Origin of the sequence: Bradyrhizobium sp. CSS354, assembly GCF_029051725.1 — a bacterium.
Taxonomy (GTDB): Bacteria; Pseudomonadota; Alphaproteobacteria; order Rhizobiales; family Xanthobacteraceae; genus Bradyrhizobium.
Map to the genome: position 1 here is coordinate 1 of NZ_JAACFU010000028.1, position 53679 is coordinate 53679.

The 53679-nt window shown below is 60.3% G+C and carries 44 protein-coding genes and 5 pseudogenes; 37 read left to right on the forward strand and 12 right to left on the reverse strand.

What is annotated here, in order from left to right; all coding sequences use genetic code 11:
* The first annotated feature begins 893 nt into the window (after nucleotides 1–893).
* From GWG67_RS35490 to GWG67_RS35505, 4 genes are all read left to right on the forward strand, one after another.
* A complete protein-coding gene (locus GWG67_RS35490) occupies nucleotides 894–1415 on the forward strand; it encodes a CDP-alcohol phosphatidyltransferase family protein (RefSeq protein WP_275174315.1) in 522 nt (173 codons plus the stop codon).
* A 119-nt stretch (nucleotides 1416–1534) separates the two neighbouring features.
* On the forward strand, nucleotides 1535–2707 hold the full coding sequence (locus GWG67_RS35495; protein ID WP_275174317.1) for a PLP-dependent aminotransferase family protein: 1173 nt from the start codon (nucleotides 1535–1537) through the stop codon (nucleotides 2705–2707).
* Nucleotides 2708–2731: 24 nt separating this feature from the next.
* Nucleotides 2732–3574: a class I SAM-dependent methyltransferase gene (locus GWG67_RS35500; protein WP_275174319.1), complete on the forward strand. Its 843-nt coding sequence runs from the start codon at nucleotides 2732–2734 to the stop codon at nucleotides 3572–3574.
* A 40-nt stretch (nucleotides 3575–3614) separates the two neighbouring features.
* Nucleotides 3615–4793, forward strand: coding sequence for an amidohydrolase family protein (locus GWG67_RS35505; RefSeq protein ID WP_275174321.1), 1179 nt, complete (start codon nucleotides 3615–3617; stop codon nucleotides 4791–4793).
* Nucleotides 4794–6053: 1260 nt separating this feature from the next.
* Here GWG67_RS35505 and GWG67_RS35510 read toward each other — a convergent pair.
* The 3 genes from GWG67_RS35510 to GWG67_RS35520 are packed head-to-tail and all read right to left on the reverse strand — an operon-like array spanning nucleotide 6054 to nucleotide 8716.
* Entirely contained in the window at nucleotides 6054–6674 is a 621-nt protein-coding gene (locus GWG67_RS35510; protein WP_275174323.1) for a CDP-alcohol phosphatidyltransferase family protein, read from the reverse strand.
* Nucleotides 6671–7486, reverse strand: a complete 816-nt coding sequence (locus tag GWG67_RS35515; protein ID WP_275174325.1) for a phosphocholine cytidylyltransferase family protein — start codon at nucleotides 7484–7486, stop codon at nucleotides 6671–6673. The genes GWG67_RS35510 and GWG67_RS35515 overlap by 4 nt, the downstream gene beginning before the upstream one ends.
* A 24-nt stretch (nucleotides 7487–7510) precedes the next feature.
* Nucleotides 7511–8716 (reverse strand): pyridoxal phosphate-dependent aminotransferase, encoded by a 1206-nt coding sequence (locus tag GWG67_RS35520; RefSeq protein WP_275174327.1) that lies wholly within the window; start codon nucleotides 8714–8716, stop codon nucleotides 7511–7513.
* A gap of 475 nt (nucleotides 8717–9191) precedes the next feature.
* Between GWG67_RS35520 and GWG67_RS35525 the strand changes: the two genes are divergently transcribed.
* Both GWG67_RS35525 and GWG67_RS35530 read left to right on the forward strand, forming a co-directional pair.
* Nucleotides 9192–9512, forward strand: a complete 321-nt coding sequence (locus tag GWG67_RS35525) for a hypothetical protein (protein WP_275174382.1) — start codon at nucleotides 9192–9194, stop codon at nucleotides 9510–9512.
* Nucleotides 9467–9814, forward strand: coding sequence for an aminotransferase class V-fold PLP-dependent enzyme (locus tag GWG67_RS35530; protein WP_275174371.1), 348 nt, complete (start codon nucleotides 9467–9469; stop codon nucleotides 9812–9814). Before GWG67_RS35525 ends, GWG67_RS35530 begins: the two co-directional genes overlap by 46 nt.
* A gap of 1704 nt (nucleotides 9815–11518) precedes the next feature.
* Here the strand turns inward: GWG67_RS35530 and GWG67_RS35535 are convergent.
* Nucleotides 11519–12637, reverse strand: coding sequence for an FAD-binding oxidoreductase (locus tag GWG67_RS35535; protein ID WP_275174330.1), 1119 nt, complete (start codon nucleotides 12635–12637; stop codon nucleotides 11519–11521).
* A 612-nt stretch (nucleotides 12638–13249) separates the two neighbouring features.
* A pseudogene (locus GWG67_RS35540) lies at nucleotides 13250–13526 on the reverse strand (transposase); the annotation flags it as partial.
* A gap of 185 nt (nucleotides 13527–13711) precedes the next feature.
* Between GWG67_RS35540 and aepX the strand changes: the two are divergent.
* From aepX to GWG67_RS35565, 6 genes are all read left to right on the forward strand, one after another.
* Nucleotides 13712–14572: a phosphoenolpyruvate mutase gene (aepX, locus tag GWG67_RS35545; protein ID WP_275174373.1), complete on the forward strand. Its 861-nt coding sequence runs from the start codon at nucleotides 13712–13714 to the stop codon at nucleotides 14570–14572.
* Between the two features lie 303 nt (nucleotides 14573–14875).
* On the forward strand, nucleotides 14876–15541 hold the full coding sequence (locus GWG67_RS35550; protein ID WP_275174331.1) for a hypothetical protein: 666 nt from the start codon (nucleotides 14876–14878) through the stop codon (nucleotides 15539–15541).
* Complete coding sequence (locus GWG67_RS39155; protein ID WP_369335508.1) at nucleotides 15454–15657, forward strand: glycerophosphodiester phosphodiesterase family protein; 204 nt, start codon at nucleotides 15454–15456, stop codon at nucleotides 15655–15657. The genes GWG67_RS35550 and GWG67_RS39155 overlap by 88 nt, the downstream gene beginning before the upstream one ends.
* A 939-nt stretch (nucleotides 15658–16596) precedes the next feature.
* Nucleotides 16597–16989: a hypothetical protein gene (locus tag GWG67_RS35555; protein ID WP_275174333.1), complete on the forward strand. Its 393-nt coding sequence runs from the start codon at nucleotides 16597–16599 to the stop codon at nucleotides 16987–16989.
* 140 nt (nucleotides 16990–17129) lie between these two features.
* The gene (locus tag GWG67_RS35560) at nucleotides 17130–18662 is read left to right on the forward strand and encodes a radical SAM family RiPP maturation amino acid epimerase (protein WP_275174335.1); all 1533 of its coding nucleotides are present in this window, start codon (nucleotides 17130–17132) and stop codon (nucleotides 18660–18662) included.
* A gap of 634 nt (nucleotides 18663–19296) precedes the next feature.
* Nucleotides 19297–21273, forward strand: coding sequence for a RiPP maturation radical SAM C-methyltransferase (locus GWG67_RS35565; RefSeq protein WP_275174337.1), 1977 nt, complete (start codon nucleotides 19297–19299; stop codon nucleotides 21271–21273).
* Nucleotides 21274–21810: 537 nt separating this feature from the next.
* Here the strand turns inward: GWG67_RS35565 and GWG67_RS35570 are convergent.
* Both GWG67_RS35570 and GWG67_RS35575 read right to left on the reverse strand, forming a co-directional pair.
* A pseudogene (locus GWG67_RS35570) lies at nucleotides 21811–22688 on the reverse strand (hypothetical protein); the annotation flags it as partial.
* A 69-nt stretch (nucleotides 22689–22757) separates the two neighbouring features.
* Nucleotides 22758–23156, reverse strand: a complete 399-nt coding sequence (locus GWG67_RS35575; RefSeq protein WP_275174338.1) for a hypothetical protein — start codon at nucleotides 23154–23156, stop codon at nucleotides 22758–22760.
* Here GWG67_RS35575 and GWG67_RS35580 point away from each other — a divergent pair.
* From GWG67_RS35580 to GWG67_RS35665, 18 genes and pseudogenes are all read left to right on the forward strand, one after another.
* Nucleotides 23150–23522, forward strand: a pseudogene (locus GWG67_RS35580) (nickel-dependent hydrogenase large subunit); the annotation flags it as partial. The gene GWG67_RS35575 and the pseudogene GWG67_RS35580 overlap by 7 nt on opposite strands.
* A gap of 198 nt (nucleotides 23523–23720) precedes the next feature.
* A complete protein-coding gene (locus GWG67_RS35585) occupies nucleotides 23721–24812 on the forward strand; it encodes a hydrogenase small subunit (RefSeq protein WP_275174340.1) in 1092 nt (363 codons plus the stop codon).
* A gap of 29 nt (nucleotides 24813–24841) precedes the next feature.
* Nucleotides 24842–26632: a nickel-dependent hydrogenase large subunit gene (locus tag GWG67_RS35590; protein WP_275174341.1), complete on the forward strand. Its 1791-nt coding sequence runs from the start codon at nucleotides 24842–24844 to the stop codon at nucleotides 26630–26632.
* 9 nt (nucleotides 26633–26641) lie between these two features.
* Nucleotides 26642–27379, forward strand: coding sequence for a Ni/Fe-hydrogenase, b-type cytochrome subunit (gene cybH / locus GWG67_RS35595; RefSeq protein WP_275174343.1), 738 nt, complete (start codon nucleotides 26642–26644; stop codon nucleotides 27377–27379).
* Nucleotides 27380–27393: 14 nt separating this feature from the next.
* Nucleotides 27394–27975: a HyaD/HybD family hydrogenase maturation endopeptidase gene (locus tag GWG67_RS35600; protein ID WP_148744601.1), complete on the forward strand. Its 582-nt coding sequence runs from the start codon at nucleotides 27394–27396 to the stop codon at nucleotides 27973–27975.
* 26 nt (nucleotides 27976–28001) lie between these two features.
* Nucleotides 28002–28298: a HypC/HybG/HupF family hydrogenase formation chaperone gene (locus tag GWG67_RS35605; RefSeq protein WP_148744597.1), complete on the forward strand. Its 297-nt coding sequence runs from the start codon at nucleotides 28002–28004 to the stop codon at nucleotides 28296–28298.
* A 275-nt stretch (nucleotides 28299–28573) separates the two neighbouring features.
* The gene (locus GWG67_RS35610) at nucleotides 28574–29020 is read left to right on the forward strand and encodes a hydrogenase accessory protein (protein ID WP_275174345.1); all 447 of its coding nucleotides are present in this window, start codon (nucleotides 28574–28576) and stop codon (nucleotides 29018–29020) included.
* Nucleotides 29017–29880, forward strand: coding sequence for a hydrogenase expression/formation protein (locus GWG67_RS35615; protein ID WP_275174347.1), 864 nt, complete (start codon nucleotides 29017–29019; stop codon nucleotides 29878–29880). Before GWG67_RS35610 ends, GWG67_RS35615 begins: the two co-directional genes overlap by 4 nt.
* On the forward strand, nucleotides 29877–30086 hold the full coding sequence (locus GWG67_RS35620) for a rubredoxin (RefSeq protein ID WP_148756122.1): 210 nt from the start codon (nucleotides 29877–29879) through the stop codon (nucleotides 30084–30086). The genes GWG67_RS35615 and GWG67_RS35620 overlap by 4 nt, the downstream gene beginning before the upstream one ends.
* Nucleotides 30083–30610, forward strand: coding sequence for a [NiFe]-hydrogenase assembly chaperone HybE (hybE, locus tag GWG67_RS35625; RefSeq protein ID WP_275174349.1), 528 nt, complete (start codon nucleotides 30083–30085; stop codon nucleotides 30608–30610). The genes GWG67_RS35620 and hybE overlap by 4 nt, the downstream gene beginning before the upstream one ends.
* Nucleotides 30607–31701, forward strand: a complete 1095-nt coding sequence (locus tag GWG67_RS35630; RefSeq protein WP_275174351.1) for a nickel-dependent hydrogenase large subunit — start codon at nucleotides 30607–30609, stop codon at nucleotides 31699–31701. Before hybE ends, GWG67_RS35630 begins: the two co-directional genes overlap by 4 nt.
* Entirely contained in the window at nucleotides 31694–32035 is a 342-nt protein-coding gene (gene hypA / locus GWG67_RS35635; protein ID WP_148774722.1) for a hydrogenase maturation nickel metallochaperone HypA, read from the forward strand. The genes GWG67_RS35630 and hypA overlap by 8 nt, the downstream gene beginning before the upstream one ends.
* Nucleotides 32035–32955 (forward strand): hydrogenase nickel incorporation protein HypB, encoded by a 921-nt coding sequence (gene hypB, locus GWG67_RS35640; RefSeq protein WP_275174352.1) that lies wholly within the window; start codon nucleotides 32035–32037, stop codon nucleotides 32953–32955. The genes hypA and hypB overlap by 1 nt, the downstream gene beginning before the upstream one ends.
* A 2-nt stretch (nucleotides 32956–32957) precedes the next feature.
* On the forward strand, nucleotides 32958–35210 hold the full coding sequence (hypF, locus tag GWG67_RS35645; protein WP_275174354.1) for a carbamoyltransferase HypF: 2253 nt from the start codon (nucleotides 32958–32960) through the stop codon (nucleotides 35208–35210).
* Nucleotides 35210–35446, forward strand: a complete 237-nt coding sequence (locus GWG67_RS35650) for a HypC/HybG/HupF family hydrogenase formation chaperone (RefSeq protein WP_275174356.1) — start codon at nucleotides 35210–35212, stop codon at nucleotides 35444–35446. The genes hypF and GWG67_RS35650 overlap by 1 nt, the downstream gene beginning before the upstream one ends.
* The gene (gene hypD, locus GWG67_RS35655; RefSeq protein WP_275174358.1) at nucleotides 35443–36585 is read left to right on the forward strand and encodes a hydrogenase formation protein HypD; all 1143 of its coding nucleotides are present in this window, start codon (nucleotides 35443–35445) and stop codon (nucleotides 36583–36585) included. The genes GWG67_RS35650 and hypD overlap by 4 nt, the downstream gene beginning before the upstream one ends.
* The gene (gene hypE / locus GWG67_RS35660) at nucleotides 36582–37622 is read left to right on the forward strand and encodes a hydrogenase expression/formation protein HypE (RefSeq protein WP_085398635.1); all 1041 of its coding nucleotides are present in this window, start codon (nucleotides 36582–36584) and stop codon (nucleotides 37620–37622) included. Before hypD ends, hypE begins: the two co-directional genes overlap by 4 nt.
* Before the next feature lie 76 nt (nucleotides 37623–37698).
* Nucleotides 37699–37909: pseudogene (locus GWG67_RS35665) on the forward strand (nucleotidyl transferase AbiEii/AbiGii toxin family protein); the annotation flags it as partial.
* Nucleotides 37910–38054: 145 nt separating this feature from the next.
* Here the strand turns inward: GWG67_RS35665 and GWG67_RS35670 are convergent.
* From GWG67_RS35670 to GWG67_RS35685, 4 genes and pseudogenes are all read right to left on the reverse strand, one after another.
* A complete protein-coding gene (locus GWG67_RS35670) occupies nucleotides 38055–39440 on the reverse strand; it encodes a pitrilysin family protein (protein ID WP_275174360.1) in 1386 nt (461 codons plus the stop codon).
* Nucleotides 39437–40768: a pitrilysin family protein gene (locus GWG67_RS35675; RefSeq protein ID WP_275174375.1), complete on the reverse strand. Its 1332-nt coding sequence runs from the start codon at nucleotides 40766–40768 to the stop codon at nucleotides 39437–39439. The genes GWG67_RS35670 and GWG67_RS35675 overlap by 4 nt, the downstream gene beginning before the upstream one ends.
* Before the next feature lie 1256 nt (nucleotides 40769–42024).
* Nucleotides 42025–42487, reverse strand: a pseudogene (locus GWG67_RS35680) (hypothetical protein); the annotation flags it as partial.
* Between the two features lie 969 nt (nucleotides 42488–43456).
* Entirely contained in the window at nucleotides 43457–44011 is a 555-nt protein-coding gene (locus tag GWG67_RS35685; RefSeq protein WP_275174377.1) for a peroxiredoxin, read from the reverse strand.
* 540 nt (nucleotides 44012–44551) lie between these two features.
* Between GWG67_RS35685 and nifH the strand changes: the two genes are divergently transcribed.
* The 7 genes from nifH (at nucleotide 44552) to GWG67_RS35720 (ending at nucleotide 51511) form a co-directional block, all read left to right on the forward strand.
* Nucleotides 44552–45442, forward strand: coding sequence for a nitrogenase iron protein (nifH, locus tag GWG67_RS35690; protein WP_085398584.1), 891 nt, complete (start codon nucleotides 44552–44554; stop codon nucleotides 45440–45442).
* A 66-nt stretch (nucleotides 45443–45508) separates the two neighbouring features.
* Nucleotides 45509–46213 (forward strand): nitrogen fixation protein NifQ, encoded by a 705-nt coding sequence (locus GWG67_RS35695; protein WP_275174362.1) that lies wholly within the window; start codon nucleotides 45509–45511, stop codon nucleotides 46211–46213.
* Between the two features lie 339 nt (nucleotides 46214–46552).
* Complete coding sequence (gene nifW, locus GWG67_RS35700) at nucleotides 46553–46885, forward strand: nitrogenase stabilizing/protective protein NifW (RefSeq protein WP_275174379.1); 333 nt, start codon at nucleotides 46553–46555, stop codon at nucleotides 46883–46885.
* A gap of 1090 nt (nucleotides 46886–47975) precedes the next feature.
* Complete coding sequence (locus GWG67_RS35705; protein WP_275174381.1) at nucleotides 47976–49088, forward strand: electron transfer flavoprotein subunit alpha/FixB family protein; 1113 nt, start codon at nucleotides 47976–47978, stop codon at nucleotides 49086–49088.
* 10 nt (nucleotides 49089–49098) lie between these two features.
* On the forward strand, nucleotides 49099–50406 hold the full coding sequence (locus GWG67_RS35710) for an FAD-binding protein (RefSeq protein WP_275174363.1): 1308 nt from the start codon (nucleotides 49099–49101) through the stop codon (nucleotides 50404–50406).
* A gap of 41 nt (nucleotides 50407–50447) precedes the next feature.
* Nucleotides 50448–50744, forward strand: coding sequence for a ferredoxin family protein (locus GWG67_RS35715; RefSeq protein WP_275174365.1), 297 nt, complete (start codon nucleotides 50448–50450; stop codon nucleotides 50742–50744).
* Nucleotides 50745–50983: 239 nt separating this feature from the next.
* Nucleotides 50984–51511, forward strand: a complete 528-nt coding sequence (locus GWG67_RS35720; protein ID WP_275174367.1) for a hypothetical protein — start codon at nucleotides 50984–50986, stop codon at nucleotides 51509–51511.
* A gap of 803 nt (nucleotides 51512–52314) precedes the next feature.
* Here GWG67_RS35720 and GWG67_RS35725 read toward each other — a convergent pair.
* Entirely contained in the window at nucleotides 52315–53025 is a 711-nt protein-coding gene (locus GWG67_RS35725; protein ID WP_275174369.1) for an SPASM domain-containing protein, read from the reverse strand.
* Between the last annotated feature and the right edge of the window lie 654 nt (nucleotides 53026–53679).

Below are 53679 nucleotides of genomic sequence, written 5' to 3' on the forward strand. Positions count from 1 at the left end.
TGAAGGCCGAAGGTCACCTTGGCCGCTGCTATCTCAAAGGCCGCGCCGGCGACGCCGCCAACGTCGTGCTCTCAGCAGTCGGCCACAACTTCCGCCGTATCCTCGCCTGGCTCAGAGAACTCTTGTGGCGTGCTGGCCGGTCCAGCCCCGCTCAGTTCGCCTTCTTAACGGACGACTAAATGCGCCGGTTGACGTCTCAGCAACCGATAATCATGAGCATCCACATCTATGCGGTCGTCAAGGGCGTTCTCATCGTGGTCTCAAGAATCCGAGTGACCCGCAACACGTCAAAGTGGGGACGCTTCGAGGCCCTGCGTACGAGTGCATTGAGTACGTTTGTCAAGATGGTATGGGAATTGTAGTTGCCGCTTAGGCGAACCGACATGGGCACATCAGATGCGAGCATATCCGCAGCCAAGTCGGGCCGTTGGTTGACCAGGCCGTATCGCCGCCAAATGCGGGGATCACAGCGCCTCGTAGCACGGAAACATCGATGAGAGATGAGATATTATCTCTGACCACCTCTTCATTCAGAGTCGCCGTTGGATGGCTGCGGCTGGTCTCCTGGCACGAGACCGAAGAGCATGCCGGTCGAATTGCTCGGACACAGGTTGTTCTCAAGGACCGCGAGCGAAGGTATGATCAAGGTCTCATGGTTACCCGAATCCGCCCGACGCTACGAGGACCTGAGCTGAGACATAGCAAGCGTCATACCAGTGCAGACAACTCCTGCATCAATTCTGTAGGGACTTACAAACTTCGCACTCCGGTCAACTACCAACGTTAGCAATTGATCGAAAGAACCGACGCATGGCATTCTCTATGAATGTCGAGCAAAGTCACACCTTCGGAATTCGGCACGCAACATCAACCCTGAGAGCAGGAGCAAGGTGATGATCGGGTATCGGCGTGACTATGAAAATGCCATCTCGGCCGTCGCCTTTCTGTTTGCCGTCATCGGGCTGCTCCTGGCCTTCAACGGCAAGATAGAGCTCGACGTTGCGGCGATGCTCTGGATTTTGTTTCTGGATCATTGGGACGGGCATATTGCTCGCAAGACTCGCCATCTTCGCCCCCCAGGTGCAGCGGAATTCGGCAAGAGCTTCGATAGCTTTGTCGACTTCATCCATGGCATCTTGTTCCTGGCCGCCATCATTATACTTGTTGGCCGAGGTTCGGCACTGTCACTTTTCGCCAGTCTGCTCCTGGTTTTGTCGGGTGCGATTAGGCTGAGCTATTTCGAGAATGTCGGCCTAACGCCTGACGCTCCTTTTGTCGGGATTCCGGTTTCGTATGATGCTCCATTACTTGCCCTGATGTTCTTGCTCCGACCGCTAATGTCCGGAGGGCGTTCGAGGCGGCACTGGCCCTACTGTTGTCAGTCCTTGCGGTCTTCCATTTATCCGAGTTTGTGAAGGTCCGGGCAATCCGAGGCCTTGGCGTTCCGATAGTACGGCCGCAGCGATTGTGTCGTTGGTTCTAATGGCCATCATTTTGATGTAGCTGGAAGCGAACTATCTAGGAGGGCGCCCCAATGAACAATGCGTTTGTAGCAGCACCCGCTGTGAAAGCCTCACTTCAGGCCCAGCTTGACGAACGTCTTAAAACGCCGATCGCACTTAGGCTGAATCCGCCGCCGCCAGTCGCACACGTCTTTGATCCGGTCCTCAGCAACGCAACAAACAACATTCTGGTACGGGGCGCTCTCAGCAAAATTATCGGACATCATCGTTGGTGTGGAACCGAAACCGACCGACGAGCCGGCGCTGAATTCTGCGCCTCGCGCCTGGGTTATCGAGCTGACGAAGCGCGTATTGTCCTGACAAGCAGCACGCAAAGTACTCTGAATATGCTCATTCCCGGCCTCGTCGGTGCAGGCGGGATGCTGGCCGTTGATGAGCTAACCTACCCGCCGATCAAGGGGTTTGCAGCCCGTTTTAGTGTAAGCTTGGCGCCGGTCCGGATGGATGACGACGGCATGATCCCGGATGCTTTTCGAAAGGTGTGCCAGACGCATCGTCCGAAAGCGCTATACCCTCTTTCGACGCTTCAAAACCCGACCACCGTCACCATGTCCCTGGAAAGACGCAAGGAAGTCGTCGCGATTGCCAGAGAGTTCGGCGTCTCCATCATCGAGGATGACATCTACAGCCTTATTCCCGGGAATGCGCCACCGCCGCTTTCTGCCCTTGCCCCAGAACTTTCTTGGTATCTGCTCGGCTTAGCCAAGAGTATCGCGCCGGGAATGAAGGTGGCCTATGTCGTTGCGCCGTCAAAGGAGGCGGCGGCGGACCTCTTTTGGCCGGGAGTCCGGGCTACCTTCTGGATGACGGCGCCGCTTAGCGCCGCACTCGCCACAGAATTGATTGAGTCTGGATCAATCGGAAGGATTCTCGACGCTGTTCGCAGCGCGACGGCCGCGCGGCATACTTTAGTTCGCCAACATCTCACAAATATCGATCACCGACTCGGGGAGGGGGGTCTCCATGTATGGATGCCAACGCCGCCTTACGTCACGAGTGCCGATCTAACTACGAGGCTTGAGCAGGCTGGCGTGCTTGTTTCGACAAGTGATGGCTTCGTGATCGGTGAAGCGGAGCCGCCACGAGCGATCCGGTTCGGCCTCGGCAACCCGTCGGATGACTCAACCCTCGAGAGGGCACTCACAATCATCGCGGCAGAGTACGACAAGTACCGATTGACCTAGGCCCAGCGTCATGGAGACAATAGTATGTCCATAGGAAGCACGGCAACGAGCCAACCTGCGTCGGGCCAGATTCACAGTCCCTGGGACGATTTTGATGGTCTCGGCTACTTTTATCAGTTTCGCCCGACGTATCCGCAGCGGATTGCAGAACAATTGAGATTCGTGCTCCCTGATTGCAGGGGAGGTCACATCATCGAGGTAGGCGCCGGGACCGGTCTGTTCACGCGCAGCCTTGCCGCGGTTTTTGGCTCTAGCTTCCAGATCGTCGCAGTAGAGCCAAATGAAGATATGCGGCGGCACGCGGAGACCCAGACGCCAACCGGCGTGCTCGTGCACTACACTGACGGGGTGGCCGAACATCTGCAAGCGGCAGACGGCTCTGCTCAGTTAGTGACGGCTGCTAGCGCAGTGCATCGCTTCAATCGTCCGGCGTTCTATCGAGAGGCGCAGCGTGTCCTGGCGCCGGGGGGCGTCCTCGCAATCGTTCAGTACGAGCCTTACGACAAGGGTAGTGCCTTTGTGGATGGCTTTCTCTCGGTAATCGAGGCCGCACTCCCCGGCTACCGTCGGCATCGGCACTCCAGACCTGAGGGCGGCTACGCAGAGATTGATATTGCGGTCGAGTTAGGAGCCGAATCTGGTCTGAAAGACGTGACGCGAGAACCCTTCGTTTTTAACGAGCTGATCGATCGCGAAACGTTTCAGCATCGTGCGCGGTCGTTCACAATCGTGCAGAAAGCGATCAATCACGAGGGAGAGGATGCGATCCTTTCGGCCCTCGGCATCCTCTTCGAACAGTACAGCGATAGCAACGCACTTGTCGAAATGCCTTACGAGGCCGAAATCATTACAGCGCGTCGCACCTAGGGTCTAGTAGAGTTTTCGTCCGTGGATGATGGAGATCAGGATGCGTTTAGTATTGAGCGGCGCGACTTTAATCGACGGACGTGGAGGCAGGCCAATTGCGAATGCTGAGGTCGTTGTGGAGGCCGATCGCATAATTGCTGTCGGCTCCGCAGGTGAATTCGCTGATCAAGCCGAAGCAACAGTTATAGACCTGACTGGGAAGTATCTTTTGCCAGGCTTCATCAATGCTCACGATCACCTAACAACAAAACGACTTCGCGGCTCGAGGACAGATCGCGCGGGTGCCGATGATGCGATAATGATCGCGCGGGGCATCCAAAACGCACTTGTCAACTTGCGAGAGGGTATAACAACTGTTCGCGATGCGGGCGCCCCCAGAGGATTGTCGCTGTCGCTTAAGTCTGCGATTGCGAGCTCCGATATCGTCGCGCCTCGCATTCTCGCAACCGCTCAGGGCCTTACTGAAACAGCGGGCTACGCGCATGAGATATTTGTGGAGGTGGATACTCCTCTTGAGGCGAAGAAAGCCGCCGGAGCGATGATTAAGCGCGGCGCTGACTTCATCAAATGCATGGCTAGCATCGAATGGGGCCATGCCGAAGGCGAGCCATTAAGCGTGGTTAACATGGATGTTGCAACGATGCGGGCCGCTTTCGACCTTGCGCACCACCACGGCCGCAGATGCATGGCACACGCGCTTTGCGACGAAGCGATCGCAAATGCCATCGAGGCTGGCGCTGACACCATCGAACACGGCGTATTCCTCAGCGCTGCTACCGCAAGAGAGATGTCAAAAAGGGGCGTGGGCTTGGTGCCGACTCTTAGTAGCTATAAGGAACTCCGAAATGACTGGGGACGAGGTCAAGGCATCATGCGTCACAGCGCCGAGATCGTTGAGCACCACAAAGTAGGCTTTCGGCATGCCCTTGACGCGGGAGTGACGCTTGCCTTTGGTTCGGACAGCCTAGGCAATCTGACGGATGAATGCAGTACGATGCAGGAATGGGGAATGACCCCGATGCAGTGCGTTGAAGCGATCACCCGGAACGCTGCGATCCTGTTAGGCATCGATGACCAAGTGGGGATCATTGCTGCGAGAAGAGCGGCCGACCTCGTCGTTCTCGATGCCGACCCGATGGCAAATATCGCCGCACTTGGCGAAGTCGAAATCGTCGTCAAATCTGGCCGCTTAATGGATCCGGCGATGCTGCCCATATAGCTCCGACGCGATGCGGTTTTGTTTAGGTTGCGACCCGATGAGAGATTCCCGTTTCGAGTCCCGAAGCCAGCGCCTCCGCTTCCATTCTCCTCTTATCTCCAACAATCATGATCTGTATTCAGCAGGACTAATGCCTATCGCGAAACTTAGGCAATAGACGGTTCTTCACAACCTAACTTCGCGAGGACGCCGCTCAATTGACACCCTTTGTCAACGGCAACGGAAGCTCCAGCCCCGACGACAACACCTCGTTGCTGCGAGGCTTCGACAAACTCATTGCGGCTTAGGCGATCGGGCAGTTTGATCCAAAGGTGCTAACTTGCCGGATCGATACCGAGTGGCATGCCGAACGCCTCTTCCGCGATATTCCGTCGGCTTTGCGTTCCAGACGCACTGAATTTATAATTTCAGCTGCCAAGCCAGTCGCTAGCCAATGGGTCGCGATCTCCGCGATGAGAGGCGTAACCATTTAATTTGTCGTTCTAACCCCAGGCCACAATACCCTCTGCGTCGTCGATAAACTGGACCAAAAGCTGACAAGCCAAGGATTTGCTGAGACCCGAGATGTATCAGCTGCGTTCGGGCGCATACGCAGAAAGGGGAGGAGGAGCGTTCCGCGGGAGGACGCCTAAAATGTCGTCCTCAAAGATTGAAAGAGTATGACGGCGCGCAATCTTCGCGATTGCTTGTCGCCTCGTCTCGGTCACAATCGCTAATGTGGGATTATGAAGGGTAGGCATGCAGTATAAGGCGCGCGCTTTCCCCTTGAATTTTATGCACGTACGATCAAAGCTTTCAGGCTCGATCCCCTCCCCATCAATCGAGATGCCATGCAACTTTACTCGAAATAGATGCGACAGTGGTTTGATCGCAGGATACCTAAGTGCCTCCGTAAGGAGCACGCCAATTGGTTTAATATAGTAGCAAACAACATCGCGGGGATGCTCTGCGTACCGTTAGCGAGTGCTATTCGGCCCGGATCCGACGTTCCTCCAAGTCGCCGGGCGAGCCAATTGGCACCGGCTTCACGATCCTTTCGCTGTGCCGGTCAAAGGAGGAAATCAAATCGCCTCTGCGACATTCGTCTTCGCAAGATGGTAAAAGGACTCTTGGATTGCAGTCCAGACAAGCGGACTCGGAGGTGGAAGATCGCGTCCGTAGTTGATGAGCCATGCGGATGTCTGCGCAACTTCGCCAAGATTTGAAAGATTGTCCATTTTTTTCTTTCCTGGCTTGAAACCACAACGATCTTCAGTCGGCTTAAGGGGCATTACCCGCGACAGTTGCCAGCGCGATCGAGCCGGCGATCGCAAAGCCCGTCGCGATCGGCACCGCGATTCCACGAATGGCTGGGACGCGGATTGCAGTGGTCACGTATAACAGCGCGAGTATGATGAAGGCTGCCGCAACAAGCGTCGGAAAAACATCTTCCGATAACAACGGGCGAGCGAGCAGCAGGATAGTAAGGACTGGTGTACCGTATGAAACCGGAATGCCAATAAATCGCGCGTCAGATGTGAGTCCTACATTTTTGAAATAGCTGAGCCTGATCGCGCCCGCCAATACCAGCGCCAAGCTTGCGACGAGCGACAGCATCGTGCCTTGACCCACAAGGATAATGATCGTGGCCGGGAACACAACGCCATGAATGAGATCGGCAAGTCCATCGAAGCTTTTCCCGAACTCCGCCACACCTGGACGGCGAAGATGCCGCGTCTTCCGGGCAACATGCCCGTCCCAATGATCCAGAAACCAGGTCCAAAGCATTGCCGCAACGCCGAACTCTATCTTTTGGTTCAAGGCCAGGAACAGCCCGATGACGGCAAACAGATAAGAGAGGGCGGTGATGGCATTTGCATAGTCACGCAGATACCCGATCATCGCCTTGCTCCCGTCAGCGGGGTGGAACTCGCCGCGGAACGTGCGCGGCCCATCGACGGCGCGAAAATCTTCTCCGCTAGGCGCAGATCATCTTCGCTATCGATTTCGAACCAGCGGGTATCGCTGCAATCCGCCGCAAAAAGCTGCAGCTCTCGCTGCTCGACAAGCCGTGCGAGGACCTGCTCAACATAGGCCGTACGATGCCCGCTTTCCACAGCCTGGTGCAATGCTGGCACCAGCTGTTCGCGCGAGGCTTCCGCGGAAAAGTGCGTCAGGTTGATGGTCTTGAAGAGACCCCTGGCCCGGGCCTCGATGGGCGTCTGGTTCATGACGAACGTGACGACAGAACCATCGTCAGCCAGCTCGACGGCGGAACCAGTCATTGCTGCGTTAAACGCCGCCACAGCCGCCACGCTCTGCTGGGTGGATGAGACCGTTCGAAGTGTTCTTTCGAGGACTTCGCGCTCAAAGAACACATCGCCTTCGAGAAAGACGGTGTCGCCGGCAAGCATTGTATTTCGCGCTAGCCATAGGGAATAGGCGCTGCCGGTCCGATCGAAGATGGGATTGTGGATATATTCGATGTCGACATCCTCGAATCGATAGCCACAGGACTGTTCGATGGCTCCCTCGCGATAACCCACGACGATGGTTACTTCGCGAGCCCCGAGCTCAGACAACTGATGCAGCGCGTTGTGCAGCATCGAGGTTCCGTTCACCTTCACCAAGGGTTTCGGAACAAAATCCGTGTAGGGGCTCAGCCTGGAGCCCATTCCTGCGGCAAGGATCACCGCCCGTGTACCATTGAGCATTTTGAAACGTCCTTCTGGCAAGCTTCAGGCTGCTTGCCTCGTCTTCAGGCTGTTCAGGGTCTCGACGACGCGTTTCAGTCCCGTCTGCAGCAGGTCCGGCGGAGCACCGAAACAGAGACGCAGGCCGTTCACGTCCCCAAAGGTACCGCCGGCAACGGATCCCACATCGGCTTCCTCCAGGAGCAATCGTGCAATGTCGTCAGTGGATCGAAGGTGGCCGCCGGCCGGCAAAGCTGAGACAAGCCTCCTCAGATCGAGATAGAAGAAGAACGAGCCATCGGCACTCGGCGGGGGCACGTCGTGCAGACCAGCGAGGATGCGAAGACCAGCGTTACGAGCGCCAGACAGGCGCTGATGCATCTCTTTTTCAAAGCTGCCGTCACCGACTTGAAGGTGGTGCAAGATCGCGTGTTGCGCAATCACATTGGCATTTGAGGTCGTATGGCTCTGCAGCTTCCTAGCCGCGGAAACGATCTCCGGAGGAGCTGCGAAATAGCCCAGGCGCCAACCGGTGATCGCCAGCTCTTTGGAGAAGGCGTTGACCAGGATGGTCCGTGCACGGACGCCGGGATGCGCCATGACGATCGACTCATGGCGCGAACCGGTGAATACAAAGCTGGAGTAGCTTTCGTCGGAAACGATCCAGAGTTGATAGTTGATCGCGAGGTCGCCGATAGCTTGTAGAGTCGTTCGATCATAGACTGCGCCGGTCGGATTGTTCGGCGAGTTAATGATGACGGCTTTTGTGAACGGGGTGACAGCGGCGCGAATTGCGACGATATCGGGAGTATACGTCGGGGGGCGAACATCAACGAACACGGGCTTTGCGCCAGCGAGAAGAACCTGGGACGGGAATGTCGGCCAGCAGGGGCGAATGATGATGACCTCATCTCCGGGATTGAACACGGCCAAGGCAACGTCGAGCAGGCCCTGCTTTGCACCCGCAGTGATAGCGATGTTATCCGTAGTCCAGCTGATGCCTGTTTCCGCAGACAGCCTTACGGCGACAGCGCCGCGAAGCGGCGTCAGGCCGATGGAATCGGTATACCGGTTCGTTCCGGCATTGATCGCGGCGATCGCTCCTTCGCGCACGGATGATGGTGGCTCGATGATGACTTCGCCGGCCGCCAGATCGATGATCTGACGTCCGGTCGCGGCAGCCGTCTTAGCTGCCTCACGGGCGGCGGCAGTGCCCGAACCTGAAAGCAAAGACATCCGTTGCGCCAACATGTGCGCTCCTCCTGGGTCGATTGTCGAGTTTGTTGAGGTGATCGCAACCGCTTCGCCGCCGGTACGCGATCTGCCTCGGCGGATATCACTTCTTCTTCGACGAAGGCGTCGGCCAAATGGGGCTTAAGAGTTCATCGAGACCGGCGAGCACACAGTATTCTGGAGTCCAGGAGCCAGCACATAGATCACGGTCGACGGCCAGGACAGATTGTGGGTGAGTTTGCATGCTTAGCTCCTTTGCAGCTGATGTGTGCCCAGCCCGATGCTCATCCGTCAAATAGCTTGCTCCCATCACTAGATCAAATATTAGCGTTGGTAGTTGACCCGAGCGCAAAACGTAGTCGTTACAATTGAGGCGAGATTTGCGGTTCTTACGGTGCTGTGGGTCGTGAACGTCTAGACGAGCGCCTGGCGATGGCTTCTACCATTTGCAAGCGACCGAGGCGCTGCACTCCTGATCGGCGGCTACAATAAGGTGAAGCCTGGCGACATCGTGCTCTACGCCGATTTCGACTACGATTCGATGCAGTATGCAATGAACGCGCTCAAGGCGCGGCGCGGCATCGACGCCGTCGAGTTCGACGTGCCGGAGCCGGCGACTTGGCAGTCCGTGCTGGACGCCTACGCCCCCGCGTTCGACGCGACTCCAAAGACGAGGCTCCTGCGCCTCACCCACATCAGCCACCGGACAAGCCTCGTCATGCCGATTGCCGAGATCGTTCGCAGGCGAAGGCCAAGGACATCGACACCATCGTCGACACGGCCCATTCGTGGGGGCAGCTCGATTTCACGGTGAGCGAACTTGGGGCCGATTTCGTCGGCTTCAATCTGCACAAATGGATCGGCGCACCTATCGGGGTGGGCTTCCTCTACATCAGAAAAGAGCGTCTCTCCCGGACAGTCACCGCCACATGGGCGACGAGGACTTCCCGGAGGCCGACATCCGCTCGCGGGTGCACACTGGCACGGTCATTTTCGCCACCGTGTGACGGTGCCCGCGGCGATCGCGCTCCACTAGGAGATCGGCGCGGCCACGAAGCAGGCCCGCCTGCTGCGCTATCGGCGCGACTACTGGGTGCGCCGTCTGCGCGCGTTTAAGGACATCGAGATCCTCACGCCTGGCGTGGCCGGCTCCTACGGCGTCATCACGTCCTTCTGCCTTGCGGGCAAGACGAGCTAAGCCGGCAACGACGCCACGGTGGCGCAGCTCAGGGACAGCTACAAGGTGCTCACCGTCCGCCGGGCGGGTGTCGCCAAGGGGCAGCGTGACGCCGGCGCTCTATACCGAAGAGGCGGATCTCGACCGCCTGGTGGAGGCGCTGGCCGCCGTCACCGGCATGAAGGCGGGCTGAAGCGTGCAGGTCTTGAATAAGGCCGCCGCGTCATGGCCGGGAGAAGCCCGGGTGAGTCTGGAACGACTCTGCTTTTGTCCCCAGACGCAGTTGATTCAACTTCAACAGTAGCTCCGCCTGCACCAGCAGGGCTGGAGAAGGAATATCATCCCGCCCGTGGGCTCGCGCATGTGCTCCACGCGAAACATGCTGGCGCTCGCAAGCACCCTGCTGACGATTGGCGCGCTTGCCGACGAGTTCGGCCGCAAGTGCATTTTTCGCGGCGGCATCACACTCTTCGTCGTAGCCTTCGGGCTGCGCTGGCTACTCTCGACGAGGAATACGGGCCGTTGGAAATGCGAGCGCTATTCAAAAGAGAAATCCCAGGAGAGACGAAGCTCACGAGCGGCGCTGCAGACACCACCACGGGCTCGGCTCGTTCGCCGGGATTCGTCGATTGCGCCTGCACCCGCTCGCTTGCCTCAATCTCCCGAATGATCTGCTCCTGCTCCACCGGCAGACTTGCCAGAGTATCCTTCTGAAGGAGAACCGCCCGCAGGGGGGCGCGGGGGCTGCGCCAGCGATCGCGCTGCCTCGGCAGCCGCGGCCGCTTCGCCTGCTTGATTCCTGCACCACCGCGCGCTCGGTGCCTGCATCGATGGCCCGCTCGGCACGCTGTTCGCGCTGCAATGTCGGATTGAGTGCTGCAACCGCCTCTTCGCGACGCTCGCCGCCAACGGTACAATCGGGCGAGGCGCGCAGCGTCGCTGCCTCGCGTCCCTCCCGCAACCGTTGCCCGTCCGTGCGCGAGATGAGCCCGTCACGTGCTTCTCGGCACACAGGCCATAAGTCTTTGGGCGGGAGGTGCCGATGCGAGTTTTCGCTTCACTACGCGCGGGCAGGGGCAGACGGCTCGGGCTGTTGCTGCCGCTCCAGGTCATTCGTCGCCTTCCCCTAAACGCCTACCTCGCTGTCTGTCATCCCCCAGCAGATCGAGAAGCCAGCGTCGATCCCTTCGTTGATACGAGATCTCCGTCTGCGACATTGTGGCGGCACCATGTGGCACATCGACGTTTTCCGGCGAGCCTGGCCGCTGGACATTCGTTGTGATACGTCATAACCAGGACGCGCACCATCCACCCATCCCGTGATCATCCCTCTCGGCGACAATGTCCAATGTCGCCGTCTCCGCTAATCGTTCGGCCGCACACTCAGCGCAGCAAATCGCTCGCTGCATCGCCCCTTTACCCGATCAAATGAGGCATCCGATGAATGTCTCGCCGATGCGCGGCGACCACAGGCGCACCTTCTCCGCAACCGCACCGGCTACTACCCCATACCACCCACAACTCCGCAGCTTCGTTCATCGGCTTCTATGAGGTCGTACGCACGACAGAGCGCGCGGCTCGCACCGCGCCGCATAAAACGCTCAAGGTTCCCATTAGATGCCTTCAACGACTATCGTCAGGAACTACTGGATTCTTGGGATTCTGTTTTGATCTATCGGCATATAGAAGCGCTCGGGTCGAAAGGCGCCAAGCACATCACATGATGCTTCCCTTGCAATTTCCGTGGTGAGCAGTAGCGCGACATATGGGGCAAGCGTGACGCCTGCGTGCGTCACCGCAATGAATATCTGTGCTTGACCAGGTAGTCGCCCGACGATCGGGTAGCCATCTTTGGGAACGGGACGGGTCCCTCTCCGCGCGGCAATGGACTCCCCAAGGGAGGGGTCTTTAAGCTCGCCCCTTAATAACGAGACATTCTCCCTGGCAGCCGTGAGCTCTACACCAGAGTGGCGGACGCCCGTGGCATCGCCGGCACTGCCGACGATGAGAGAGGAAGGCCCGTTTGCCCGGAAATGAATATCGTTAGCAAAGACAACGTGCTCGATCGGAGGGCCGAAATACTGTATTTGCGCAAGTACCTCGGGCGACTCATGAACCAATGGCGCACACGCTAGATAGTCAAGCAGGGCGTTGATTCCGGTGCCGCTGGCCAGCACGACTGCATCGACAAGATAGCAAGTACGATTAGTCCAGACCACAGCGCCGTGGTTGAGAGGCTCTATCTTTGTACATTTTTCAGAGACCCAATGGGCCAGCCCGGTTGCGACGGCAGCGTCGATCATGCGCTTCGTGAAATAAACAGGGTCGAGCCATCCCTCCTGAGGAACCCGCACAATAACTTCGGGAGACCCCACGATGCTAAGATTGGGCTCAAGGTTCAATGCATCATTTCGTGAAAGGTACTCAACGGTCCTTCCTAGCCCCTCGGCCATACTTGCTGCCTGAAGCAACTTCTTATTTTGCGTGGAGTCGATTGACCACCGCAATGTTCCCGTTGCTCTAATGGCGTCTACCAGACCAATCGGGCGTGCGAGTTCCATGTGGTAGTCAAGGGCTTCGGACCTGAACTGCATGTAGTCCGATGTCGACGCAGCAAAGAAGTTTAGGCAAGCGAAACTCGATCCGGTTGCTCCAGAGCCGGGCTCGGCGCCATCAAACAACAGTACCGTCACTTCGTTCGCGGCGAAATGAAGCGCGAGCGACGCGCCCATAATCCCAGCTCCAACAACAGCGACCAACATCAATTCCTCCTTCAGCCAGCCGAGCGCTTGTTGGAGGAGAGGCTATCGGCAAAGAGGGGCTCCGCCACGGTCGTGATCGCTCGCTCTATTGTGTCTCGATGCACTGGATGGCCAATGCACAATCGTGTTCCATGCCGAACACCTGCATATGACGTTGGCTCGACGTTAATCAACCAGTCAGTGACACGCCTCTTTGATCCAGATCAGCTACTAACGTTGGTAGTGGATGCAAATTGTTGCATGTCGGTATAGCGTTGCAAAATCCAGCACCAATTTCCGATACGGAAGTTCTGAGTTGGCAATGAGCGAGTTTTATCGCCTCATCACCCAACTTCTTGTCGTAACACCAACATGATGATCAATTTTGTATAGGCTCAGCGTTGCTCTCATCCATTTTCAATCACTTTATTCTCTTCTGGCACGCTCAATCTAGGGTAACATCAACATTCGCGCCGCGGCTCACAGAAGCGAGTCGACGAGTGTCCGGTTGCACCAAGTTGGGAGATTCATCCGCGCGGCGCTACGGGCGCGCCCCTCCGACCGCGAATCACAAGGGAAACGGAATCAGTCTGCGCGGACTCTTTCAACGACCTCCACTCGGCAGCGCTGTCACGTGGCGTTCAGCACCTTGGCGGCCGCCTTGATGCCCTCGTGGGCGTCCGAAGCTCACTAGCTTGAGGCCGCGCAGACCCCGCCTGGCGAGCCTGCGCAGGAACGCCATCCGCGGATGGGCCGACATCCATGCCGGAGATTTCCGGCCGGCCATCCTGCACGATGATCGCGACGATCCCCGCGACCGAGACATTGCGCCCCTGCTGGCGCACCTTCACGTAGGTGGCGTCGATCCACAGAGAGGGCCATCGCCCTCGACCGGACGGGCGAGGAACGCCCCGTCAACTATCAAGCCTGCTAATTGATCAAGATGTCAGAAAAGGGGAGTGATTGCCGGATGAAGGTTGGGCTGCTCAGTTGGGCTCCTCAACCGTCGCTCCTGAGGTGTTCGGCATGAAACATCAACCAAAATCTGTACTCGCCAACGGTCCTGATCAATGCACCGCATCCTCGGCCGCAGAAATGCTGCGTGCACAGGTGTGCTCCAATCTTGAACTCTCCTTCCTCATGGAAGCGCATGACGGCCTCTCCGCTGCGATCGCCGAGCGCGCAGGGTTCAAAGGTCTCTGGGCGTCCGGTCTTTCAATTGCCTCCTCTCTTGGGTATCGTGATGTCAACGAAGCGTCATGGTGCCAGCTTGTCGATGCAGTCGAGCGGATCGTGGACTCGAGCAAACTGCCTGTTCTGGTTGACGGCGATGGCGGCTTTGGGAATTTCAACAATGCACGCCTCCTTGCCCGCAAGCTCCGTCAACGAGGCGCTGCGGGCGTTGCGCTGGAGGACAGCTGCTTTCCGAAGATGAACTCGCTCATTGGCGATCGTCATCCCCTCGCCGATATCCACGAATTCTCCGGCCGCCTGCGGGCAGTTAAGGATACAGTCGCGGACGACTTGGTCCTCGTGGCCCGGATCGAGGCGTTGATCGCGGGGCATGGAATGGACGAAGCAATTTTACGCGCTCACGCTTACGCGGACGCGGGTGCGGATGCGATCCTCATTCACTCGCGAAAGAGCACCGCGGACGAGGTTCTTTCCTTCACGCGCACCTGGCAAGGCCGATTGCCCGTCGTGATCGTGCCAACGATATACTATCGAACACCAGTCTCTGCGTATCGTAATGCCCGCATCTCAACAGTGATCTGGGCCAACCACTCAGTGCGAGCTGCAATAGCGGCAATGCAGCAGATCTGCCGTCGTATCATTGCAGAAGAAGGCGTTGCCAGTATCGAGCCCAATATTGCGACGCTCGACGAGGTCTTCGAGCTTTTGAGGTATGACGAACTTGCCCGCGCGGACGCGCGCTATCTTCACCCTCTTGACTGAGGGCAATGATTTCCCATTCACACGCAACAAACTCGCTCTCGAAGGACCACCGGCATTCAATCGGCCGCCTTACGGTTACGCTCCACCGCATTGTTCAGCGAAGCACAGGCGTTCCCTCCTAAAAATTGGATGCGCCATAGACAGCTCTTGCGCGGCTGATCCGAACATGCTGCAGATCTACGGGGCTCATTTCTCTCCTGAAGAAGAGCCAACGCGGACGGTGATCCGTCGTCCTCTTCAAGAAAGCTGGTAGACACCGCAACAGCAACCACAAGCGACATTTGAGACCGACAGAGAGCGCTCATGTTAAGGCAACGGACGGTTCTGCTCAACTCTTCGGGCACCGCCGCCAACGTGACAGATCTGCGTGGCGGCGCCGTTCGCAACGTGTTCTCTTTCAGTATGCGCCGCTGGCGCAAGCAACTGACCCAGCTAGGGTTGATTGGGACCATGGTTGTCGTCTCAGTTGCGGCTGGCAGTGTCACCGATGCGAACGCGGGAGACGAGCGGAAGGCTGGCTTGCAAACCCAAATCGGCCGGGTGCAGCCGGGCGCTAAAGCCATCTCTCTACCGATTCCCGCATGTGGCGAGACAACCCAAGAATTTGGCTCCAATGATCCGAACGATCACGTCGATGGCACCGTCAACAAGATGATCACCGAGTGGCTGCTGGCCGGCAACAAGGCCGCTTGGAAATCCAGCTTCGGTCTGGATAGGCGCTCTCTTGCCAACGCAGAGTCCGAAATCGGCACCTCCGATTGCGGGAAGGATCTCTTCCCGCCGGCCCCGAAGCCAAAACCCGCGGCATCGATCCGCATCGGAAGCAAATACTGCGGCACCGCGGTCTGTTCGATAATTCCAAGGGCCTTCTCGAAAACACCATTCCAGCCGCCGACAACGCGCTTAAGCACGGTTTCCACGGTTTCGAACTCGATCTTCGCGCAGATAGGAGCGGCCATGCCTGGATGATGCATGACACTACACTCGAGCGGGTTACCAGCGCCCCGAACAATTGCCTGATTTCGGATGTTTCTACCGAGGAAATCAAGAACATGAACCTCTCGATATGGAATCCCCATCAATAATGAACGAATTCCGGCGCTTGACCGCAACGGCATCCGCAAAAGATGGAAGACCGGCAGTACGTGCAAATCGAGCAAAAGCGCTTTCCGGTCTTCAAGGCCAGCAGGGCAGTGCACGAGCGCCTGAACCGCGACGAGAGCTCGGAGACGATCAGCTCGCCGTCTGAGGTTGTACAAGAGGGCAGGTGGCGCGCAGCCCGACCTTAGGGTTCTATCATGCCAAGCCTGCGGCGGCCGACGCGGTAACGCGCCACCTGTTGGGCAGGGTGCTAGTCACCATTGGCATCGACAAGTCCCGCGGTCATAGCGCACCAAAGATCAGTCCATCCTCGCCTGACTCAAACCAAGGCTGTTGTGCTGAATTGGTTCGGCTTCAAGTGAATGATCGTGAACAAACCGTGGTGAGAACCTCGTCCGCCCCCTCGGAGCCGATTATCACTTGGCTCGCGGAAGCGGGGAAACCACAAACGAGGGTCTTCGATCTGGCGTCCGTTTCGAACCAGCCACCAAATCGACCGAAAGAGCCTAGCAATCCCAAAAGATTGCTGGATTTTGTTTTGAGTCGCTTTGGTCGAGCGATCAGACGGGAGGTGCCACCCGAATGTCCTCTGCGCTGGCGCGTAAAGCCATAGCCCGGGTTGATGCCGCGTCCTGCATGCGTGCCCGACTCCGTCGCCCTGCACTGGGCCGCTCGGTTTGCTGTCGACAGCGATTAAAGAACGGACGACTTTATTAGAGACCGACAACGAAATCTTGTCCCGAATCGTGGGCCGGTTGTCGGTTCCAAACCAATGTTGTCGTGTTGACGACGTGAGACAAAGCGAAAAATCAGCAATTTTCAATCTGGCGCGTTGCTTGCTTTGTTCGCGCTGTCGGCGTCGATCGCCTGCGAAGGCATCGAGCATAGTTTGGCAACTTTAAGCGAAGACGCGGAGACTGGCTGTGTCGCGAACTGAGATAGAGCGATTTGTCAACGATCTAGGGAAAAAGGGCAATCTGCTCGAAAACGCAAAACCGAGTGCTACAGGTCTTGCATCAATTGTAGCGGTCGGAAAACGTCACGGCTACAATTTTACTCTTGATGAAGCGAAGAGTTACATCCGGTGTCTAAGTCAACAGGAGTTGATTAGTAAGCAGCTCGATGGGACTGCCGGCGCCAATCCTGATTCGAGTGTTGCGATCTCGAGCGGCGTTGTGCAGGCCGCCGGGTTGGCCAGGTCCGCTGCGGAGGTGCCCACGAGCGGCGTACAGGTCGCGGAAGCGCACTTTAACTTCGCCTCGGTAGTCGAGCCCGTCGCTGTTGTTCTGGTTGTTGTTGTTGCGGTCGTGGCCTGACATGCCTTTCGCTCTGACCGCATTGGCTCGTGCTCAAGGAGACGAGAAGTGCGACGAGAACATGAAAGCAGGCCTCGTCCGGGGTGAGATCATTGCCATTAGGCTTATAAGAGTCTGCTTCAAGGTTTATCCGTAACGTGATGACGCGCGCTGCCACCGAACACTACCGACAGAGTTTTGACCGTCGCACCCCCGAGCAACTGCGCACCCTATCGCACGTCAAGCGCTTCACGGAGCGGTTAGCCGGTGACGTGGAGTTCCGCAAGGCGCTTTCGGAGAACCTCGACGCCCCTCGTACGGTAACAGAGCGCTACGGCATCGAAGTTGACCCAATGGAAATGTTGCCGCTCTGGCACGGAGGCTACCAAAAATACCGCTTCAAGCCGGAGTCTGCCCAGTGGCCGCTGACTACGATGTGGGACGAGCATCTGCGCGAGATGTTGCGCCATCGCGACCTCCTGCGCGACGAAGGCGAAATGTCGACGATTAACCCTCGTTTCCATGCCTGGCGCGAGCGCCAAATCCGGCGCTGCAACGACGAATTGGGCGCATCATCGCTATCGGTCACGTACCCGATCATCGCCTTCGAGTTGAGCGAAGGCTGCACCGTTGGTTGCTGGTTCTGTGGCCTCTCTGCCGACCGGTTCAAAGGCTATTACGACTACAGCAAAGAGCAGGCAGAGCGTTGGCGTGGCGTGGTTGGCGTCGCGAGCGAGGTGTTTGGTTCGGCAGCCCGTACTGGCTTCTGCTACTGGGCTACAGATCCTATGGACAACCCACACTACGATCGCTTTCTGTTCGACTACTATCGGATCACGGGCGCATTGCCGCAGACAACGACCGCTGCGCCGCTCAAGGATCAGGCACTCACCAGACGCGTGCTCAGACTGTTCAACCTGTATGGCACCACGCCGAATCGTTTCTCCGTGCTGAGCAATGCACATCTCAATCAGATTCATATGACGTTTTCGCCAGAGGAGCTGCTAGGGGTCGAACTCATCCTGCAGGGCAAGGAGGCGCCGACCGCAAAGGCTTTCGCCGGACGCGCGCGCGAGCGGAAGGGGAAGCTCATGTCCGCCATCAATGATGATGCAACCGCGTTGCCGGAACGCGATCATACCACGATCGCGTGTGTTTCCGGCTTCCTCGTAAATATGCAGCAGGGACGTTTGCAACTGGTGACGCCGGTACCGGGGAGCGAACGCTGGCCTCTCGGTTACCGCATCTTGGGTGAACGTTTCTTCAGGACGCCTGACGAGTTCCGGGAGGGGCTGCAGAGCATGATCGACCAGTATATGCTCGAGAGCCCAGCCCCCCACCTGCCGATCCGCTTCCGCAGAGACCTGCAATACAAAGCGGGGAACCGGTACTTCCAGCTCCGCGCCCGCAACATGGAACACCGGGTGCCCGACGACATCGCTCCGATTTCCGTTGGCGATCTCATCGCGTTCGGCAACTGCACAGCGTCGGAGCTGGTTATGCGGGTCACGACTGACGGAACGAGCGTACTTGCAGTCGCTGACTTGCTCGATCGGTTGTACGCGGCCGGGGTAATCGAAGACGACCTCGACGACCGCTTCGCCTGGCAGACCAGCAATTGGACGACGAGCCGCATCGAAGCTGCCAAATACGCAGGCTCCCGCACGGACGTAGATCATGCCGACTCGCACTGAGATACTACGTCAGTATCGGGGAGCTGCGGCATCTTACCATCTCGCAGTGTGGACTGGGGTGGCAAGCCGTTTCGCATCCACCGTCCGCGGCTTCATGGCGCGCAGAACCGACGTGACCGGAGAACCTGTTCTTGGCGTGCCGGGCTCTCCTAGGCAGCTCGAACTCATTCGGTCTACCACCTCCCTGAGCTCCGCCGGATGGGCTTTGGTAGCTCCGCGCTGGACGCGACCGAAGGCCTTCCGCGCTCGCGGCTTCGAGCCAAGTCCTCGTTTTTTGCGGATCGGCGAGTACGACTGGAACGCTGCACGCTCTTCGTCAAGAACGGCTCGATCCGACCTGATCCTTGGCGTGGCGCCGCTTAATGTCGGGAGCGAAGCGGGTGTGTCGGCTCATCCACGGCTCGGCTCTAGCACCCTCCGCTGGACTAGCGCGTTCATGCTTTCCAGTCTCCAGGCAACGAACGTGACACGGAAACATGGCTCGAAGCGCGCCGCCTAGGGCATCCGCTGAATTAGTTGACTTCATGTTCACGGCTCCAATCACGGAGTCGCGCAGAAGTTCGCATTGCCGTCCAGCGCATGAGGCTGTGGCCGGGCGAACGCGCCTAGTCTTCCACAAATAATGGGGCATCACATGAGTATCGATGTGCCAATCGTCTTAGTCAACATGCCTATGTCGGCAGTCGAAAGACCGTCGTTGGCGCTTGGTCTGCTGAAGTCAGCGCTGACCCAGGCGGGGCTGCAAGCCACGATTGCATATCCGAACATCTGGTTTTTGGAATATATCGGCATTGCCGACTATGGGCCTCTTGAGAGTTGCCCGCCAGAGGAGGGGCTGGTTGATTGGCTGTTCGCGGGCGTTGCTTTTCCCGACTTCGAGCCTGAAGAAAGCGCCTTCCTGGACCTTTATTTCGAACGCAACCCGATACACGCAGGCAAATCTTTGGCCGAGCGTCGCGCGAATTTCCTCAGGCTGCGCTCGCTCGTCGGCGGGTTTATTGATTGGACGGCTGACAAGATATTGGAGCAGCGGCCGGCCATAGTTGGGTGCAGCTCGACCTTCACCCAGCATGTTCCCTCGCTCGCGTTGCTGCGCCGGTTGAGCGAGCGCTCACCGGATCTTGTCACTCTCATGGGGGGCGCAAACTGCGAGTCGGTAATGGGGCGGAGCACTCACATGCGTTTCCCATGGGTCGACTATGTCGTGTCGGGCGAGGCCGACTTACTGATCGGCCCGCTGTGTTGGGACATCCTCAATCGCGGCAGAGACATTCCGCCTGCTGACCTGCCATTTGGCGTTTTCGGTCCGGCGCATCGCGAGGTCGGTTATCCCACGGCGTCGACGCGCGACTTAGTGCCCCGCGCAGTGATCGAGACCATAGGTGACCTGCCGCTGCCCGATTTCTCGGACTATTTTGCCGAGCTCAACGCGTCGCTCTACGCCGACCGCATCCATGCCGGGCTGCCGATGGAGTTCTCTCGAGGCTGCTGGTGGGGCGAGCGGAGCCACTGCACCTTTTGTGGGCTGAACGGTGGATCGATGACCTATCGCCAGAAACCCGCGAGGCAGGCCGCAGAGGAGATGATTGAGATGTCGGCGCGCTACGGTTCGTCGCGCATCGAAGCGGTGGACAATATTCTGGCCACTGACTACCTTAAAACGGCGCTGCCTCGCCTCACAGCGCTACCCGAGAAGCTCGCGATCTTCTTTGAGGTCAAAGCCAACCTGAAGCGCCACGAAGTGGAGAAGCTGGCCGCCGCCGGCGTCCGCTGGATCCAACCGGGTATTGAGAGCCTGGATACCCGTGTTTTGAAGCTGATGCGCAAAGGAACGAGCTCAGCGCATAATGTCCAACTCTTGAAGTGGTGCCGTCAGCACGGTGTGCGGGTCAGTTGGAGTTTGCTGTGGGGCTTCCCCGGCGAGAGCGACGCATGGTATGCGGAAATGGCTCCTTTGCTACCGCTGCTGCATCATCTACAGCCGGGACCTGCGGTGCGTTTGCGGTACCAGCGCTACAGCCCCTATCACTACGCAGCAGAGAAACATGGATTGAAGCTGCGCCCGGCCGTCTCCTATCGCTACGTCTATCCGTTATCGGAGCGCGATCTGGCGGATCAGGTTTACTACTTCGAAGACAGTGAAGACGACGATGTCGGCGGTCATTTCGCGGCGCGCAGCGCTAAGGGCCGCCCGGGGCTAAGCGCTGTGGCCAAGGGTATCGATGCCTGGCTGAAAGCCTGGTGCGAGCCGAAGTTGTCTATGCTGTCGATGCGGGACAGCGGCGACGAGATCATAGTCGAGGACACGCGAGCTATTGCAGTCGAGCGCGAACACCGGGTCAGGGGCCTCGCGCGGGAAATTCTTCTGGCTGCGGACGCAGGCTCGCCTGAAACCCGCCTGCGCGAACAGCTGAGCGGGACGAATGTAATGCAGGCCGAGATTGAGGCTGCGATAGCTGACATGATCGCTCGCAAATTGATTGTGCGGCTGGACGCGCGGCTGGTTGGGCTCGCGCTCTGGCATCCCTATACGCCAATCCCTCCGATGACTGCGTTCCCTGGAGGCTATTTCGACCGACGTGCCGCGCCATTGGGTACCTCGCGTGAATGAGGAAAACTGCGGGGGGCATCTCGGAGGGAGACGCTTCTTCTGGGGCGCACGACGAGATGCCAAGTATGGCGGAGCGGAGATTTCGAGCTTTTGGAAGTTTTGTCTCTGTATGTTCCTCCGGACTGGCAGCACGGCGAACAGTGGGCGCCGGAAGAGCTCAAGGAGGGAATGCGCTTGCACAACGTGTTTGCCAAGCGTGTCCGGGCCAAATTTGAACGCGGATTGACAGTTTTTGGAGTGCCCAGTTTTATAACGATGTGGCGCACCAAACACGATGCGAACGTGTGACTTCCACCTTTGGGAAGGCAATGGTCTAGGCAGCCAATCGCGGAATGACTGTTTCCATCAATCGCAAAAACCGGGTAATATGAGCCCCCACGACCATCATTTCTGGCGAGACCCCGATTTCGAGAACACCCGTTCCATTTCGCCGGAATCGGGTGTTGCGTGTCCCCGCAACCAACGATTCTTGCGAAAGCAAGGCAACCAGAACCCCGGCCTCCGAAAGGACGTCGGGGTTTTTCTTGTTTGCGGCGACCGATTAACCTCGCGGGTGAACTCGTCGCAGAATTCCTTGAATAGATCGGGCTCCATCAAGTGCGTCCGGAGGCCACTGAGCACCGAGGCTTCGAGAGCGTCTCGCCTGATATTCAGGCGGTTGTCGCATGTGCCTTTGTTCCGCGACGTCGCGCAGCCGAGCAGATCCTTAGAGATCATCGTATAGCTGCCACAGCCGCGGATCAGGCTCAGCAAGTCCTCGCGTGTCCATACGCCCGGGCTCGTTCCGCGCATTCGCAGCAGAGCTTCGTCGCGCAATCGCGCGCGGCATTCGGTTCGTCGGCTCTGGGGCACCCGCAGTAGGAAGCCGAGGATGTCGTTAATCTCCAAGTCCAAGAGGCGCTCGGTGAGAACGCCCCAGATGCCGATCCGCCCCTCCGGTCCATGGGGTAGGGTCCCTGACAGGCTGGCCGGATAAATCCGCTCTTCCGGCCATTCCTCCAAGCCGCGGACCAGCAGATCGCGGGCCACGCCGGTGGCGTCGGCATTGGTAATCAGCAGATTGCGCGTGCCGGAATCGTCGAGGTGGTGTTTGGCCGGCCGACGGGTGGTACCGTGTTTGAGCAACGCGTCGAAGTCGGTGATTGACCAGGGACCGCTGTTGCGCAGCTTCACCTGCACGACGAGTTTGTAGCCGTCTGCGACGTTCGCGCTAGGTTGGACACGGCCAGGCGTCGCTGGTTCGAGCTCGACTCCAGATCTTCCTCGTTGGCGGGTTCGAGCGTGATCCTCGTCGCCGATTTGGTGATCAACATCAACCGCAGAGCCGCCAACACCGAGACGGCGAGTTGGTACTCGTAGCCATCGAGTGCAGCCTTGGCCCCGCCTGCAGCAGATGGTGGAGGGAGCGCTGTCAAGCGTCGGCACTCATCGAACGTCATCATCCAAGTATTGGAGCTGCTGGATGATTCATCATCGTTTCTTTCTTACAGGTGCTTATTGGCACCGGACATGCCAGAGGCATCGAGTGTCTTCAGCAACGCCGAGACGTTCCGTTGTCGTTTTTGAGCCCGCCTAGGCGGGGCTCTATGAGACCTCGTCAGGTTGTCTTCCGCATTTAGGGTGCTTGTCGGATAACCGAAGGCGAGAAAAAAGTGTGAAACTCGAATGGCGGCGACCGCTTGTCGGCGGCTGTAGATGCCTGTGATGAAACGACCGAGGCCTTGTTCGAGCAGATAATGGTTACGGTGCTTCTTTTGCCGTCCCATGCGCTTGAACTCGAAGACGAGACGCATGCCTTGAGTGGTGTCGTTCCAGCCATAGACAATGTCGGTCCGCCGCTCCTGAATGCGCGCTCCAGTACTCAGATCGATTTCCCCGATCACGTCCTCGGCTGATCGAGACCGCGCGCATCGCGCTTGCCATGGAGCAGTGGACGCGCGCGCTGCGGCTGCCGGAGCCGTTCTGCGACAAATCGCGCGAGCTCCCCGACGGAAGCTATGTCGGGTTGGTCGAGGCCGCCCGCGGCAGTCTCGGGCACTGGATGGCAGTGCGCGACGGCAAGATAGAGCGCTTCCAGATCATCGCGCCGACCACCTGGAATTTCTCGCCGCGCGATTCCTTCGACGTCGGCGGCTCCGCTGGAGCGGGCGCTGGTCGGCACTGATGTCGGCGACGCCGGCCCGCGTGCGGTTGCGATCCAGCACATCGTGCGCTCGTTCGAGCCCTGCATGGTGTGCACCGCGCATTGACCGGAAACTTCGTTGCCGGCTGCAAATCGAATTGTTTCCTCTTCTCGTGTTGGCAGCGTCCTCGCGTACCGTTCATGAAAGTGGTTCAAATTCGCAACGTTATGGAATCTCTCCATTTTTGAATCTCTCCAGGCTGTTGGCCTGCTTCTTGCTACCCTTTGCGTCATCGAAAAGTCAAAGCCGAAGGCGGGAGCATTCATGGGCGCGGCGACGGAAACGTTTTACAGCGTGATCAGGCGCCAAGGCATCACGCGTCGGTGCTTTCATAAATTCTGCAGCCTGACGGCGACGAGCCTCGGCCTCGGACCGCTGGCGGCGAGCCGCATCGCGAACGCGCTCGAGACTAAGCCGCGCGTGCCCGTGATCTGGATGCACGGCCTCGAATGCACCTGCTGTTCGGAGAGCTTCATCCGCTCCGCGCACCCGCTGGTCAAGGATGCGGTGCTGTCGATGATCTCGCTCGACTACGACGACACCATCATGGCGGCTGCGGGCCACCAGGCCGAAGCCATCCTCGAGGAGACCCGCGCCAAGCACAAAGGCCAGTATATCCTCGCGGTGGAAGGCAATCCGCCGCTGAACGAAGGCGGGATGTTCTGCATCGACGGCGGCAAGCCGTTCGTCGAGAAGCTGAAGATGATGGCCGAGGACGCGATGGCAATCATCGCCTGGGGCGCCTGCGCCTCCTGGGGCTGCGTGCAGGCGGCAAAGCCCAATCCGACACAGGCTACTCCGATCGACAAGGTGATCACCAACAAGCCCATCATCAAGGTGCCGGGATGCCCCCCGATCGCCGAGGTGATGACCGGCGTCGTCACCTTCATCACCACCTTCGGCAAGCTGCCCGAGCTCGATCGCCAGGGCCGACCGAAGATGTTCTACTCGCAGCGCATTCATGACAAGTGCTACCGGCGCCCGCATTTCGACGCGGGGCAGTTCGTCGAGGAGTGGGACGACGAGGCCGCGCGCAAGGGCTATTGCCTCTACAAGATGGGCTGCAAGGGGCCGACCGCCTACAATGCCTGCTCGACCGTGCGCTGGAACGGCGGCGTGTCCTTCCCGATCCAGTCGGGTCACGGCTGCATCGGCTGCTCGGAGGACGGCTTCTGGGACAAGGGCTCGTTCTACGACCGTCTCACCAACATTAAGCAGTTCGGCATCGAGAAGAACGCCGATCAGATCGGCATGGTGGCGGCCGGCGCCGTCGGCGCCGCGGTGGCTGCGCATGCGGCTGTGACTGCTGTCAAGCGGCTCGCCACCAAGCGCGAAGACGCCGACCACACTAGCTGATCGAAAAGACTCAGCAGGGCAGGACAATCATGGGTATTCAGACTCCCAACGGCTTCAATCTCGACAATTCCGGCAAGCGCATCCTCGTGGACCCCGTGACACGTATCGAAGGTCACATGCGGGTCGAGGTCAATGTCGACGCCGACAACGTCATCCGCAACGCGGTCTCCACTGGCACGATGTGGCGCGGCATTGAGGTGATCCTGAAGAACCGCGATCCGCGCGACGCCTGGGCGTTCACCGAACGGATCTGCGGCGTCTGCACCGGCACGCACGCGCTGACTTCGGTGCGCGCGGTCGAGAACGCGCTCGGGATCGCCATCCCGGAGAACGCCAATTCGATCCGCAACCTGATGCAGCTTGCCCTGCAGGTGCACGACCACGTCGTCCATTTCTATCACCTTCACGCGCTGGACTGGGTCGACGTCGTTTCCGCGCTCTCGGCCGATCCGCGGGCGACCTCGACGCTAGCGCAGTCGATCTCGAGCTGGCCGCTGTCGTCGCCCGGCTACTTCAAGGATCTGCAGACCCGGCTGAAGAAGTTCGTCGAGTCCGGACAGCTCGGTCCGTTCAAGAATGGCTATTGGGGCAGCAAGGCCTACAGGCTGCCGCCCGAAGCCAATCTGATGGCGGTGGCGCATTATCTGGAGGCGCTCGATTTCCAGAAGGAGATCGTCAAGATTCACACCATCTTCGGCGGCAAGAACCCGCATCCTAACTGGCTCGTCGGCGGCGTGCCCTGTCCGATCAATGTCGACGGCACCGGCGCTGTCGGCGCCATCAACATGGAACGGCTGAACCTGATCTCCTCGATCATCGACCGTCTGATCGAGTTCAACGAAATGGTCTATCTCCCGGATGTGGCGGCGATCGGCTCATTCTACAAGGATTGGCTCTATGGCGGCGGCCTTTCGAGCCAGAGCGTGCTCTCGTATGGTGATGTGCCAGAACATGCCAACGACTATTCCGCCAAGAGCCTGAAGCTGCCGCGCGGCGCCATTATCAACGGCAACCTGTCCGAGGTGCTTCCGGTCGACCACGCCAATCCCGACGAGATCCAGGAGTTCGTGGTGCACTCCTGGTACAAATATCCCGACGAGACCAAGGGACTTCATCCCTGGGACGGCGTCACCGAGCCGAATTACGTGCTGGGACCCAACGCGAAGGGCACCAAGACGGCGATCGAGCAGCTCGACGAAGGCGGCAAGTACTCCTGGATCAAGGCGCCGCGCTGGCGCGGTCACGCCATGGAGGTCGGCCCGCTGGCGCGCTGGGTCGTCGGCTACGCGCAGAACAAGGCGGAGTTCAAGGATCCCGTCGACAAGTTCCTTCGGGATCTGAACCTGCCGATGTCGGCGCTGTTCTCGACGCTCGGCCGCACGGCGGCGCGTGCGCTCGAATCCGTCTGGGCCGGACGCCAGATGCGCTACTTCCAGGACAAGCTCGTCGCCAACATCAAGGCCGGCGCCAGCTCGACCGCCAATGTCGACAAGTGGAAGCCGGAGAGCTGGCCGAAGGAGGCCAAGGGAGTCGGCTTCACCGAGGCGCCGCGCGGCGCGCTCGCGCACTGGGTCAAGATCAAGGACACCAAGATCGACAACTACCAGTGCGTGGTGCCGACGACTTGGAACGGCTCGCCGCGCGACCCCAAGGGAAATATTGGCGCCTTCGAGGCGTCGCTGATGAACACGCCGATGGTCAATCCCGAGCAGCCGCTGGAGATCCTGCGCACCATCCATTCCTTCGATCCGTGCTTGGCCTGTTCGACGCACGTCATGAGCCCCGACGGCCAGGAACTCGCCAAGGTCAAGGTCAGGTAGGAGAGGATCATGATGGATGCAGCTGCCTCGGACGCCGGGCCCGACCTCGCGGCGATCGCAGCCGATGCTTCCGGAGAACGTGCGGTGGGTCGTCCCAGCGTCTATGTCTACGAAGCGCCGGTACGGATCTGTCACTGGGTGAACGCGTTCTCGATTATCGTGCTTATGGTGACCGGCTATCTGATCGGAACGCCGTTGCCGACGGTCGCGGGCGAGGCGTCCGACAATTTCGTGATGGGCTACATCCGCTTCGCCCATTTCGCCGCGGGGCAGGTGCTCGCGGTATTCTTCCTCACGCGCATCCTGTGGGCTTTCGTCGGGAACCACCAGTCTCGGCAGATCTTCTACATCCCGGTTCACCGCAAGCAGTTCTGGGAGGAAGTGCTGCACGAAATCCGCTGGTACGCGTTCCTGGAGCGCGAGCCCAAGATGTATGTCGGCCATAATCCTCTGGCGCAGATTGCGATGTTCACGGGATTCACGCTGTTCGTGGCCTTCATGATCATCACCGGGTTTGCGCTCTATTCGGAAGGCACCGGCATCGATAGCTGGCAGCATAAGCTGTTCGGCTGGGTGTTTGCGATCTGGCCGAACAGCCAGGACGTGCACACCTGGCATCATCTCGGCATGTGGGCGCTGGTCGTGTTCGTGATGGTGCACATCTACACCGCGATCCGCGAAGACATCATGTCGCGCCAGAGCATCATCTCCTCGATGATCTCGGGCGAACGGCAATTCCGCGACTGAAACGGGAACGCCAAGTGAAGCCGACATTCTCGCAAGACGATCGCATCCTGGTGCTCGGCATCGGCAATATCCTGTGGGCCGATGAAGGGTTCGGCGTCCGGGCGGTGGAGGAATTCCACCGCCGCTACGCCGTACCCGACAATGTCACCATTCTCGATGGCGGCACGCAGGGGCTCTATCTCGTCAACTATCTGGAAGAGGCGGACCGCCTGATCGTGTTCGACGCGATCGACTATGGCCTCGAGCCCGGCCAGTTGAAGCTTGTGCGTGACGACGAGGTGCCGCGTTTCACCGGCGCCAAGAAGATGAGCCTGCACCAGACCGGCTTCCAGGAAGTCATCAGCGCGGCCGACCTGCTCGGCCGCTGCCCGAAACATCTGGTGCTGATCGGCTGCCAGCCGCTCGATCTCGAAGACTGGGGCGGGCCGCTGACGCCGCCGGTGCGCGACCAGATCGCGCCCGCGATCAATCTCGCTTGCGCCATCCTGGCCGAATGGGGCCTCACGGTGAGCCAACGCGCCGAGCCATTGGCAGATATCGAGCGGCTGCTCGCCAATGACATCGATCATCTCCACTACGAGACGCGGCCGGCCTGATCGGCCACACTGCCGGAGATTTGCCCATGTGCCTCGGCCTGCCCATGACGATTGTCGAGACCGACGGGATCTCGGCGCTGTGCGCGTATCGCGGCGAGCAGCGCCCCGTCTCTGTGCTGCTGCTCTCGAATCCTCCGGTCGGCGCCAAGGTGCTGGTCTATATCGACACCGCGATCCGGCTGCTGGACGAGGACGAGGCACGCCTGATCGCGAATGCGATCGAAGGTCTCAGCGCGGCGCTCGACGGCGAGGATTGCGACCGCTTCTTCGCCGACCTCATCGATCGCGAGCCGCAACTACCCGAGCACCTGCGGTCCGACTAGGATCGCCGCTGCTTCTCCCGTTTGATGCGTTGACGACATCAGTGACCGGCCAGCCTCGGCGGCCGCTGTGGGCCTGGAAGGTCGATTTCTACCTGCAAAGACAGCTCTCACCAGATATGGCAAGTTTCTTTCCATTGAAGCTTAGCTTACAATCGGCGCCAAGAAATACATGATCTGGATCAATGGGATAAATCCGGACATGTGATAACCGATCCTGGCACGTGGCTTGCGAACCTCTAGTTCGGCAAAAACACAAGCTTGTCAGGAGAGGTTCGATGGAATTCCAGGTAGGAAAGCATGATCTGGCGCGGAGTGGTCTGCCCGAGGTCGATGCTGCGACGGTCGATCATTTTCTTGGCGGAGCGGACGAGGCCGGTGCGGTCGCGGTGCTGCTGTCGGCGGGCGATCCCAACCGCTTTCCGGAGGCAATCGATGCCGCCGTGGTGCTGCCCGAGCTTATCGCAGCGTTCGGTAATCGGCTGCGCGGTGCGATCATCGCACGCGACGCTGAGCGTGTGCTCGGCGAGCGCTTCGAGGTGCGGGTGCAGCCGACGCTGATCTTCGTCGCCAACGGCAAGACGCTGGGGTTGATCGCCAAGATCCAGGACTGGTCGGTCTATGCCGACCGCATCACCAAGCTGATCGACCGGCCGCGCGGGCAAGGCGCCGCAGTCGCCGTCACCATCGTTCCCCATCATCGCGCACAAGAGGTCGGGCTATGAAGGCCGGCTTCTGGGATGCGCCCGGAGGCGCCGAGCAACCAGTCAACGTGTTTCCGATCGCCGACGAGAGTCTCAATGCAGCGAAGGGCAGCCTGACGGCGGCCGGCGCGCTCGCAAAGCTTGCAACGCTCGACAGTGCGGAGCTTGCAAAGAGCTGCCCGAACGCAGTCGCGCTGCTCTCGAGGATCGCGGATGCCATCGCGGATCAAAAGGCGAACGCGCCGACAAGACGGTTTCGGCTGGCCAATCTCAACGATCTCGAGAGCAAGCTGGTGGCCGACGTGCTCGGCGAAGGCGAGGTCGCCGGCGTCGTCGCGCTGCCGGACGGATCGCTGGCGCAGATGCAGGAATCGGTGCTGGCGGGAATTTGGCGTGTGCGGCTCGAGACCGACGCCACTTCCGAATATCTCGAGATCGGCGCGGTTCCCGAGATCGTCAAGCGTGCGGCTGCCGACCTGACATCCGCCGATTTCGAGATCGGGCAGGTGCCGGAGGGCGCCATGAACGTGCTGCCGGTGCTCGCCGAAATCCGCGAGCGGGCACAGGCCTGGCGGCCCGGCATTCGCTCGCAGATCATCAATTTCACGCTGCTGCCGATGAGTCCGGTCGACATGAGCTTCCTGCAGGACACGATCCGGAACGGACCGATTCAGCTCGTGTCCCGCGGCTACGGCACCTGCCGGGCGCTCTCCACCGGCATCCGCAATGTCTGGTCGGTGCAGTTCTTCAACGCCATGGACACTATCATTCTCGATACGCTCGAAGTCGGCGGCGTGCCGACGGTTGCGCTGGCAGCGGACGAGGATTTCGAGGATTCCGCCGAGCGGCTGCAGGAAATCATCGAGGCCTACTTCAAATGAGCGCCTTCGAGAATATTGGCGTGCGCCAGGACGTCGCCGACGTCACGCGGCTGGAATGCGGCATCTGCTGGACCGTCTACGATCCGGCGGATGGCGATGAGGTAGCGCAGATCGCGCCGGGCACGCCGTTCGCGGCGCTGCCGGAGGAGTGGCACTGCCCGAATTGCGACGCGCCAAAGTCCAAGTTCATGGCGATCGAAACATGACAGGAAGCGCGCCAGCGAGTGCGTCAGGTCCTGCCGGCGACGCCGACGCCGCGGGGTGGGGCGAGCTTCTGGCCGCAAGCTACCGGGAGATCGGCGAGCGCGCGATGCGCGATCTACCCATCTACAACGATGCGCTCGGCATCGAGGCGGTCGGTTTCCGTCCCTTCAACGGCACGATCGTCGGCATCATGGTCACGCCGTGGTTCATGAACGTGGCGATGCCAGCGGGCGCGGTGACGCCAGCCACCTCGGGCGCGACCGTGCGAATGCGTTTTCCCGCGGGCGATATCGAATTCACCCTCAGCGAGATCGCCCGGATCGGCCGGAACGCGAGCTGCTCGCTGTTCTCGCCGATGTTCCAATTCGCCGACATGGATGCCGCGCGAGCGACGGCCGAAGCCGCGCTTGCCGAATTGATGCTGCCGGCGGACAGCGAGGAGGCGGTTCGTCGCCGCGAGCCCGAGACAAGCCCGATCGATCGGCGTAACTTCCTGCGGGGTGTCTTGATGGAGCGGCATGGATGAGTCTCTCGTTCCGCAGCGAGATCGATATTACGGTGCTGTTGTCCGGCGCCACGATCGCCGACGTCGCGATCAAGCCGCGCAACCGGCCGCGGCTGACGCGGCTGTTTGCGGGAAAGCCCGCGGCTTCGCTGCTTCCGGTGCTGCCGCGTCTGTTCTCGCTGTGCTCGATCGCCCATCACGTGGCGTTCCAGTCGGCGGTGGAAGCCGCGCAAGGGCGGGAGGCGGCTCCCGCAACGGTGCGGCGCCGCGTCACCGCAGTCGTCGTCGAGCGGCTGACCGAACTGCTGCGCGGCCTGTTCATCGGACGGCTCGCGCTCGACGGCACAAACGCTCCGGCGGTGCGCGCCGTAATGCAGGCAAGCGCGCTGCTTTGGGGCGCGGACGAGGCCGTCCCGCCGGCCTTGCATCGCAACGCCGTGGTGCAGATCAAGGCCGCGCTCGGCGCGATGGGGATCGCCGGCGAAGAAGACGAGACGCTCGCGCCGGGCAGCCCGCTCGCCGCCTCCGTCGCGGGATGCCACGGCAAGCTGGTGTCAGAGCCGGAGGCCAATCCATCCTTCCTGACGGTGGCGGACGATTTGGACATCGTCACGCGTCTGCTGGCGGACGGTGCGGCCTATTCCGATGCGCCGGACCTCTGCGGCCGGATTCCGGAAACCGGCGTCTGGGCGCGCAGGACACGCCGTGAAGCGGTCTCGGCGGCGGAAGCGGGCTCCGCCGCGCGTCTGAAGGCGCGGATTGCCGAGGTCCCGCGGCTCTGCGCCTGGCTCGATCGTGGCGATGCGGATCTTGATGAAGGCGTCGTCGCGAGCTACCGGCTCGGCGCGGGCAAGGGGGCAGCCGCGGTCGAATGCGCACGCGGGCGCCTTCATCACGCCGTCGCACTGGACGACGAGGATCGCGTCGTCAACTTCGAGTTCCTGGCACCGACCGAGTGGAATTTTCACGCCCGCGGACCGCTGGTCAGGAGCCTCAAGGGCGCGACGCTCGCGACCGGCCGGCAGGGACAGGACGCGGTTCGCGCGCTGGTCGGCTCCTTCGATCCCTGCGTCGGCTTCAGCCTGCAATTTCGCGAGGCCGGCCATGCATGAGATGGCGCTGTGCGAAGGCATCGTCGGTATCGTCGAGGAGGAAGCGCGCAAGCGCGCTTTCACCAAGGTGAACGTCGTCTGTCTGGAGATCGGTGCGCTGAGCCATGTCGTGCCGGAGGCGCTGAAATTCTGCTTCGAGGCCGTGGCCGCGCGGACCATCGCGCAAGGCGCGCGGCTCGAGATCGTCGAGACGCCCGGCACGGCTTGGTGCATGGCCTGTTCCAAAACCGTTGAGATCGGGCAGTGTTACGAGCTGTGCCCGTCCTGCGGCGGCTACCAATTGCAGGTGACGGGCGGCGAAGAATTGCGCGTAAGGGAATTGGAGGTCGACTGATGTGTACGGTCTGCGGCTGCAGCGACGGCAAGGCATCGATCGAAGATGCGCATGGTCATCATCATGATCACGGCGATGGCCATGAGCACGGAGGGCACCATCATCATGACCGCGGTCATGGCCACGACCACGGTCACCACCATCACCACGGTGGTGCCCACGACCACGCCCTCGATGAGGCCGGGCTGCTCGACTGCGGCGCCAATCCCGCGGGCCAGAAGATCGCCGGCATGAGCAGCGACCGCATCATCCAGGTCGAGCGCGACATCCTCGACAAGAACGACCGGCTTGCGGCCGACAACCGCGCCCGCTTCGCGGCCGACGGCGTGCTCGCCTTCAACCTGGTCTCCAGCCCCGGCGCCGGCAAGACCTCGCTGCTGGTCCGCGCCCTGTCCGAGCTGAAGGCAAGCTTTGCGATCGGCGTGATCGAAGGCGACCAGCAGACCTCCAACGATGCCGAGCGCATTCGCGCGACCGGCGTGCCGGCGATCCAGGTCAATACCGGCAAGGGCTGTCACCTCGACGCCGCCATGGTCGGCGAGGCCTATGACCGGCTGCCCTGGCTGAACGGCGGCCTGCTCTTCATCGAGAATGTCGGCAACCTGGTTTGCCCGGCGGCGTTCGATCTCGGCGAGGCCTGCAAGATCGTGGTGTTCTCGACCACCGAGGGCGAGGACAAGCCGCTGAAATACCCCGACATGTTCGCAGCCTCGTCGCTGATGCTGATCAACAAGATCGATCTCGCGCCCGTGCTCGATTTCGATCTGGCGAAGACCATCGACTATGCGCGCCGGGTCAACCCGAAGATCGAGGTGCTGACGGTGTCGGCGCGCACCGGCGAAGGCTTTGCGACGTTCTTTGCCTGGATCCGCAAGCGGATGGCGGCGACGACGCCTGCCGCGATGACGGCGGCGGAGTGACGATGGGCGGCGAGGCCACGGTGCGGGACGGACGGCGGCTGCGCCTGCACGTGCGCGGCGCGGTACAGGGCGTCGGCTTTCGCCCCTATGTCTACGGCCTCGCCACGCGCTACCGCCTCGGCGGCTTCGTCGCCAACGATTCCCATGGCGTCGTCATCGAGGTCGAGGGCGAGCGCGCGTCGGACTTCGTCAGGGCACTGCCGCTGGAAAAGCCGCCGCTCGCCCGGATCGATGAGATCTCGGTGCAGCCGGTCGGGGCGGTGGCGAGCGAAGGGTTTTATATCCGCGCGAGCGACCAGGGCAGGGTGTCGACACGCATCGTCGCCGATGCCGCGACCTGTCCAAAATGCCTGAGCGAGCTGTTCGATCCAGCCGGCCGGTTCTATCGCTACCCCTTCGTCAACTGCACCCATTGTGGTCCGCGCTATACGATTGCCGAGCGGCTTCCTTACGACCGCGCGACCACGGCCATGAAGCGCTTTGCGATGTGCAAGGCCTGTGCGGGCGACTATGCCGATCCCGACAGCCGCCGCTTCCATGCCGAAGCGATCGCCTGCCCGCAATGCGGCCCGCGGCTCAGCCACGGTATCGAGGACATCGCTGCCGCGATCGCCGCAGGCAAGATCGTCGCAGTCAAGGGGCTCGGCGGTTATCAGCTTGTCTGCGATGCCCGGGACGAGGCGGCCGTGCAGCGCCTGCGCCAGCGCAAGCAGCGCGACCAGAAGCCGTTTGCCGTCATGGTCGGCTCGGTGGACGCGGTCGCCGGCATCGCCGACGCCGATGCTGCCGAGCTCGCCTTGCTCGAGACGTCGCCGCGGCCGATCGTGCTGATGACATCGCGCCATCGGCTCTCGCCGGCGATCGCGCCGGAGCTGGCGCGGATCGGCATCGCGCTGCCGGTCACTCCGCTCCATCATTTGATCTTCGAGGCGCTGGATGCGGCGTATCCGCTCGCCGGCGAGAGCTGGGCGATCGTCGCCACCAGCGCCAATCCCGGCGGCGAGCCGCTTCTGACCGACAATCGCGAGGCCGAGCTGCGGCTTGCCGGCATCGCCGACCTCATCGTCAGCCATGATCGCGACATCGTCACCCGCGCCGACGATTCCGTGGCGGCCGTCGTCGCCGGCCGGACGCAATTCATCCGCCGTGCCCGCGGCTACGTGCCGGAGCCGGTTCGGCTGGCGCGAGCGGTGCCGCCGATCCTTGCGGTCGGCGGCGCGTTGAAGTCGACCGTGACGGTCACGCGCGGCAGCGAGGCCTTCGTTTCCCAGCACGTCGGCGACCTCGGCACCGCCGAAGGCGTCCGTGTCTTCGAAGAAACCATTGGCCACCTGCTGTCGACGCTGGACGTCGAGCCGGCGGTTATCGCCCATGATCTGCACCCGAACATAGCGTCGACCCGCTTCGCCGAAGCGAGCGGGCGGCGACTGATCGCAGTCCAGCACCATCATGCCCATGCCGCCTCCGTGATGGCGGAGCATGGCCTCGCGGGATCTGCGTTGGCGCTGGTGCTCGACGGCTTCGGCCAGGGCAGCGACGGCGGCAATTGGGGGGGCGAGCTCCTGCTGTGCCAGCGCGCGCAGTTCCGGCGGCTCGGCCATCTGGCGCCGATGAAGATGGCGGGCGGCGATCGCGCCGCGCGCGAGCCGTGGCGCATGGCTGCAAGCGCATTGCATGGCTTGGCCCGCGGCAACGCGATCGCGACCCGGTTTGCGGCGCAGCCGCAGGCTGCGCGTCTCCATGCCTTGCTCGACCAGCCGGGCGTACCGGTGACGACCAGCGCCGGCCGGCTGTTCGATGCGGCGGCGGGGCTGCTCGGTCTTTGCCAGGTGCAGAGCTATGAGGGCGAAGCCGCGATGAAACTGGAGGCGCGGGTTCGCGCGCCGCGCTCCATGAAAGACGGCTGGACGATCGAGGATGGGGTGCTGTCCCTGTTTCCGTTGCTTGCGCGCCTTGCGGCCGAGGGCATCGATCCGGTCGAGGGGGCCGGGCTGTTCCATGGCACGCTCGCCGCTGCCTGCGTCGACTGGATCGCCCGTGCGGCGCGCGAGACCGGCGTCACGACCGTCGCCCTGAGCGGCGGCTGCTTTCTCAACGCGATCCTCAGTTGCGAGATCGAGCGCGGCTGTATCGCCGCCGGTCTCTTGCCGCTGCTGCCGCGGCAAGTGCCGCCCAATGACGGCGGTCTCAGCCTCGGCCAGGCCTGGATCGCCGCGCTCCAACTCGAACAGTACGGCCTGGAAGGAATCGGCTGATGTGTCTCGCGATACCTGCTGAGGTCACGAAGCTCCTGCCCGACGAGATGGCGATCGTCTCGATCGACGGCGTGAGCATGGAGATATCGGTCGCCTTGATCGAGAATCTCGCCGTCGGCGACTATGTGATCATCCATGTCGGCCATGCCCTGACGAAGGTCGATCCGGAGGAGGCAATGCGGACGCTCGAGCTGCTGCGCGAGCTTAGCGCCGAGGGGCAGGGAGCTGCGTCATGAAATATGCCGACGAGTTTCGCGACAAGGAGATCGCGCTCGGGCTCGCGAAAGCGATCCGCGCGGAAGCCGATCCGCAAAAGCTCTATCGCTTCATGGAATTCTGCGGCGGCCATACCCACGCGATCTCGCGTTACGGCCTCGAGGACATGCTGCCGAAGAACGTGCGGATGATCCACGGCCCCGGCTGTCCGGTGTGCGTGCTGCCGGCCGGACGCATCGACATGGCGATCCGGCTCGCTGAGCGGCCGGACGTCATCCTGTGCGTCTATGGCGACCTGATGCGCGTTCCCGGCTCGCAGGGCACATCGCTGTTGAAGGCGAAGGCGCGCGGCGCCGACATCCGCATGGTCTATTCCACCATCGACGCGATCCGGATCGCAGAGGACAATCCCGGACGCGAGGTCGTGTTCTTCGCCATCGGCTTCGAGACCACGACGCCGCCGACTGCAGTCATGATCCGGCTGGCGGAGAGGAAGCAGCTCGAAAACCTCACCGTGTTCTGCAACCACGTGCTGACGCCGCCGGCGATGCAGAACATCCTGGAAAGTCCCGACATCCGCAACGTCGGCCGGGTCGAGATCGACGGTTTCGTCGGGCCGGCCCATGTCTCGACGATCATCGGCACGGCCCCTTACGAGTTCTTTGCCGAGGAGTTCGGCAAGCCCGTGGTGATCGCGGGCTTCGAGCCGCTCGACATGATGCAGGCGATCCTGATGCTGGTGCGGCAGGTCAACGAGGATAGGCAGGAGGTCGAGAACCAGTACAGCCGCGCGGTGAACCGCGACGGCAATCTGCGCGCCAAGGAGGAGGTCTCCGACATTTTCGAGCTGCGCGATCAGTTCGAATGGCGGGGGCTCGGACAGGTTCCCTATGGCGGGCTGAAGCTGAAGGGCGCTTACGCCATATACGACGCCGAGGTGCGCTTCGACATGCACGAGCTGCGCGTCGACGACAATCCCGCCTGCGAATGCGGCGCCATCCTGCGCGGCGTGAAGAAGCCGGTCGACTGCAAGCTGTTCGGCACCGTCTGCACGCCGGAGACGCCCATGGGCTCCTGCATGGTCTCCTCCGAAGGCGCCTGCGCCGCACACTGGACCTATGGCCGCTTCCGGGACCACCAGCAAAGGCGCGTGTCATGAAGGCCTACCAGCGCAAGCTCGACATCAGGAACGGCTGCGTCGACCTATCCCACGGCTCGGGCGGCCGGGCCATGGCGCAGTTGATCTCAGGTCTGTTCCACGAGGCCTTCGGCAATGAATGGCTGGCGCGCGGCAACGACCAGTCGGCATTCGACGTTGGTGCCGGGCGCATGGTAATGACGACCGACGGCTATGTGGTCTCGCCGCTGTTCTTCCCCGGCGGCAATATCGGCTCGCTTGCAGTGCACGGCACCGTCAACGATATCGCCATGGCCGGTGCACGCCCGCTCTACCTCTCTGCAAGCTTTATCATCGAGGAAGGCTTCCGCTTCGCCGACCTCAAGATGATCGCGGAATCGATGGGCGAGGCTGCGCGCACGGCCGACGTTCACATTGTCACCGGCGACACCAAGGTGGTCGAGCGCGGCAAGGCCGACGGCCTGTTCATCTCGACCGCCGGCGTCGGGGTCGTGCCCCACGGGCTCGATCTCTCGGCGGAGAATGCCCGCGTCGGCGATCGCGTCCTGATCTCGGGCACGCTCGGCGATCACGGCGTGGCGATCATGTCGAAGCGGCAGAATCTCGCCTTCGAGACCGAGATCGTCTCGGATTCGGCGGCGCTGAACGATCTCGTCGCGAAGATGGTCGAAGCCGGCGGCCGCGGCATCCGCCTGATGCGCGATCCCACCCGCGGCGGGCTTGCCGCCACGCTGAACGAGATCGCCCAGCAGTCCGACCTCGGCTTCCATCTTCGCGAGGAGGCGATCCCGGTCAAGCCGGGCGTCGCGGCAGCGTGCGAGCTGCTCGGGCTCGATCCGCTCCATGTCGCCAATGAGGGCAAGCTGGTCGCGATCGTAGCGCCCGAAAATGCTGCTCCAGTGCTGGCCGCGATGCGGGCGCATCCGCTTGGCCGCGACGCCGCCGACATCGGCGAGGCCGTGGCCGACGATCATCATTTCGTGCAGATGGCCACGAGCTTCGGCGGCGGGCGGATCGTCGACTGGCCGTCGGGCGAGCAATTGCCGAGAATCTGTTGAGGCAAATCATGCGCATCATGCTCCTGTCGCATTCCTTCAACAGCGCAGCGGCTGCAGAGTCAAACCCTCGCGCCTCATGGCTGAACGTTATCTCACCCTGTCGCGCGAAGTCGGCCTGAAGCCTTGGGCGTTGCCGCGACCGCCTTGGGACGGCCTGTTCATCTGCTTGAGAAGGACATCTGGGTTGTGTAGGCGCTGGGTGGTCTGTTTGCATCACCGCTCAGCGAGCATGTCGTCTTTAAGGGCGTACGTCGCTCTCGAAAGGCTACAAGGTTATTCGTCGATTCTATGCCCATGGCAACCGCTCTCCGGTTGCCACCCCAGGGCGGAGCGGAGAGCGAGGCTCGAAGCTACGCGGGCCGTTGCCTAAAGTTAATTGGGTTTGGCCGGTATTTTGGGCGATGCCGTGGCGCCTAGCTGCTCGGCGCCTGGTCAAGAAGTCGCTACCGATGGCACGGTGGTCGACCGGGCTGCGCCCATTGGGGAGCGGCCAACGATAATGGTGAGCAGACCGTGGCCCCACAGCCGCTGTGCGGCCCTCTTGGCGTCCTCCAACGTCACTGCATCGACGACGGCGTTATGCTGTTTGACATAGTCGATCGGCAGCTTATCAAGCTGATGCTGCAGCAGCGTTCGCGCAAACTTCGAGGAAGTGTTGAGGGCCAGCATCTGTGAGCCTCTCAGGTAAGACTTTGCATCGTCGAGTTCCTGCTGGGTCGGTCCTTCCTCCGCGATTCGGTGGGCTTGATTCTCGATCTGTTCGACCGTCTCGTCAGCGCGATCGGCGCGGGTGCCGCTATTGCCGACAAACATGGCGGAATGATCCATCCAGACCAAGCGCTCATGGACCGAATAGGCCAGCCCGCGCTTCTCGCGGACTTCGCGGAACAGCCGCGACGTCAGACCGGGGCCGCCGAGGATGTGGTTGACGACATAGGCCGCCATGAAATTGGGCTCGCTGCGGCGGACGCCGGGACCGCCAAAGATCACAACGGTCTGGGGCACATCGAGCGGAATGAAGACGCGCTGCGGCGGTGTTGCTGCGACCACGTCGGGCACCGGCGTCAACTCCGCCATGGCCGGCAGGCCGCCAAAAGTCCTGTCGAGCAATTTGCACAGGGCCTCTGGATCGACGTCGCCGACCACCGCGATCTTGAGCGTGTCTTTTGCTATCACGCGTCGGACGTAGCCCTTGAGATCCGCGACTTCGATCTTTGGCACGCTCTCGATCGTGCCTCTGGTCTCCCGAGCATAAGGATGATCATTAAAGGCGACTTCGAGGAATTTGCGCTTGGCGAGGGACGAGGGATCGGTTGAGTCTTGCCGAAGGCTCGCAAGCATGCTGGCACGAATTCGCTCGACATCGGCCGGGTCGAAACGCGGCGAGGTTAGTGCCATCCGTAGCAGGTCGAAGGCCTCGTCCCTGTTGTCTTCGAGCGTGCGCAAGGCACCGCGGAAGTGATCGCGCGTCGATTCCAAATTCAGCTCAATCGCGCGACGGTCGAGCCGCTCATGAAAGGTCTGGGAATCGAGATCGCCGCAGCCTTCACCGAGTAGGCCAGAAACCATGTAGCCGACGCCGGGTTTATCGGCGGGGTCTTGGGTCGCGCCGCCGCCGAATGCGTAATCCATCGCAATCAACGGGACAGTGGCGTCCTGCACGAACCAGGCTACTATACCGCAAGATGACACTAGGCGCTGGATCTTGGTCGCGCCACGCGTTCCGGCCGCGGAAAGTGAATGTGGCGAGGCGAGCATCGCGGTCGAGCGCGAGGCTCCGCCGGCGAAGACCGCACGACGTGTGAAGGAATAGGTCATGATCGCTCCTCCTGGTGGTTCCGCTTTGACTTTTTCATAAGATAGCCGGTCACGGAGCGCTTCTTGTCGAGCCATTTCCCAGCGGCCGCGCGCACCTGGTCGGCGGTGACGGCGCGGATGCCGTCCTGCCAGCCTCGGATTTCGTCGATGCTGAGCCCAGTCGTGAGCCCACCACCATACCAGACCGCAAGCTTTGTTTGGCTGTCCTGGGCGTAGGTTGCTTGCGCGATCAGCTGCGTCTTGACCCGCTCGAGATCGTCGGCGCGCGCGCACATGTGCGCAATATCGGCTATCACCTCGTCGATGGCGCACTCAATCTCCCCGAATCCGACGCCGGGTTTCGGGATCGCATAAATCTCGAATTGCGTAGGATCGAGCGAGGTACGCTCGTAGCTTGTCTCCGCCGTGATCGCAATCTGCTTGTCGATTACCAGCGCGCGATAAAGATGTGAGTTGGCGCCGCCACCCATCAATTGCGCGAGCACATCAAGAACTGGACTCTCGCTGGCCGCGGGGTGAGCCGACGGCACGAGATAATAACGGCGCAAGGCTGGCTGCTCGACGCGGGGATCGGTCAGCGTCACGGTACGCGGCGCGGCCGGCGTCGGCTCCTGCGGTCGCAGGCGTTCCGTGGGAATTGATGGTTGCGGGGGGATGTGGCCATAATGCTTCTCCACCACCGGGCGGATCGCATTTGCGTCGACGTCACCGGCGATGATCAGGATGGCATTGTTCGGCGCGTAAAAATGCTTGTAGAAGGCGAGCGCGTCTTCGCGATCGAACTTTTCGATTTCCTGACGCCAGCCGATCACAGGGCGGCCGTAGGGATGGTTGAGGTAAAGAGCCGCCATCATCTGCTCGGCGAGCTGCGCATCCGGCTCGTTGGCGACCCGCCTATTGAGTTCCTCCAGCACCACGTCGCGCTCCGACAGCACGTTCTCCTCTTTGAGGATGAGACCGGTCATGCGGTCGGCTTCAAATTCCATCATTTTACCGAGCTGCTCGCGCGGCACCTGCTGGAAATAGGCGGTATAGTCGGTCCCGGTGAAGCCGCTCTGGTTGCCGCCGCAGCGCTGCACGGTCTGGGAGAATTCACCCGCCGGATGTTTGGATGTGCCCTTGAACATCAGGTGTTCGAGGAAATGCGCAAGCCCCGATTTGCCGGGTGGCTCGTCGGCGGAGCCGACCTTATACCAGATCATCTGAGTCGCAACGGGCGTCCGATGATCCGCAATCACCACGACCTTCAGGCCGTTCTGAAGCGTGAAGCTGGCTGGTCGATCCGACCTGACCGTGTCCCGGGCAAGGACGCTCCCTTCTTCAGGAATGTCATCCGCGCTATCATACGTTTCGACAACCAGTGCGGTGCGCGTCGTCAAATCGAAGGCACCAGCCGCGGTGCTTCCCACCTTGGCGGTTACCGAACTCCACTTCTTCATCGCATCGCCTTTTCGTTCCACAGAGAGCCACGTTCTGTGACAGACAATCCCGACCAAAGCGGGAAGCCGCACACCGTTTGGCAAGCAGCGGAGCAAAGACCGGGCCAACTGCCTGGCCGCCTGCGCTCGGCCACGCTACTCGCCAACTGGACGCAGAACAAAACGTGGGGGCGCGTTCTGGCCAAAGGTCAACCGCCGGCATGTCGTGAACACGACCTTGCGCACGAAAGCGCACGATAACTTGGTGCCGACTGGCAGAATGGCAACTTGCAGTAAACGACGGACCGAGCGGCGATTACAACGCCGTCTCAACTTTCGCCTGGCTCGCTGTTACACGCTTAAGGTCGCTCATCCATCGAAAAGTCTGACGCACGGCGTCCTACCGACGGTCCAACTCGGGCGGGCAGTGAACGATTGCCTGTTCGCTGGAGCGCAAATTTCTGCGCAGCGATGCCACGGCATTGCACTCAACTCGGCTAATGGCTCACTCTCCCTCTGCGCCGTGAGTGGCTTCGCAATATTTCTCATGATCGCGAGACGGGAGTTGGCGAGCAGCTGCTTGGAGTGCACTCCGCCGAAATAGTGTAGGACAAGGTGCCAGAATAACGTAGATGTCTCGATAACGCGAATTAGGTTGTCGAGAATGGGCCCACTTCGCCAATGTGGTCGCGGATAACGTTGATAGCGTGCAGCCGGCGAACCGCCTCGTCGGCAATCACCTCTAGCAATCAACAAGCGCATTGTTCCCTAGGGCGTCGTAGAATGGATTTTCTGCAGCATACGCGCGGCAAGGGCACATCTCGTCAAATGCGATCATAACCGTCAGGGAGAATTCGTCTTTGAGATGTCAGCCATGGACCAAAATCATGTGATCGAATGTTTAATCTCTCTCGAAGGTCTCCATTTCGGATCCGTTAGCGACAGCTCTGTGGTGCGGATGACCCCATTGGCGTGGCGCTCATCGTCGGCTGTCCACAATTAAAAATGCCCCGGCGTCATCTGTAGCGATCAGTCCTACTGCGTCATAATTTACACCGACTTCGACGTCAGATTGGCGAAGCAACAAGGGTGTCGAAATAGTATGGACACGAGCAGCCGCGTTCAATCTTCTCCGAATGGTGGCGATCGAGTTTGGGAGGTGTCGCTCATGCGGCAATGGCGGAGTCCCCTCGGTCGATAAGTTCCAGGAATTGCAGCTTCCTTGAACAGCTTGGTGGAGGCTGTTTCTGAGGGGAGAATCGTTTCTCGCGCGGAGACCAGAATCCGTAGGCGGCAACGCACAGTGTTGCGTGATGGTGGAAGCCAAGCCAGCTTCGCCCCTCGAACTGGCCAAGGCCAACTTCGTGTTTGAGTTTGTGGTAGTCGCGCTCAATGCGCCAGCGCAGCTTGACGGCATCGACGAGCTGACGGAAGCCAATGTTCGCCGGAAACGTTGACAACCAATATTTCGTCGGCGCCTCTTCGCCTGCCGGCCCCTCGATCGGCAGCCATTTCCTCCGGCCGGCTTTCGGCGCGCCACTAATCTCGATGTTCCGCACGGACGCGTACACGGGCGAAGCGCGAGGACGACCGTTCTGCCGTACCCTCACGCCACGTGGTCTTGTGCCAAGCATGTGATGGCAGGCCGAGCGCAAGCTTCTTGGCCGAGTTCTGCTCGGGTAACCCTGTGGTGAAGCGATCATCCGGTAGCCCCGGGAGTAGCGAACCCCAATGACCACGCGCACGCTGTTCGTGACCCATCGGGCGCCAAACCGCCCGTACAAGGACAGCCAGGTCATCAACGCTATATATTGAAGGAGGCGTTCGCGGCGACGAGCAGCACTGTCTTCTCGTGTGCAAGGCAGTCGGTGATGGCGTTGGCGATAGTCTGAGTCTTGCCCCTGCCGGGCCGGCCGAACAGTACATGGTCCGCGCCGCGGCGGCGACGACGGCAGCGATCTGCGGGAATCGGCCGAGAGTGGCGCAAACTGTTCGATCGGATCGATGATCTCGTCGATGGTTCGCGCATCGATGAAGCTCGCCCGGGGCCCATCGTAGGTGTGGGTCGGGGTATCGATCAGGTGACGCACGACGGGATTGCGCTTGAGCAAATCTGCGCGTCGACGAGATCCTTCCATATCAGTTATTTGGTGAAGGACAGCGTCGCGAGCGTGACCGGCTCGGTGACTTCCCAGCCCTTGATGCTCTTGATGCGGCGGCGGACACCTTCGAGCTGAGCATGCGGATCGGCTCATTCTGAATGAGGGGGTTGAGTTGCGCCGGCGCTCTCCGACTTGTCGGCCGGACTCAATTCGCAGGCTGCTGAAATACGAGCTGAAGAAATTCGGCGGAAGCTGATCTGGATGATCGGGCTTGCAACGATGCCCATGGGTCTGTTCGCCCTACTGTTGGGTTGCCGCATCGTCACAAACAGTCGCGTCGATGACGGCAGCCATGCGCCAGCTTGGGCGACGGCCGGTTCGATGTGGTTCTGCCGGGTAGCGGATCCTGGAAATGGCCTCCACGTTAGACGGTACCGAGTCTGACGTCCTTCGAATGCGGGAGCTGCTTCTCCAACTGCACGATCGACATGTTGCCTCAGGCAAGTTTAAGCGTGTCGCCACCGATCTCCCGGTTGCAAGGGCAGAGCTCATGAGTCTGGATCGCATCCAGAACGCGTAGCGTGTCCTTTGGGCTGCGGCCGACATTGAGGCTTGTCGCGTAGACATGCTGGATCGTGTTCTCAGGATCGACGATGAAGGTGTAGCGATGCGCGATGCCATCACGCGAGCGCACTCCAAGGCCGTCGACCAGTGCGCCCTTGGTGTCGGCAAACTGCCAGATCGATAGACGGTGCAGGTCCTTGTGCTCACGCCGCCAAGCGAGCTTGCAGAACTCGTTATCGGTCGAGCCACCAAGCACGATTGCATCGCGATCGGCGAAATCCTTGGACAGGCGGGCAAACTCAGCGATTTCGGTTGGGCAGACGAATGTGAAATCCTTCGGGTAAAAGAAGATGACTTTCCATTTGCCGGGAAAGCTCGTCTCAGTCAGCGTCTCGAAGGCGCTCTGCCCGTTCTCCTCTGGCAGGTGAAAGCCGGGCTTCACGCCTGTGATGTCGAACGGCGGCAACTTACTTCCAATTCCAGACATATTGTCCTCACAACAACATCGCGTCACGCGGAAACTGCGTTCCGGGACTAGCAGAGCAAGCGATATGCCACTCGATCGACGGCAAGTACCCACCGTGCCGGTCATGAAACATTCGCCCTTTGATGATGGCGGTGTCCTCGAACCCGATCTGCACAGTATGATCTCTTCAATCGCCTCGGGCTAAGGCCCGGCATTCCCCGTTCCGCGCCCTGTCGCCGGGTGCTCGTAATGGAACAAACACGCCAAGGCTTTGTCCGGTTTCAGTCAAAGCCCTTGCCGCTGTGGCGTGCGCCCAAGGCATCCGGTCTCGGACGACGGCGCGATTAGTCGAGCATGGTCAGGCGCTTGACGCACCTGCGAAGGAAATGGCACGCCCGTTGCTAAATGGATGCAGCAACAACGAGTGAGGGCTGAGGGCATGCCGACGCCGATGGCGAGCGATGGCCTCCTTCCCGAAACCCGTGTGCCTACGTTTCTGAGAGAGAAACAGCCTCGCGCGTTCGGCGCAAAAAATTTGGCAATCGGTTGATGGAGAGCAACATGTCTTCGCTGAGACAAATCGCGTTTTATGGCAAGGGTGGCATCGGAAAATCGACGACGTCGCAAAATACGCTGGCGGCCCTTGCTGAGTTAGGCCAAAAGATTCTGATCGTCGGTTGTGATCCCAAAGCAGACTCGACCCGCCTCATCCTGCACGCCAAAGCGCAGGACACCATTCTGAGCCTGGCGGCAAATGCCGGCAGCGTCGAGGACCTCGAAATCGAGGACGTCATCAAGCTCGGCTACAAAGACATTCGATGCGTCGAGTCCGGCGGTCCGGAGCCGGGGGTCGGGTGCGCCGGAAGAGGTGTGATCACTTCCATTAACTTTCTGGAGGAAAATGGCGCCTATGAGGACATCGACTACGTCTCTTACGACGTGCTCGGCGACGTGGTCTGCGGCGGCTTCGCGATGCCTATCCGCGAGAACAAGGCGCAGGAAATCTACATCGTGATGTCCGGCGAGATGATGGCGATGTATGCCGCCAACAACATCTCCAAGGGCATTCTGAAGTATGCGAATTCCGGCGGCGTGCGCCTCGGCGGCCTGATCTGCAACGAGCGGCAGACCGACAAGGAGCTGGAGCTTGCAGATGCTCTTGCCAAGAAGCTCGGCAGCCGGCTGATCTACTTCGTGCCGCGCGACAACGTCGTTCAGCACGCGGAGCTGCGCCGCATGACGGTGCTGGAATACGCACCAGATTCCAAGCAGGCGGATCACTATCGCAATCTCGCGACCAAGATCCACAATAATGCTGGACAAGGCGCTATCCCGACGCCAATCAGCATGGACGAGCTCGAGGATATGCTCATGGAGCACGGCATTATCAAGCCCGTCGACGAGAGCTTGGTCGGCAAGACCGCGGCCGAGCTCGCCGCTGCTTCGGCATAGTTCATGATGTCGGCCTTCTCGACCCGGGAAGGCCGACATCGTCCACTCAGATGCGGGGGGACCTTCATGATTGGTACACAAAGAAAAGTGGCCGATACGGTGTCACCTCCTGTATCGGCAGCTCACGTTGCCGAGCTGCGCGATGCAAGTAAGCTCTACGGCCTTCTGACTGGACGCCATCCAACAGAAGTCGACATCAGCGATAATTACGATTTCGATCGCCATGTGCTCGCCTGCGTTCTCGCCGCATCCGCTATGGATGGCGGCCAACTTCCCGAACGGGCTGGCTTGACTAACCAGGAGCTCAATGAGCTCCTAGTGCAATACTTCCCGTCCAGCCCGGTCAGAAGGTGTAACTGGCGCGAACAGTCCGCGTTATCGGCTCCTGCCGAGACAATTATGGTGCGCGACCTCCTGCTTGCGCAACGTTCGACCCATAGCGAGGTCGGCGGCTGGTTGGCGCCGATGATCGCGCGGCGCGCCATGGAGCCCAATCACTTGTGGGAAGATCTTGGTCTGCGGAAGCGGGACGAATTGTCCCGCCTCCTGACGCGCCATTTCGGGCCGTTAGCGGCTCGCAACTCAAAGAAGATGCGCTGGAAGCGCTTCTTCTATCGCTTGCTATGCGAAGATGACGGTCTGGTGATGTGTACTACGCCGGTCTGCACGGAATGCAATGATTTTGATCTTTGCTTCGGCGAGGAGAGCGGGGAGAGCCGGATGGCCGGACGACGGCGGGATCATCTGCGTCGTCTCGATGATTCCGTTTAAAAGACCAGCGCCCTACCAAGCGGTGGACCCGCGATTGCTTGGCCGCTCCCACCGCATTGTGATCGGCTAGCATTCAGGGTTTGCCAAATCACTTCGCTGTTGTCCGAGTTGCAAGTGTCGGTCACCGCCGAGCAAACCGAAACCATCCTCGCGCGCGTCCGCAAGCATGCCATCGAGCACAAAGGGCCGGTTGCCCCGGCGTGGTGGCAATCTGACGCGACAATCACGAGGGCTCCCTCGTCAAGGGCGCATGATCGGTTGGTCAGCCAGGGCCGCGCGATCAAGTCGAAACAGTCGGCCCGGATGGTTTCTGGGCGTGGATCTAAATGGAGGTTGAGAATGATGACGGACGGCATCCTTTCGCAATTGAAGAAGGCCTCGGCGGCAGAGGAGTTTTTTGCACTGCTCGGCGTCGAGTACGACGAGAAAATCATCAACGTGGCGCGGCTTCACATCCTGCGTCGCATGGGTCAGTATCTTGCGGGTGAGGAGTTGACCGCTGCATCCGATCCTGAGATCGCCTTGCGTTGTAAGGCTACGCTTGAGCGCGCCTATGCCGACTTCGTCACGTCCTCCCCGATCGAACAGCGCGTGTTCAAGGTCCTCAAGGATGCGGCAGCGCCACAACCGAACAAGCATCCAGCCCTGGTCCAGCTCGGTTCCTTGGAGTGACTCGAGTTTCCATCTCGTGCTCTGGACCGTGAAGGTTCGGAGCTGACAGCTCCAGCTTGCAATTCAAACGGAAGTTGCAGTGGCCTCGTGGATCCGCAGCTTTAACACTTACTCCGCTCTCCTTAAGGGCCAATCACGACTGAGCGCTGGTTTGTCCATCCTTTCAAGCTGGTGCCGATGGCGCGCCTATCTCCTGCAATGGTACGCCGGCAGCGGGAAGCGCACATTCGGCGAGGAAAGCGCACCAGATTTGGATGACTGTCTTCTGTCGCATTCCGGACACGACTCGAGTCGGTAATCGAATGTTCCGATCGTCTGAGAGGCTGCCAACCCATTTCCTTCAGTAAGAGTCTGTATTGGCGCCCAATTTTAATCGCCTACGCAATTGGTACGACAATTGCTGACATGGCTCAGCCAGTGGAGAAGCGCATGCACATCTTGGTCCGCATCGATTGTGTTTTTGACGTCGCGCAGGTTCGCGCGCGCTGCCTGTCCGCACCATGATGCGTCGCGACGCCAACGCGATGGCCGCATATTCCGACCTGGCTGAGCTAAAAGCTCGGTTTGATTTGCGCCAAAGGTTCGTCGACGAAATCACCCCCGGCCGATCTATGGCCGAGGTTTCGTGGGCGCAGTCCTTGCTCTCCAAGGCCGGTGGCGTGGGACCGTTGACGGGCGGTTTGACCCCGGCGCTCGTGCTCTCGCCAAGAGTTGCGGGTTTGTCGCTGCAATCGGCGAGATCTCGAGGGCATTCGGAGCAATGGATCGCGTTTTCACCGGCGAGCACGTGGCGGATAATGATATGAACCGAGTCTCTGCCACATCCTCGATCCGTTCCAGCTCGGTCGCATCTCGAAGATGTGGGGACCAATTGATCGGCTCGCGTGACCGGCGCGGAGAACCCGAAACGCGTGATTCCGGGGTCGTCGACACATCGAGCAATGTCTGTTTCGGCCCCGCGCTGCTGCCAGGCGGTGCTGACTCAATGGCGGGCACCCGGCCGAACTTTTGACTGAAGCAATCCTAAAGCTGGGGGCAGAGCGCGCTCCGCTGGCGAGCCACTACTGAACAACGGATGGGAGTACAGATGATGAGTACCGCACCCAAAAGTGCAGCGCCGGCCGCGGGTGGTGGTCGCGCAGCGACCAAGAGGGAGCTGTCGGAGCGATTTAAGGCGTATAAGCACGTCTGGGTCTTCATCGAGCAGGAACGCGGGGTTGTGCACCCCGTCTCCTGGGAGCTGATGGGTGCCGGCCGCCGGCTCGCCGACAAGCTCAACGTCGACCTCGCCGCGGTTGTCATCGGCCCGGTCGGCGAGACAACGGAGCAGGCAGTCGCCGAATCCTTCTGCTACGGCGCCGACCTCGCCTATATCGTCGCGGACCAACTCTTGGCCGACTATCGCAATGAGTCCTATACCAAGGCCCTGTCAGAGCTGGTCAATACGTACAAGCCGGAAATTCTACTCCTAGGGGCAACTACACTCGGCCGGGATCTCGCCGGCTCAGTGGCCACCACACTGCTCACCGGCCTAACTGCCGACTGCACCGAGCTCGATGTCGATCCCGACGGCTCGCTTGCAGCGACGCGGCCGACGTTTGGCGGCTCACTGTTGTGCACGATCTACACACTCAACTATCGTCCACAGATGGCAACCGTCCGCCCGCGCGTGATGCCGATGCCCGAGCGCGTGACGGGCGCCGTCTGCCGCGTCATCTCGCATCCGCTCGGGCTTGTAGAAGAAGATATCGTCACAAAAGTCCTCTCGTTCGTGCCGGACCGCGATTCTAAAAACTCCAACCTTGCCTATGCGGACGTGGTCGTCGCTGGAGGGCTCGGTCTGGGATCGCCTGAGAACTTCCAACTGGTACAGGAGCTCGCCGACGTGCTTGGCGCCGAATATGGCTGTTCGCGGCCGCTGGTACAGAAGGGCTGGGTCACCTCGGACCGACAAATCGGCCAGACTGGAAAAACCATTAGGCCAAAGCTTTATATCGCGGCCGGTATTTCCGGGGCGATCCAGCATCGCGTCGGAGTGGAGGGTGGCGACCTCATCGTTGCCATCAATACCGACAAGAACGCCCCGATCTTCGACTTCGCCCATATCGGTATCGTCACCGACGCCATTCGACTGTTGCCGGCATTGACCTCTGCATTCCGTGCGCGGCTGTCGCCGCACTCGCACGACCGCATCGCCGGCTAGGGAGCTTGTTATGATCGAGGAAAAATTCGACGCGATCGTCGTCGGTGCTGGCATGGGCGGGAATGCGGCGGCACTTACCATGGCCGAGCGTGGCCTGAAAGTGCTGCAGCTGGAGCGCGGGGAGTATTCGGGGTCGAAGAACGTGCAAGGGGCCATCCTGTATGCCGATATGCTGGAGAAGCTGATCCCGGATTTCCGCGAGGATGCACCGCTTGAGCGGCATCTGGTCGAGCAGCGCTTCTGGATCATGGACGATTGTTCGCACACGGGGCTTCACTATCGCTCCGATGATTTCAATGAGGAGAAGCCGAACCGCTACACCATCATCCGCGCTCAGTTCGATAAATGGTTCTCGCAGAAGGTCCGCGAGGCCGGCGCCACGGTCCTGTGCGAAACCACCGTGACCGAGCTCCTCCAGGATTCACATGGGCGGGTAGTCGGGGTGCGCACAGACCGCGATGGCGGTGAAATCCATGCAGATGTCGTCGTGCTGGCCGAGGGGGTGAACGGAGTGCTCGGGACGGGTGCGGGGTTAAGAGGGCGACTGAAACCGGATAAGGTGGCACTTGCGGTCAAGGAGATGCATTTCCTGTCGCGCGAGACAATCGATGCTCGCTTCAGCCTCAAAGGCGACGAGGGGCTCGTCATCGAAGCTGCCGGAACCATCTCCCGCGGCATGACCGGCATGGGCTTCATCTATTCGAACAAGGAATGTATCTCGCTCGGTATTGGCTGTCTTGTTGCCGACTTCCAGCGTACCGGCGAGACGCCCTACGGCTTGCTCGAGGCTTTCAAGCGTCACCCCTCCGTCGCGCCGCTGATCGAGGGTTCGGAAGTAAAGGAATATTCCGCGCACTTGATCCCCGAAGGTGGGTACAAAGCGATCCCGCAGCTTTGTGGTGAGGGCTGGGTCGTCGTCGGGGACGCCGCGCAGCTCAACAACGCCATCCATCGCGAGGGGTCCAATCTGGCGATGACGTCGGGCCGTATCGCGGCGGAAGCGATCTGTCTTATCAAATCGCGAAATGATCCGATGACGGCGAAAAATCTTTCGCTATACAAAAAAATGCTGAATGACTCCTTCGTAATCAAGGACCTGAAGAAGTACAAGGACATGCCGGCACTGTTGCATACCCACTCGCAGAACTTCTTTCTCACATATCCGCAGCTCTTCTCGAAGGCGATGCAGGATTACCTGCGCGTCGACGGTACACCAAAGCTCGAGAAAGAGAAGCTGATGCTGAGCTCGTTCATCAAGGCGCGATCGTGGAGTGGACTGTTCAGCGATGCCCTCCGCATTGCCCGGGCCTGGCGCTGATCACGAAGCAAAGACAACGACGATTGACGGAGCCAGAATCAATGCCGAGCGAACCATCCCAACGTGTCGAGGACAAACTATTCTACAACCGTTATCTTGTTGATTCCGGCCGCGCCCATATCAAGGTGCGGCCGCACGCCACGCCATCGTCGCAGCTGCTAGCGATGCTGAAGGCTTGCCCAGCACGGTGCTACGATCTCAACGATAAAGGTCATGTTGAGATTACAGTCGACGGGTGTCTCGAGTGCGGCACCTGCCGGGTGATCTGCGAAGAAAGCGGTGATATCAAGTGGAGCTACCCACGGGGCGGTTACGGTGTGCTATTCAAGTTTGGCTGAAGCTTCAGGGGAGGGCCTGGCTTTGGCAGGATACGGCGTTGTCGCGATGCAACGAGATGCGCGGGACTCGAGATTCACCCGGGCACATTCAATCGGGGCCACGGGCAGGCCCTTGCATGAGACAACCGCAGCTTCCCAGCTTCCCCCCATAATATTCCCGAGATAGCCAAAGCGAGCGGATCCAAAACAAGGGCGCGACGCATTGTATCGCGGGGATATATCGTCGGCCGGAGAGCATTATGACGATTCGAGTACAAAAGAGCAGGGCGGCCGCTAACGCGCGGCGAACAGAGGTAGGCCGTGAGAGTTCGGTTGGCGACATCCAGGCATGCATAGCCGAACTGAGAAGCTTGCCGCGCGAGAAGCTCGCGGATGCGGTGTTCATGCTCTCGATGAATGCAAGACGGCAGGGCGAGTTGATCCGACAGGCGATCGAGAAGCGCGCCGGGGTCGACTTGGACTTTGATCCGCCGGCGAATGCGGATTTGGCGACCTATCTCGCCAATGATGCGGTCTCGACCTTACGCCACCACGTTGTTGACCTTCCGGACTTGCTGGACTTCTTGGTTCAGCAAGCGCCTGACGTCTGCTTCACCATCCATCGGGAGGAGGCCGTTTTGCTGCTCGCCGCAATCATTCGCGAACAGCGGCTCGAAGGAGTCCTTGAAGGCCTCAGGCTCGCCGGGCTGCTGAATGAGCCAGCGAAGGATCGTCATGCCGGGATCGGTTCGGAAGCGGACTTGAGGGGAGCCGCCGACTGCGTGTGAGTGTTCAGGGCGCTTTGAGAACAGTCCCTGCAGAGAGGTCAAAACCGCGTCGAGAGTCCCGGCGTAGTTCCTTTCTCCTCCGTTTAACGTTTATCGCCGACGCGGAGCCGCTATGCACGCCCGGTCGCAGTCCCCGGCCGCGTCAAGCTCGGGACCTGAGTGAGCACGAGATTCGCAGTTCTGAGGTTTCGTGTTCAGTTGCAGCAAGCGCGGTGCGCAGCGCTGGCGGATCATGGAACTATTCACTAACAGGCTAGCAAGGGAAATCACGGCAGGACACGTCGGCCAAGCAGCGGCGACGTTTTTCCGTAGATGGCAGGCTTGCCGGGCGCAGTTGATCCATGTTCACTTTAGCGTCCGGTTTGGCGCCACGTCCTCCCGATCATGCGCATAGTAAGATGGTCTCAAGCTCTCGTATGCGCGAACGGCGCAAGACACAAAGTCGCGAGCTCCGCAGAATGACACCATCTCGGCCGTGATTCTTGAGAACCACGGACTCGCGGTCATGCCAAGACGCCGCCTTTTGAGTTCGAGAGAGCCGCATTCGCCTCAGAAGAATGATGGGGTTCTCCAGGGCCTGCCAAGACAAGGGCGTGGCACGGAAATAATAATCAGATTCCGCCGGGTAGCCCAGGCGACCTCCAGCAGATCGACGACCAACAAAATGCCACTCCAGTCCATGGCGACCCTCCGTTGATGGGAGGGTCGTCCCCGCGGCTGATGTAATGATGAGCTGCAGGGCCGAGCTTCGCCAGGACTCGCGATTCGCTTCGATCAGGCAGCGGCCAAACTGCTCTCAAAGATCAGCTCTCGGACGTTATTGGTTCAGCGAATTCACACGATCGACAGAGCAGAAAGCCGTCCGTTCCGTTCATGCGATCGGCAATGTTGCGAAAAGTCGCCCCTTCGAAGAGATCCTCGTACCTGTCGCGGAGGAGGTTGCCCAAGACGTGTCGTCGCTCAAAATCCATGCAGCAGAAAGTAACATCGCCGTTTGGGAGAAGAACATTACGATATTGCCGTTCGTCGGGACATGTTAGTGTTCCAACGATTGGCTGTCGTGCTTCAACCATCTCGAGCTCGCCGCTGCCAGCTCTCCTGCGCTGCGGACGCAAGCGGACCAGCGCTTCGTCAGGAATGATGCCGACAAGTTCGGGATGAACCTCGCCCTTGACGACGAAGAGCAGTGATGAAATGTCGCCGTCGACAAGTTGCCGCATCAAATCGACATAGTTGCGCCTGACGAGACCACTATCCATATACGTGCCGTCATCAACAACCTGCACCAGGAAAACGCGGAACTGCAGCGCACGTAAGCGTCTTAGATCCTGCCCATTCATTCCGGCCAGGGTTGTGAAAATCCGGATTCCATGGCCGCACGCGTAGGCATGCTCAACCATTTCGGTGCAAGCCGGATTGAGCCAAGGCTGCGAAAACCCGGAAAAGCTAATCTCGACAGCTGCTGGTACGTGCGCCAGGCATCGCTTGAAATCTTGCAGAGAAAGATGCTTCACGTCGGATCTCGCTCTTTGCCGTTCGGCAAACCTGTCCTGCGAGCAATATGAACATCGGACGACACAGCCCGTTGTCGTACTTATCTCCAAGACCCTGCCGCCAGCGACTGCAGAGCGCAGCTCCTGTAGAGTCATCGATTTGACATTATCCACTTCCGCGCTCCTCGTTGGGAATAAGAATCTTGAGGGTGACCGTCGAGTTATATCCCTCAAGCCAGTTCGCTCATGCATCATTTCGTTCGTCGTCCATCAGCGCGACATGGCACGGTTGCAAGCGCGACCGCGAAAGATGAAGAAGGCGCCACGGCTCTCTCCGCCTAGTCCAGCAGGATCGGGCAGCTCCCGAGTGCGCTTGCATCGATGGGCTTGGCCTAGCGTCTCGTTTACTTCAACAAGCATCGCTCATGCCAGGCGATACTGTGCATAAGTCGAACACGTTCGCGATACATCTCGTCGTAATTGCGGCAACCGAGGCGCAGCTCTACGCGATCGATAGCGCACAATATGACCTTACGTACGATTCAAGCGTAAGCGGGGCTGCGAGGCCCATCAGATTGTTTGTGCGTAGACCTGTGAGCGCCGTTAGAAGAGTCATCTTCTGGAAGGGTGCTCACAATGGACGACCATTCGGACGACATAAGACGACCGTTGTCA

Bases quoted from the DNA above. Each gene is read 5' to 3' on its own strand.
- GWG67_RS35620 (WP_148756122.1), top strand. From the start codon at position 29,877: ATGAGCGCCTTCGAGAATATTGGCGTGCGCCAGGACGTCGCCGACGTC.
- hypB (WP_275174352.1), top strand. From the start codon at position 32,035: ATGTGTACGGTCTGCGGCTGCAGCGACGGCAAGGCATCGATCGAAGAT.
- GWG67_RS35685 (WP_275174377.1), bottom strand. From the start codon at position 44,011: ATGTCTGGAATTGGAAGTAAGTTGCCGCCGTTCGACATCACAGGCGTG.
- GWG67_RS35535 (WP_275174330.1), bottom strand. From the start codon at position 12,637: ATGTTGGTCGCTGTTGTTGGAGCTGGGATTATGGGCGCGTCGCTCGCG.
- GWG67_RS35610 (WP_275174345.1), top strand. From the start codon at position 28,574: ATGGAATTCCAGGTAGGAAAGCATGATCTGGCGCGGAGTGGTCTGCCC.
- GWG67_RS35560 (WP_275174335.1), top strand. From the start codon at position 17,130: ATGACGCGCGCTGCCACCGAACACTACCGACAGAGTTTTGACCGTCGC.
- GWG67_RS35565 (WP_275174337.1), top strand. From the start codon at position 19,297: ATGAGTATCGATGTGCCAATCGTCTTAGTCAACATGCCTATGTCGGCA.
- GWG67_RS35500 (WP_275174319.1), top strand. From the start codon at position 2,732: ATGTCCATAGGAAGCACGGCAACGAGCCAACCTGCGTCGGGCCAGATT.
- GWG67_RS35630 (WP_275174351.1), top strand. From the start codon at position 30,607: ATGAGTCTCTCGTTCCGCAGCGAGATCGATATTACGGTGCTGTTGTCC.
- GWG67_RS35710 (WP_275174363.1), top strand. From the start codon at position 49,099: ATGATCGAGGAAAAATTCGACGCGATCGTCGTCGGTGCTGGCATGGGC.
- GWG67_RS35720 (WP_275174367.1), top strand. From the start codon at position 50,984: ATGACGATTCGAGTACAAAAGAGCAGGGCGGCCGCTAACGCGCGGCGA.
- GWG67_RS35695 (WP_275174362.1), top strand. From the start codon at position 45,509: ATGATTGGTACACAAAGAAAAGTGGCCGATACGGTGTCACCTCCTGTA.
- GWG67_RS35705 (WP_275174381.1), top strand. From the start codon at position 47,976: ATGAGTACCGCACCCAAAAGTGCAGCGCCGGCCGCGGGTGGTGGTCGC.
- aepX (WP_275174373.1), top strand. From the start codon at position 13,712: ATGCTGCGTGCACAGGTGTGCTCCAATCTTGAACTCTCCTTCCTCATG.
- GWG67_RS35650 (WP_275174356.1), top strand. From the start codon at position 35,210: ATGTGTCTCGCGATACCTGCTGAGGTCACGAAGCTCCTGCCCGACGAG.
- hypD (WP_275174358.1), top strand. From the start codon at position 35,443: ATGAAATATGCCGACGAGTTTCGCGACAAGGAGATCGCGCTCGGGCTC.
- GWG67_RS35585 (WP_275174340.1), top strand. From the start codon at position 23,721: ATGGGCGCGGCGACGGAAACGTTTTACAGCGTGATCAGGCGCCAAGGC.
- hypE (WP_085398635.1), top strand. From the start codon at position 36,582: ATGAAGGCCTACCAGCGCAAGCTCGACATCAGGAACGGCTGCGTCGAC.
- GWG67_RS35605 (WP_148744597.1), top strand. From the start codon at position 28,002: ATGTGCCTCGGCCTGCCCATGACGATTGTCGAGACCGACGGGATCTCG.
- nifW (WP_275174379.1), top strand. From the start codon at position 46,553: ATGATGACGGACGGCATCCTTTCGCAATTGAAGAAGGCCTCGGCGGCA.
- GWG67_RS35490 (WP_275174315.1), top strand. From the start codon at position 894: ATGATCGGGTATCGGCGTGACTATGAAAATGCCATCTCGGCCGTCGCC.
- GWG67_RS35615 (WP_275174347.1), top strand. From the start codon at position 29,017: ATGAAGGCCGGCTTCTGGGATGCGCCCGGAGGCGCCGAGCAACCAGTC.
- GWG67_RS35715 (WP_275174365.1), top strand. From the start codon at position 50,448: ATGCCGAGCGAACCATCCCAACGTGTCGAGGACAAACTATTCTACAAC.
- GWG67_RS35505 (WP_275174321.1), top strand. From the start codon at position 3,615: ATGCGTTTAGTATTGAGCGGCGCGACTTTAATCGACGGACGTGGAGGC.
- GWG67_RS35515 (WP_275174325.1), bottom strand. From the start codon at position 7,486: ATGCTCAATGGTACACGGGCGGTGATCCTTGCCGCAGGAATGGGCTCC.
- GWG67_RS35670 (WP_275174360.1), bottom strand. From the start codon at position 39,440: ATGACCTATTCCTTCACACGTCGTGCGGTCTTCGCCGGCGGAGCCTCG.
- hybE (WP_275174349.1), top strand. From the start codon at position 30,083: ATGACAGGAAGCGCGCCAGCGAGTGCGTCAGGTCCTGCCGGCGACGCC.
- nifH (WP_085398584.1), top strand. From the start codon at position 44,552: ATGTCTTCGCTGAGACAAATCGCGTTTTATGGCAAGGGTGGCATCGGA.
- hypF (WP_275174354.1), top strand. From the start codon at position 32,958: ATGGGCGGCGAGGCCACGGTGCGGGACGGACGGCGGCTGCGCCTGCAC.
- GWG67_RS35495 (WP_275174317.1), top strand. From the start codon at position 1,535: ATGAACAATGCGTTTGTAGCAGCACCCGCTGTGAAAGCCTCACTTCAG.
- hypA (WP_148774722.1), top strand. From the start codon at position 31,694: ATGCATGAGATGGCGCTGTGCGAAGGCATCGTCGGTATCGTCGAGGAG.
- cybH (WP_275174343.1), top strand. From the start codon at position 26,642: ATGATGGATGCAGCTGCCTCGGACGCCGGGCCCGACCTCGCGGCGATC.
- GWG67_RS35510 (WP_275174323.1), bottom strand. From the start codon at position 6,674: ATGATCGGGTATCTGCGTGACTATGCAAATGCCATCACCGCCCTCTCT.
- GWG67_RS35550 (WP_275174331.1), top strand. From the start codon at position 14,876: ATGTTAAGGCAACGGACGGTTCTGCTCAACTCTTCGGGCACCGCCGCC.
- GWG67_RS35590 (WP_275174341.1), top strand. From the start codon at position 24,842: ATGGGTATTCAGACTCCCAACGGCTTCAATCTCGACAATTCCGGCAAG.
- GWG67_RS35520 (WP_275174327.1), bottom strand. From the start codon at position 8,716: ATGTTGGCGCAACGGATGTCTTTGCTTTCAGGTTCGGGCACTGCCGCC.